Annotated in this window: 49 protein-coding genes and 1 pseudogene (1 of these 50 running past the window's edge); 31 read left to right on the forward strand and 19 right to left on the reverse strand. The window is 70.2% G+C overall.

Annotated features, from left to right (window positions below; all coding sequences use genetic code 11):
- Positions 1 to 467: 467 nt before the first annotated feature.
- Positions 468 to 1706 (forward strand): HNH endonuclease signature motif containing protein, encoded by a 1239-nt coding sequence (locus tag DDV73_RS03285; RefSeq protein ID WP_109505824.1) that lies wholly within the window; start codon positions 468 to 470, stop codon positions 1704 to 1706.
- Between the two features lie 107 nt (positions 1707 to 1813).
- Here the strand turns inward: DDV73_RS03285 and DDV73_RS03290 are convergent, their stop codons facing one another.
- Positions 1814 to 3529, reverse strand: coding sequence for a phosphoenolpyruvate--protein phosphotransferase (locus DDV73_RS03290; RefSeq protein ID WP_240617093.1), 1716 nt, complete (start codon positions 3527 to 3529; stop codon positions 1814 to 1816).
- 89 nt (positions 3530 to 3618) lie between these two features.
- Between DDV73_RS03290 and DDV73_RS03295 the strand changes: the two genes are divergently transcribed.
- From DDV73_RS03295 to DDV73_RS03325, 5 genes and pseudogenes are all read left to right on the forward strand, one after another.
- A complete protein-coding gene (locus DDV73_RS03295) occupies positions 3619 to 4551 on the forward strand; it encodes a 1-phosphofructokinase family hexose kinase (RefSeq protein WP_109505825.1) in 933 nt (310 codons plus the stop codon).
- Positions 4552 to 4588: 37 nt separating this feature from the next.
- Positions 4589 to 4846 (forward strand): HPr family phosphocarrier protein, encoded by a 258-nt coding sequence (locus DDV73_RS03300; protein ID WP_109505826.1) that lies wholly within the window; start codon positions 4589 to 4591, stop codon positions 4844 to 4846.
- 150 nt (positions 4847 to 4996) lie between these two features.
- A pseudogene (locus DDV73_RS29570) lies at positions 4997 to 6908 on the forward strand (PTS mannitol transporter subunit IICBA).
- On the forward strand, positions 6908 to 7948 hold the full coding sequence (locus tag DDV73_RS03320) for a zinc-dependent dehydrogenase (protein ID WP_109505829.1): 1041 nt from the start codon (positions 6908 to 6910) through the stop codon (positions 7946 to 7948). The pseudogene DDV73_RS29570 and the gene DDV73_RS03320 overlap by 1 nt, the downstream one beginning before the upstream one ends.
- A gap of 182 nt (positions 7949 to 8130) precedes the next feature.
- Positions 8131 to 8898: a DeoR/GlpR family DNA-binding transcription regulator gene (locus tag DDV73_RS03325; protein WP_109505830.1), complete on the forward strand. Its 768-nt coding sequence runs from the start codon at positions 8131 to 8133 to the stop codon at positions 8896 to 8898.
- Positions 8899 to 9069: 171 nt separating this feature from the next.
- On the opposite strand, the gene DDV73_RS03330 is transcribed toward DDV73_RS03325, so the two are convergent.
- The 3 genes from DDV73_RS03330 to lexA all read right to left on the reverse strand — a co-directional run bounded on the left by DDV73_RS03330 (position 9070) and on the right by lexA (position 12845).
- Positions 9070 to 10335 (reverse strand): alkaline phosphatase family protein, encoded by a 1266-nt coding sequence (locus DDV73_RS03330; RefSeq protein WP_109505831.1) that lies wholly within the window; start codon positions 10333 to 10335, stop codon positions 9070 to 9072.
- Positions 10332 to 12017 carry an alkaline phosphatase D family protein gene (locus DDV73_RS03335; RefSeq protein WP_109505832.1) on the reverse strand — a complete coding sequence of 562 codons (1686 nt, stop codon included), beginning with the start codon at positions 12015 to 12017 and terminating at the stop codon, positions 10332 to 10334. Before DDV73_RS03335 ends, DDV73_RS03330 begins: the two co-directional genes overlap by 4 nt.
- Positions 12018 to 12104: 87 nt before the next feature.
- The gene (gene lexA / locus DDV73_RS03340; protein WP_109505833.1) at positions 12105 to 12845 is read right to left on the reverse strand and encodes a transcriptional repressor LexA; all 741 of its coding nucleotides are present in this window, start codon (positions 12843 to 12845) and stop codon (positions 12105 to 12107) included.
- Positions 12846 to 13161: 316 nt separating this feature from the next.
- Between lexA and DDV73_RS03345 the strand changes: the two genes are divergently transcribed.
- On the forward strand, positions 13162 to 13512 hold the full coding sequence (locus DDV73_RS03345) for a LysM peptidoglycan-binding domain-containing protein (protein ID WP_109505834.1): 351 nt from the start codon (positions 13162 to 13164) through the stop codon (positions 13510 to 13512).
- 124 nt (positions 13513 to 13636) lie between these two features.
- Here the strand turns inward: DDV73_RS03345 and DDV73_RS03350 are convergent, their stop codons facing one another.
- Positions 13637 to 14011, reverse strand: coding sequence for a hypothetical protein (locus DDV73_RS03350; RefSeq protein WP_109505835.1), 375 nt, complete (start codon positions 14009 to 14011; stop codon positions 13637 to 13639).
- 539 nt (positions 14012 to 14550) lie between these two features.
- On the opposite strand from DDV73_RS03350, the gene nrdR reads away from it, so the two are divergent.
- Positions 14551 to 15144, forward strand: a complete 594-nt coding sequence (gene nrdR / locus DDV73_RS03355) for a transcriptional regulator NrdR (protein WP_109505836.1) — start codon at positions 14551 to 14553, stop codon at positions 15142 to 15144.
- A gap of 128 nt (positions 15145 to 15272) precedes the next feature.
- On the forward strand, positions 15273 to 18122 hold the full coding sequence (locus DDV73_RS03360) for a vitamin B12-dependent ribonucleotide reductase (protein WP_109505837.1): 2850 nt from the start codon (positions 15273 to 15275) through the stop codon (positions 18120 to 18122).
- A 60-nt stretch (positions 18123 to 18182) separates the two neighbouring features.
- On the opposite strand, the gene DDV73_RS03365 is transcribed toward DDV73_RS03360, so the two are convergent.
- The 5 genes from DDV73_RS03365 to DDV73_RS03385 all read right to left on the reverse strand — a co-directional run bounded on the left by DDV73_RS03365 (position 18183) and on the right by DDV73_RS03385 (position 22346).
- Complete coding sequence (locus DDV73_RS03365; protein WP_206050687.1) at positions 18183 to 19085, reverse strand: HNH endonuclease; 903 nt, start codon at positions 19083 to 19085, stop codon at positions 18183 to 18185.
- A 142-nt stretch (positions 19086 to 19227) separates the two neighbouring features.
- Positions 19228 to 19620: a DUF5709 domain-containing protein gene (locus DDV73_RS03370; RefSeq protein WP_109505839.1), complete on the reverse strand. Its 393-nt coding sequence runs from the start codon at positions 19618 to 19620 to the stop codon at positions 19228 to 19230.
- Between the two features lie 46 nt (positions 19621 to 19666).
- On the reverse strand, positions 19667 to 20170 hold the full coding sequence (locus DDV73_RS03375) for a hypothetical protein (protein WP_109505840.1): 504 nt from the start codon (positions 20168 to 20170) through the stop codon (positions 19667 to 19669).
- A gap of 96 nt (positions 20171 to 20266) precedes the next feature.
- Positions 20267 to 22048: a DUF429 domain-containing protein gene (locus tag DDV73_RS03380; RefSeq protein WP_109505970.1), complete on the reverse strand. Its 1782-nt coding sequence runs from the start codon at positions 22046 to 22048 to the stop codon at positions 20267 to 20269.
- Positions 22049 to 22106: 58 nt separating this feature from the next.
- A complete protein-coding gene (locus DDV73_RS03385; RefSeq protein ID WP_154402590.1) occupies positions 22107 to 22346 on the reverse strand; it encodes a hypothetical protein in 240 nt (79 codons plus the stop codon).
- A 125-nt stretch (positions 22347 to 22471) separates the two neighbouring features.
- Between DDV73_RS03385 and DDV73_RS03390 the strand changes: the two genes are divergently transcribed.
- Positions 22472 to 22654: a DUF1918 domain-containing protein gene (locus tag DDV73_RS03390; RefSeq protein WP_109505842.1), complete on the forward strand. Its 183-nt coding sequence runs from the start codon at positions 22472 to 22474 to the stop codon at positions 22652 to 22654.
- A 4-nt stretch (positions 22655 to 22658) separates the two neighbouring features.
- On the opposite strand, the gene DDV73_RS03395 is transcribed toward DDV73_RS03390, so the two are convergent.
- Positions 22659 to 24209 carry a CocE/NonD family hydrolase gene (locus tag DDV73_RS03395; protein ID WP_109505843.1) on the reverse strand — a complete coding sequence of 517 codons (1551 nt, stop codon included), beginning with the start codon at positions 24207 to 24209 and terminating at the stop codon, positions 22659 to 22661.
- A 158-nt stretch (positions 24210 to 24367) separates the two neighbouring features.
- Here DDV73_RS03395 and DDV73_RS03400 point away from each other — a divergent pair, with 158 nt between their 5' ends.
- The 9 genes from DDV73_RS03400 to dacB all read left to right on the forward strand — a co-directional run bounded on the left by DDV73_RS03400 (position 24368) and on the right by dacB (position 34686).
- The gene (locus tag DDV73_RS03400) at positions 24368 to 24931 is read left to right on the forward strand and encodes a restriction system modified-DNA reader domain-containing protein (RefSeq protein ID WP_109505844.1); all 564 of its coding nucleotides are present in this window, start codon (positions 24368 to 24370) and stop codon (positions 24929 to 24931) included.
- Between the two features lie 102 nt (positions 24932 to 25033).
- Positions 25034 to 27112: an elongation factor G gene (locus DDV73_RS03405; RefSeq protein WP_109505845.1), complete on the forward strand. Its 2079-nt coding sequence runs from the start codon at positions 25034 to 25036 to the stop codon at positions 27110 to 27112.
- A gap of 74 nt (positions 27113 to 27186) precedes the next feature.
- On the forward strand, positions 27187 to 27783 hold the full coding sequence (locus DDV73_RS03410) for a 3'-5' exonuclease (protein ID WP_240617095.1): 597 nt from the start codon (positions 27187 to 27189) through the stop codon (positions 27781 to 27783).
- A 94-nt stretch (positions 27784 to 27877) separates the two neighbouring features.
- The gene (locus DDV73_RS03415) at positions 27878 to 28408 is read left to right on the forward strand and encodes a DUF6244 family protein (RefSeq protein WP_109505846.1); all 531 of its coding nucleotides are present in this window, start codon (positions 27878 to 27880) and stop codon (positions 28406 to 28408) included.
- Positions 28409 to 28449: 41 nt separating this feature from the next.
- Positions 28450 to 29196, forward strand: coding sequence for a hypothetical protein (locus DDV73_RS03420; RefSeq protein ID WP_154402591.1), 747 nt, complete (start codon positions 28450 to 28452; stop codon positions 29194 to 29196).
- A 2-nt stretch (positions 29197 to 29198) separates the two neighbouring features.
- Positions 29199 to 29522, forward strand: coding sequence for a hypothetical protein (locus tag DDV73_RS03425; protein WP_109505848.1), 324 nt, complete (start codon positions 29199 to 29201; stop codon positions 29520 to 29522).
- A gap of 64 nt (positions 29523 to 29586) precedes the next feature.
- The gene (locus tag DDV73_RS03430) at positions 29587 to 32310 is read left to right on the forward strand and encodes an FtsK/SpoIIIE domain-containing protein (RefSeq protein ID WP_109505849.1); all 2724 of its coding nucleotides are present in this window, start codon (positions 29587 to 29589) and stop codon (positions 32308 to 32310) included.
- Positions 32307 to 33008 (forward strand): hypothetical protein, encoded by a 702-nt coding sequence (locus DDV73_RS03435; protein ID WP_109505850.1) that lies wholly within the window; start codon positions 32307 to 32309, stop codon positions 33006 to 33008. Before DDV73_RS03430 ends, DDV73_RS03435 begins: the two co-directional genes overlap by 4 nt.
- A gap of 103 nt (positions 33009 to 33111) precedes the next feature.
- Positions 33112 to 34686: a D-alanyl-D-alanine carboxypeptidase/D-alanyl-D-alanine endopeptidase gene (gene dacB / locus DDV73_RS03440; RefSeq protein ID WP_109505851.1), complete on the forward strand. Its 1575-nt coding sequence runs from the start codon at positions 33112 to 33114 to the stop codon at positions 34684 to 34686.
- Here dacB and DDV73_RS03445 read toward each other — a convergent pair.
- From DDV73_RS03445 to DDV73_RS03465, 5 genes are read right to left on the reverse strand one after another with little or no spacing between them, the layout of a single operon-like run.
- Positions 34673 to 35770: a glycosyltransferase gene (locus DDV73_RS03445; RefSeq protein WP_109505972.1), complete on the reverse strand. Its 1098-nt coding sequence runs from the start codon at positions 35768 to 35770 to the stop codon at positions 34673 to 34675. The genes dacB and DDV73_RS03445 overlap by 14 nt on opposite strands.
- 6 nt (positions 35771 to 35776) lie before the next feature.
- The gene (locus DDV73_RS03450; protein ID WP_240617096.1) at positions 35777 to 36535 is read right to left on the reverse strand and encodes an ABC transporter ATP-binding protein; all 759 of its coding nucleotides are present in this window, start codon (positions 36533 to 36535) and stop codon (positions 35777 to 35779) included.
- Complete coding sequence (locus DDV73_RS29015) at positions 36528 to 37436, reverse strand: ABC transporter permease (RefSeq protein WP_109505853.1); 909 nt, start codon at positions 37434 to 37436, stop codon at positions 36528 to 36530. The genes DDV73_RS03450 and DDV73_RS29015 overlap by 8 nt, the downstream gene beginning before the upstream one ends.
- Positions 37433 to 38701 carry a nucleotide sugar dehydrogenase gene (locus tag DDV73_RS03460; protein ID WP_109505854.1) on the reverse strand — a complete coding sequence of 423 codons (1269 nt, stop codon included), beginning with the start codon at positions 38699 to 38701 and terminating at the stop codon, positions 37433 to 37435. The genes DDV73_RS29015 and DDV73_RS03460 overlap by 4 nt, the downstream gene beginning before the upstream one ends.
- The gene (locus DDV73_RS03465) at positions 38698 to 40431 is read right to left on the reverse strand and encodes a glycosyltransferase family 4 protein (RefSeq protein WP_109505855.1); all 1734 of its coding nucleotides are present in this window, start codon (positions 40429 to 40431) and stop codon (positions 38698 to 38700) included. The genes DDV73_RS03460 and DDV73_RS03465 overlap by 4 nt, the downstream gene beginning before the upstream one ends.
- Before the next feature lie 84 nt (positions 40432 to 40515).
- On the opposite strand from DDV73_RS03465, the gene wecB reads away from it, so the two are divergent.
- The 6 genes from wecB to DDV73_RS03495 all read left to right on the forward strand — a co-directional run bounded on the left by wecB (position 40516) and on the right by DDV73_RS03495 (position 50710).
- A complete protein-coding gene (gene wecB / locus DDV73_RS03470) occupies positions 40516 to 41607 on the forward strand; it encodes a non-hydrolyzing UDP-N-acetylglucosamine 2-epimerase (protein WP_109505856.1) in 1092 nt (363 codons plus the stop codon).
- Positions 41608 to 41687: 80 nt separating this feature from the next.
- Entirely contained in the window at positions 41688 to 43436 is a 1749-nt protein-coding gene (locus DDV73_RS03475; protein WP_206050688.1) for a glycosyltransferase family protein, read from the forward strand.
- Positions 43433 to 45544, forward strand: a complete 2112-nt coding sequence (locus DDV73_RS03480) for an acyltransferase family protein (protein ID WP_109505858.1) — start codon at positions 43433 to 43435, stop codon at positions 45542 to 45544. The genes DDV73_RS03475 and DDV73_RS03480 overlap by 4 nt, the downstream gene beginning before the upstream one ends.
- The gene (locus tag DDV73_RS03485) at positions 45545 to 47236 is read left to right on the forward strand and encodes a glycosyltransferase (protein WP_154402592.1); all 1692 of its coding nucleotides are present in this window, start codon (positions 45545 to 45547) and stop codon (positions 47234 to 47236) included.
- Between the two features lie 3 nt (positions 47237 to 47239).
- Positions 47240 to 49414 (forward strand): glycosyltransferase family 4 protein, encoded by a 2175-nt coding sequence (locus DDV73_RS03490; RefSeq protein WP_206050689.1) that lies wholly within the window; start codon positions 47240 to 47242, stop codon positions 49412 to 49414.
- Between the two features lie 48 nt (positions 49415 to 49462).
- Positions 49463 to 50710, forward strand: coding sequence for a hypothetical protein (locus DDV73_RS03495; RefSeq protein WP_109505860.1), 1248 nt, complete (start codon positions 49463 to 49465; stop codon positions 50708 to 50710).
- Between the two features lie 9 nt (positions 50711 to 50719).
- Here DDV73_RS03495 and DDV73_RS03500 read toward each other — a convergent pair whose 3' ends face one another.
- Entirely contained in the window at positions 50720 to 51184 is a 465-nt protein-coding gene (locus DDV73_RS03500) for a hypothetical protein (RefSeq protein WP_109505861.1), read from the reverse strand.
- A gap of 57 nt (positions 51185 to 51241) precedes the next feature.
- On the opposite strand from DDV73_RS03500, the gene DDV73_RS03505 reads away from it, so the two are divergent.
- Positions 51242 to 51634, forward strand: coding sequence for a hypothetical protein (locus DDV73_RS03505; protein ID WP_109505862.1), 393 nt, complete (start codon positions 51242 to 51244; stop codon positions 51632 to 51634).
- 5 nt (positions 51635 to 51639) lie between these two features.
- Here DDV73_RS03505 and DDV73_RS03510 read toward each other — a convergent pair whose 3' ends face one another.
- Positions 51640 to 52509, reverse strand: a complete 870-nt coding sequence (locus DDV73_RS03510) for an SGNH/GDSL hydrolase family protein (RefSeq protein ID WP_206050690.1) — start codon at positions 52507 to 52509, stop codon at positions 51640 to 51642.
- A 123-nt stretch (positions 52510 to 52632) separates the two neighbouring features.
- Here DDV73_RS03510 and DDV73_RS03515 point away from each other — a divergent pair, with 123 nt between their 5' ends.
- Positions 52633 to 53859, forward strand: coding sequence for a site-specific DNA-methyltransferase (locus tag DDV73_RS03515; RefSeq protein WP_240617097.1), 1227 nt, complete (start codon positions 52633 to 52635; stop codon positions 53857 to 53859).
- A gap of 9 nt (positions 53860 to 53868) precedes the next feature.
- On the opposite strand, the gene DDV73_RS03520 is transcribed toward DDV73_RS03515, so the two are convergent.
- Positions 53869 to 55272, reverse strand: coding sequence for a WS/DGAT/MGAT family O-acyltransferase (locus tag DDV73_RS03520; RefSeq protein WP_109505864.1), 1404 nt, complete (start codon positions 55270 to 55272; stop codon positions 53869 to 53871).
- 216 nt (positions 55273 to 55488) lie between these two features.
- On the opposite strand from DDV73_RS03520, the gene DDV73_RS03525 reads away from it, so the two are divergent.
- The 4 genes from DDV73_RS03525 to DDV73_RS03540 all read left to right on the forward strand — a co-directional run.
- Complete coding sequence (locus DDV73_RS03525) at positions 55489 to 55833, forward strand: hypothetical protein (RefSeq protein WP_109505865.1); 345 nt, start codon at positions 55489 to 55491, stop codon at positions 55831 to 55833.
- A gap of 93 nt (positions 55834 to 55926) precedes the next feature.
- Complete coding sequence (locus DDV73_RS03530) at positions 55927 to 56151, forward strand: hypothetical protein (protein ID WP_109505866.1); 225 nt, start codon at positions 55927 to 55929, stop codon at positions 56149 to 56151.
- Complete coding sequence (locus DDV73_RS03535; protein ID WP_109505867.1) at positions 56148 to 56561, forward strand: PIN domain-containing protein; 414 nt, start codon at positions 56148 to 56150, stop codon at positions 56559 to 56561. The genes DDV73_RS03530 and DDV73_RS03535 overlap by 4 nt, the downstream gene beginning before the upstream one ends.
- Positions 56562 to 56601: 40 nt before the next feature.
- Positions 56602 to 57671, forward strand: the 5' portion of a protein-coding gene (locus DDV73_RS03540) for a DNA polymerase IV (protein ID WP_109505868.1). It continues 52 nt past the right edge of the window; the window shows 1070 of its 1122 coding nt (coding positions 1-1070); the start codon lies at positions 56602 to 56604; its stop codon lies beyond the right edge, outside the window.

The raw sequence follows: 57671 nt of genomic DNA on the forward strand, positions 1-57671 counted from the left end.
CGCCACGCTCATGGGCAGCGATCAAAACAGTCCCACCAGCCACACCAGTCACGCCACGCCGACCATCACCCGATCACCTACGCTACGTGGCATTGGGCCTCGGCCAGGCCGCGGCCGCGGAGCGCCCACACATCCCAGCACCGGCCCCGCCGTCCTCACCCACCGTCACCAAGCTCCCCAAGCGGAAGTCACAGATGTCTCTGGTGAAGACCGACATGGACGCGCCTCAGGAATAGTGCACCGTTGCTGGCGACCTCCGGGTTGTTTGTGGTTTCTGGCCCTTTACAGAATTACGTGGTTACCGTCGGCGTTTGGTCGTGGTACTTGGTGCGGTCGCCTTTCGGCTTACGGTTTGCTCGGGTCAACGGTCTGTGGTTGCGGTCACAAACCTTTGCCCTTTCGTTCGAGCATATGTACGATTGAGGCAGTCCAATTGATCGGTGCGCTTCGGGGGAGGTGCCGGAAGAATGCTTACCAATGCGCCACATCCGGTGCTCGCCTGCGCCGCTGCAATTGATGCCGCGCTGAAAGATCTCGATGGCGTCGAACCGGTGTTCATGTGCACCGCCGAGAAGGCCGCCTCATTGGTTGAGCTCGCGAGGCTGGAGATCCAGCTGGCAGCGTGGCGGATGCGGGTCATGGCCACTGCGGACGACGTCGCCGAGGACTCCGGTGCCCGGGACGTGGCCGCCTGGCTGGCCCACCACACCCAGTCCAGCCCGAAGGCTTGCCGGGCCGAGCTCCACCTCGCCACCGCGCTCGACACCCGCTGGACCAGGCTGGCGTCGGTGCTTTGCGCCGGCGGGGTGAACCTGGCCCAGGCGCGGGTGATCGCCCGCGCCCTCGACGAACTCCCCGACGACCTCGACCCGGCGCTGCTGGTGCAGGCCGAGGAGCACCTGGTCGAGGCGGCCAAGCACCACGCGCCGGACCAGCTACGAGTGCTCGGGCGACGGATCCTCGATGTGATCGCCCCCGAGGTCGGCGAAGCCGAAGAAGCCAAACAGCTGCAGCGTGAGGAAGAACGCGCTTGGGAGACCACCCGCCTCGCCTTGACCAGACGCGGCGACGGCACCACCCGCTTGAGTGGCGTCCTGCCCGATGCGGCAGCGGTGCGGTTGGCGACCTACCTGGACGCCTTCACCTCACCTCGTAGGCCGCTGGTTGAGGAGGTCGCGCAGCGACCGTCTCGAAACCAAGGCCAAGCCCGCGGCCACGCGTTCATCGCGCTGCTGGAACATCTCGACCCGGCCAAGCTCCCCGACCACGGTGGCGATGCGACTACCGTGATGGTGACCATCGACTACGCCGCACTCACCAAGGACCTCGCGGCAGCGGGACTGGTCGGCACCGACGACAAGATCACCGCCGGCGAGGCACGCCGCCTCGCCTGCACCGCCCAGATCGTGCCGGTCGTGCTGGGCGGCAAGTCCGAGATCTTGGACTTAGGCCGTACCCGCCGACTCTTCTCAAGAGCCCAGCACAAGGCCATGCGGCTACGAGACCGGCGGTGCCGCGGCGAGCATTGCACGATTCCGGCAACCTGGTGTGAGGCCCATCATCTAAAACCGTGGTTAAAGGGCGGAAAGACCGATCTCGCCGACGGCGTACTGCTATGCAGTCACCATCACCACCGAGCGCACGACCCACGCTATTCAACGGAAAGAATGCCAAACGGCGATATCCGATTCCACCGGAGAAACTAATGGGCCGCAACCACAGAGCGTTGACCACGGCGGCGCGCAAGACAAAGGCCGACATTGAGTAGTACCGCAACCAAGAGCTGACGGTGACCACGTAACTCGGTAGTCACCTATCGTGAGGAAGCCAGTGCCTGCTGGGCAGCACTGCGCGCCCCTGCCGGGTCGGCTGCGGAGAGCGCGGCGTCGGCGGCGCGGCGGCAGTCGTCGCTGGTCACAGTGGCGAGCTGGGCGCCGACGGCACGGACGGCGGCACCGGCCATGCTCAGGCTGGTGACGCCGAGGCCGACCAGCACCGTCGCCAGCAGCGGGTCGGCGGCTGCCTCGCCGCAGACCCCGACCGGCTTGTCGGCGGCCCGGCCCGCCTCCGCGGTGATCCGGATCAGCTCCAGTACGGCGGGCTGCCAGGCGTCGGTCAGGTGGGCGAGGTCGGTGGCCATCCGGTCGGCCGCCATCGTGTACTGGGTCAGGTCGTTGGTGCCGATCGAGACGAAGTCGACGACCTCCAGGATCCGCGCGGCATGCAGCGCCGCGGCCGGGATCTCGATCATCACGCCGGGCTTCAGCCCACGCTTGCGGACCTCGGCGGCGAAGGTCGCGGCCTCGTCGACGGTGGCCACCATCGGCGCCATCACCCACGGCTCGGTGCCGGTGCCGCGCGCCGCCAGCGCGATCGCGTCGAGCTGACGGAGCAGCAGGTCCGGGTTGTGCAGTGACAGCCGCAGCCCGCGTACGCCGAGCGCGGGGTTCTCCTCGTCGGCCTGGGTCGCGTAGGCGATCGGCTTGTCCGACCCGGCGTCGAGGGTGCGCACCACGACTGGCCGCTCCGCGCCGAACGCGCCCAGCACCGCGGCGTACACCACGGCCTGCTCCTCGACCGACGGCTCGACAGTGGTGTTGAGGAAGCAGAGCTCGGTACGGAACAGCCCGGAGCCGTCGACCGGCCCGGCCGCCGCCGCTTCGGCCGACTCGCGGTCGCCGACGTTGGCCAGCACCTTGATGCCGACGCCGTCGGCGGTCGCCGCCGGGCCGTTCCAGGCGTCGATCCGGGCCCGTACTTCGCGGTCGGCCGCGACCCGTGCGGCCGCATCGTCGGCGTCGGGGGAGACCTCGACGGTGCCGGCGGCGCCGTCGACGAGTACGTCGGTCCCGGCAGCGACGTCGAGCAGGTCGCGAACGCCGACCACGCACGGCAGGCCGAGCTGCCGGGCGATGATCGCGGTATGGCTGGTCGGGCCGCCCCTCTCGGTGACCAGGGCCAGGATCAGGCTGGGGTCCAGGCCGGCGGTGTCGGCCGGCGCCAGGTCCTCGGCGAGCAGCACTGACGGCACCTCAGGTGTGGGGATGCCGGGTTCGGGTACGCCGACGATCGTGGCAACCAGACGCTTCTCGACGTCGAGCAGGTCGGTGACCCGCTCGGCCATCAGCCCGCCGATCTGGGTGAACGCGCCGACGAACTGCTCGACGGCCGCTCGCACCGCCGGCAGCAGCGACGCGCCGCCCCGCACGTTGGTGGCGACCGCGCCGCGCAGGCCCTTGTCCCGGGCCAGGCCGGCGGTCGCGTGCAGCACCTCGGCCGCCGCGCCGGCCGCCGCGGCGGCCTTCTTCTCCAGACCGTCCGACACCGCGGCCGCTGCCTGGTTGAACGACGACAGTGCCTCCTCGGCGTCGTCCGGTCCGGTGTACGCCGCAATCGCGGCCGGGTCGACCGCCGTCGCGGCGAGGACCGCCGGCGCGAAGACGACGCCGGGTACGACCGGCGTCCCGTGCAGGGTCTTGCTGGCTCGCTCTGTGGCTGGCTTTGTGGCTGGGTTGGTGATCGGGGTCACACCTCACGGTAACCATCTAGACGCTTGACATGCAACATATTCGGGCGTAAAACAACATAAACACAGATCGACTGCGAGGAAGGACGGCGATGATCCTGACCCTGACCGCGAACCCGAGCATCGACCGAGCGGTCCTGCTGAGCACGCCGCTGAAACGGCATGCGGTGCTTCGGTCCGAGGTCGAGCTCGAGCAGGCTGGCGGCAAGGGCGTGAACATCTCCCGTGCCGCGGTCGCGGCCGGCGTGCCGACCCTCGCCGTACTGCCCGCCGCCGCCGACTCCGACTTCGTCCACGAGCTGCAGGCGGCGGGCATCGCCTGTCACCCCGAGGAGCCGGCCGGCCCGGTTCGAGTCAACCTCACGATCACCGAGCCGGACGGCGCCACGACCAAGATCAACTCGCCCGGCGCGACCGTCGACGCGAGTGCGATGAAGCGCCTGTCCGACGCGGTCATCCAGCATGCGGCGGGGGCCGACTGGGTGGTGCTGGCCGGCTCGCTGCCTCCGGGCGCCGACGACGACTGGTACGCCGACCTCATGGTCGAGCTGCGCGGCAGCCGGGTCCGGGTCGCCGTGGATACCTCCGACGGGCCGCTGGTGGCGCTCGGTCGCCGACTGCCCGAGGCGACCCCTGCCCTGCTCAAGCCGAACGCCGAGGAGCTGGCCCAGCTCACCGGCGCTCTCGTCCACGACGCCGACGAGGCCGCCGCGGCGGCGGGGATGCTGGTCGACCGGGGCGCGGGCGCGGTGCTCGCGACGCTCGGGTCCGGCGGCGCCGTACTCGTCGATGCCGAGTCCGCCTGGCTGGCCACTCCGCCGGAGACCCAGGTCGTGAGCACGGTCGGCGCCGGCGACTCCAGCCTGTTCGGCTACCTGCTCGGCGACCTCCGAGGAGCGCCGCCCGACGAGCGGCTCCGCCTGGCCGTCGCCTACGGCACGGCCGCGGTCGGACTCCCCGGCACCACCATCCCGGCGCCGAACCAGATCCGTCCCGAGCGGGTCGACGTACGCCGGCTCGGCTGACCACGAAGCGCACCGACCCAACCACGAGGAGACCGCCATGCACACCGTCACCGCCACCGTCGGATCCGCTGTCGGGCTGCACGCCCGGCCGGCCGCGATCATCGCCGAGGCCGTCGGCGAGCTCGGCTCCGAGGTCCGGATCGGCCTGCCCGGCAAGGACCCCGTCGACGCCAGCTCCTCGCTGCTGATCATGACGCTCGGGGCAGGCAAGGGCGCCGAGGTAGAGGTGTCCGGCGAGGACCAGGCGGCGGTCGAGAAGATCGCCGGCCTGGTCACTCAGGACCTCGACGCCTGACCGACGTGCAGATCTGTGAATCTCTGCATCTTTACCCGATTTATCTGCAGATCGCTCTTGACGACAGATGAAACCAATCATATAAAGGTATCCACAGGGTGTGAGCCAAGCCACACCGAGAGCCACGAAGCAGAAACGGAGTGACCGTCGATGACGATGCCGGACGCATTGGCGAACAAGAACGTCGAGGGCTCGGGAGTACGAGCCCGAGTTCAGCGCTTCGGGGGATATCTCGCGGGCATGATCATGCCCAACATCGGAGCCTTCATTGCCTGGGGCCTGATCACCGCCCTCTTCATCCCCGACGGGTGGCTGCCCAACGAGGACCTGGCCGAGCTCGTCGGCCCGATGATCATCTACCTGCTGCCGCTGCTGATCGGCTACACCGGTGGCCGGATGGTCCACGGCCAGCGCGGTGCCGTCGTCGGTGCCGTCGCCACCATGGGCGTGGTGGTCGGCAGCGACGTGCCGATGTTCCTCGGCGCGATGATCATCGGCCCACTCGCGGCGTACGTCATCAAGCTCGTGGACGACGCCATCCAGGGCAAGGTCGCCACCGGCTTCGAGATGCTGGTCGACAACTTCTCGGCCGGCATCGTCGGCGGTGCGATGGCGATCCTCGGCCGGCTCGCGATCGGACCGGTCGTGGACCGGCTTGTGGAGTGGGTGGAGAACGGCGTCGACTTCCTGGTCGACGAGAACTTGCTGCCGCTGGCGTCGATCTTCGTCGAGCCGGCCAAGGTGCTGTTCCTCAACAACGCCGTCAACCACGGCGTACTCACCCCGCTCGGCACCATTGAGTCCCAGGAGGCCGGCCGGTCCATCCTGTTCATGGTCGAGTCGAACCCCGGTCCCGGCCTCGGCATCCTGCTGGCCTACATGTTCTTCGGGCCGCGTTCACTGCGGCCGACGGCGCCGGGCGCGATCATCATCCAGTTCCTCGGCGGCATCCACGAGATCTACTTCCCGTACATCCTGATGAAGCCGAAGCTGATCCTCGCGCCGATCGCCGGCGGCGCGTCCGCACTCATGGTCGGGACGCTGCTGGACGCGGGCCTGGTGAGCGCGCCGGCGCCGGGAAGCATCTTCGCCTACTTCGCGGTGACCCCGAAGGGCGGCTACTTCGACATGCTGGCGGTGGTGGTGGTCGGAGCCGGGGTGAGCTTCGCCGTCGCTTCGGCACTGATGGGCTTCGGCCGCGGGGAGCGGGACGAGGAGCCAGCTCTTCCCGAAGCGGCCGCTGCCTGATCCGTCTGACGACAGCCTGATGACCCGACGCTCGAGCCAAGAGGAAGGAACCCACTGATGCCATCGGTGAACGGAGCCGACGTACGCAAGGTGGTGATCGCGTGCGACGCCGGGATGGGCAGCAGCGTGATGGTCGCCAGCACGCTGTCCAAGAAGCTGAAGAAGTACGACGTCGCAGTCGTGCACATGCCCGTGAACGAGATCCCGGCCGACACCCCGGTGGTGCTCTGCCACGCCGGGCTCGCCGACAGGGCGAGGAGCATCGCTCCGGGGGCGGTGATCGTGCCCTTCCAGATGTTCATGGGCGATCCTGCGTTCGCGAAGGTGGAGAACGCCATCAAGGGCGGTGGGGTCCTTGAGTCCTGACACCCAGCAGGTGTTGGGCGCGGACGCCGTACGCCTCGGCCTGGCCGCGACCGACCGGCTCGACGCGTTGCGCCAGTGCGGGGCGGTGCTCGTCGAGGTCGGCGCGGCCACCGAGGCGTACGCCGAGGCGATCCTCGAGCGCGAGGAGTCGGTCTCGACGTACATGGGCGAAGGGGTGGCCATCCCGCACGGCACCGACGCCAGCCGGGAACACATCAAACGCGCGGCGCTCGCCGTACTCCAGTTCCCCGACGGGGTCGACTGGGGCGGCCACCAGGTCCAGCTCTGCATCGCGATCGCGTCGCGGAGCGACGAGCACATCAGCCTGCTTCAGTCGCTGGCGATGGTGCTCACCGACAAGCAGAGGGCAGCCAGGCTGCGCGAGACGAACGACATCGACGAGGTGCTCACACTGCTGGCACCCCAAGCTGAGGAGGACGACGACTGATGAAGGCGCTGCGTTTCTACGCACCGGAGGACGTACGCCTGGAGGAGGTCCCAGAGCCCAGTTGCGGGCCCGACGAGATCAAGCTTCGGGTCCGCAACTGTTCCACCTGCGGCACCGATGTGAAGATCTTCCACAACGGCCACCAGAACCTCAGCCCGCCGCGGACCATGGGCCACGAGATCGCCGGTGAGGTGGTCGAGGTCGGCGCGAACGTCGACGGCTGGACCGCCGGCGACCGGGCGCAGGTGATCGCGGCGGTGCCGTGCGGCGACTGCTACGAGTGCCGCAAGGGCTGGATGGCGGTCTGCCAGAACCAGACCTCGGTCGGCTACCAGTACGACGGCGGCTTCGCCGAGTACGTCGTCGTACCCCGCGAGGTGCTGAAGGTCGACGGCCTGAACCGGATCCCCGACAACATCGGGTACGACGAGGCGTCGGTCGCCGAGCCGTTCGCCTGCGCGATCAACGCGCAGGAGCTGATCAGCGTCGGCGAGGGCGACACCGTGGTGGTGTTCGGCGCCGGCCCGATCGGCTGCATTCACATCAGGCTCGCGCGGGCCAGCGGCGCCGAGCGGATCTTCCTGATCGACGTCAACGCCGAGCGGCTCGCGATGTCGGCCGACGCGGTCAAGCCCGACGAGGTGATCGACGGCAGCCAGGTCGACGTGGTCGAGCGGGTCATGGAGCTCACCGACGGCCGCGGTGCCGACGTGGTGATCACCGCGACCGCCGCCAATGTCGCCCAGGAGCAGGCGATCCGGATGTCCGCACGGCGCGGGCGGATCTCGTTCTTCGGCGGGCTGCCGAAGACCAACCCGTTCATCTCCTGCGACTCCAACCTTGTCCACTACCGCGAGCTGATGATCATGGGCGCCAACGGGTCGGCCCCGTCCCACAACAAGCGCGCGCTGGAGCTGATCTCCACCGGACAGGTGCCGGTCAAGGACCTGATCACCGCACGGCTGCCGCTGGAGCGGGTTCTCGACGCGTTCGGGATCGTGCAACGCGGCGAGGCGATCAAGGTCACCGTCGAGCCGTGATGGTCGACGCCGAGGGCTCACGCGCTGCGCGCCGCTCATCACGCACGCTGGCGGCGTTGCCGTCGCTCGACGGGCCGCCGGCCCGCCTTCGCTCCGGCGCCTTGCCAGCGCACGCGCTGAGCGACGCTCGCATGCGCGAGCCCTCGGCGTCGACCATCTAGGCCACCCCTAACATGGCCCTCATGTACGCCGTCGAGAGGCAGCAGGCCATCGCCGAACTGGTCGCCCAGCGAGGCAGGCTGTCGGTCAACGAGCTCGCCGAGGAGTACGGCGTGACCACCGAGACCGTCCGCCGGGACCTCGACGTACTCGAGCAGGCGGGCCTGCTCAAGCGGGTGCACGGCGGCGCCGTCCGGGCGCAGAGCGTGACCGCGCTCGAGCTCGCCCTGACCGAGCGGACGCGAGAGCACACCGGCGAGAAGGACCTGATCGCCAAGGCGGCGGTCGGGTTCCTGCCGCAGGCCAACGGCGCGATCATCCTCGACGCCGGCACCAGCACCGGCCGGCTGGCGGCGCTGCTGCCCGGCGACCGCCCGCTGACGGTGCTCACCAACTCGGTGCCGATCGCGGCGCGGGTGGCCGGCTCGCAGACCATCGCGCTCAACCTGCTGCCCGGGCGGGTCCGACCGACCACCCAGGCGGCGGTCGGCGAGGAGATGGTCGCCGCATTGTCGGTGCTGCGTGCCGACGTCGCGTTCATGGGCACCAACGGCCTCTCGCTCGGCCACGGCCTCAGCACGCCGGACCCGAGCGAGGCGGCGGGGAAGAAGGCGATGATCGCCTCGGCCCACCGCGTCGTCGTACTCGCCGACTCCTCGAAGTTCGGGGTGGAGACGACGGTCCGGTTCGCCGCGCTGACCGACATCGACGTGGTGATCACCGACGCCGCGGCCCCCGAGGACCAGGTGGCGGCGCTCCGCGAGCTCGGCGTCGAGGTCGTTGTCGCCTGAACCACGCGCCCTAGTGGGTATCTCCGGAAGTTCGTCGGGGTCTGAGCGGCCAGGGCACGCACATCGCTGCGTTGTCGTCGGTCGACGGGCCACCGGCCCGCCTCCTTCCGACGCCTTGCGCTGCACGCACCCTGACCACTCATACCCACGAAGAACTTCCGGAGATACCCACTAGAGCCGGGACCTGCCCTCCCAGCCGGTCCGCGGCGCAGCGATGCCGAAGAACGCGCCGACCGTCGGGGCCACGTCGATCGTGCTGGCCCAGGCGGTCCGTACACCGTGGTCGACTCGCGGGTGCCCGCCAGAGAGGAAGAACGGGATCGGCCGGGTCGCGGGGTGGCCGTGGTTGCCAGGGATCGGGTTGTCCAGCAGGCCCGGGTCGCTGAACCGCCAGCCGGCCTTGCAGAAGACGACGACGTCGCCGCCGCGCGCGCCCAGCCGCAGCCATGAGGTGGCGGCGCGATCGTGTGCGGCGAGTACGCCGTCGTGGCTCATCGCCAGCCGGCGCATGGTGGCGATCGCCGCGGTCTTCTCGGAGGCGGAGCCAGTCCAGTAGACCAGGTCCGCACCGCCGTTGTCGGCGATCACATAGCGGCCAGCCAGCATCGGGTCCGCGTCGTAGAGCGGGGCCAGGCTGACCACCTTGTCGGGCGTGGACCAGTCCATCGAGTGGTCGGCGAGGACCACGATCAGCGAGTGCTGCCAGCGGCCGGTGGCCTTCAGCAGGTCCACGAACTTCTTGATCTCGTTGTCGACCCGGCCGAGCGCCGAGGTGCGGGCGGCGCGCAGTGTGGTCCCGGTGAGGTCCATGTGCCCCATCCGGTCGACCGAGCCGAGGTTGACGAACATGAAGTGCGGGTCGAACTGCTTCACCATCGCGGTCGCAGCGTCCATGGTGAACGCGTCCGGGGCGTGCCCGGAGATCGGCACGACCGGAAACGGCTCCCAGCGGTGGGTGGCGCGGGCGCTGAAGACGCCGTACAGGTACTCCTTCGACAGCACCGTGCCGGTCGTCCGCCCGCTCCGGTTGACCTGCTCGATCAGCGTGGCGACCCTGACGTCGGAGGGCCGATCCATCTTCCGCACCGCGCGCAGACTGCGGTCGTAGATCTCGTTGGCGGGTACGCCGCTGCGGTCCGGCTTGACGCCGGTCATCATCATCACGTGATTCGGGAGCGTCTCGAATACCGGCAGCGACCTCGCCCGCGGGTACCACAGCCCGCGGTCGCGCAGCGCCTTGACGGTGGGCATCCGGCCGCCACCGATCTCGTCGGGCCGACAGCCGTCGATCACCAGCACGTAGGCTCGCCGCTTTGCCGCCGCCGCGGGTGCCGCGCCGGGCATCGACGAGAACATCAGCGCCGCGCCGCCGGCGCCGGCCACCTTCAGGACGGTACGGCGGTCCAGCCGGCGGCGTACCGCCTCGGTCTCGCTCATCCCGCGCTCACCGGCCTCGAGACCGGGTGCACCTTCTGGGTGCCGGTGGCCGTGGCCCAGGACGCGGTCCAGGTCGCGCCCGCCGTCCGGCTGGTGCGGTCACCGACCACGTAGTAGTCCATCTGCGCGCGGCGCGCGGTGAGGTCGAGGATCGAGAAGCCGTGGTCGTCGAAGTTGAGGTACTTCACGTGCCGGTTGGCCGCGGTGAGGATGCCCTCGACCGCGAGGCTGGCGGTACGCCGCGGCGCACCGAGGATGTCCTTGAGGTTGTTCGACGTCACCGAGGTGGTCACGAACTCCACACCGACGGTCTGGGTGAGCGGGTAGAGCGCCTTGTCCGCCGGCAGCTCGGCCGCCCACGCGGAGTGGATGTCGCCGGTGACGAAGACGGTGTTCTCAACACCGTGGTCGCGCAGGTGCCTGAAGATCTGCCGGCGGTCGTGGGTGTAGCCGTCCCACTGGTCGACGTTGTACGGCGCCCCGTCGGCGGGCAGCAGCCCGGTGACGTCGTTGACCGGGTCGATCAGGTCGGCCGGCAGCCCGCCGAGGGTGATCGGGGTGATCATCACCGGGTTGCCGACCACCTTCCACAGCGCGCGGTGCTGGCTCAGCGACGTCTTCAGCCAGGCCAGCTGAACGTCACCGGCGATGGACCGGTCGGGATCGGACACCGAGCCGTCGACCAGCGGGTACGCCGCCTGCTTGCTGCGGTAGGTCCGCAGATCGAGCATGCTCAGCTCGGCGAGCTTGCCGAACCGCAGCCGGCGGAACAGCCGGGTGCCGTCGCCGGGCGCCGCCGTACCGTTCATCCGCACCGGCATCCACTCGTCGTACGCGCGGTGCGCCCGCGCCCGCCGGGCGCTCCAGACGCCCTCGGCCGGCTGGTGGTTCTCGGCGCCGCCACTCCACGCGTCGTTGGCGGACTCGTGGTCGTCCCAGGTCACGATGAACGGGTAGCGCGCGTGCAGGCTCTGCAGGTCGGCGTCCCGCTTGTACTGCGCGTGCCGGCGCCGGTAGTCGGCCAGCGAGATCATCTCGTGGGCCGGCACGTGGCGCCGTACGTCGACGTTGCCCTGGCCGTAGCCGTACTCGCCGGGGCCGTACTCGTAGAGGTAGTCGCCGAGGTGCAGGATCGCGTGCAGGTCGTCGCGCTTGGCGAGGTGCCGGTAGGCGCTGAACCAGCCGGCCTGCAGGTTGGCGCAGGACACCACGCCGAACCTGACGTTGGCCGGGCTGGCGTCGGTCGCCGGTGCGGTGCGGGTCCGGCCGACCCGGCTGGAGACGCCGCGGTAGCGGAACCGGTAGTAGTACCAGCGCGCGGGCGCCAGCCCGGTCGCGTCGACCTTGATCGTGTGGTCGCGGCGCGGCCCGGTCTGCCAGCTCCCTTGGCTCACGACGTGCCGGAACGCCTGGTCAGTGGCGACCTGCCAGGTGCCGTGCGCGCCCGGCCCCTGGCCCGAGCCCGGCGTCGCGGCCGCGGTCGGGGTCAGCCGGGTCCACAGGACCACGGCGTGCGGGAGCGGGTCGCCCGAGGCGACGCCGTGCTTGAAGTAGCGGTTGGCCGCGGCCTCGGTCGGCGACTGGGCCGCACCGGTCAGCGCGAGCGCCCCCGCAGCGGCGCCGCCGGCGAGTACGGCGCGGCGCGGGAAGGTTCCATCGGTGAGGGCAGGGGAGTCGGTCACACCCGGTCAACGGCCGGCGACTCAGATCGTGACGACTCCCCAGCCGTTGTGCATGGGGAGTTCACACGTCGTTACCGCTGGTTGGGCCTACATCCTCCGAAGCACCGCGGTGACCTTGCCGAGGATGGTCGCGTTGGTGCCGTCGATCGGGTCGTAGGACTCGTTGTGGGGCAGCAGCCAGACCTTGCCGTCCTTGCGCTGGAAGGTCTTGACGGTCGCCTCGCCCTCGATCATCGCGGCCACGATCTCGCCGTTCACCGCGGTCGGCTGCTGGCGGACCACGACGTAGTCGCCGCTGCAGATCGCGGCGTCGATCATCGAGTCGCCGGAGACCTCCAGCAGGAACAGGGTGCCCTCGCCCACCAGCGTCTTCGGCAGCGGGAAGATGTCCTCCACGCGCTCCTCGGCCAGGATCGGGCCGCCGGCGGCGATCCGGCCGACCACCGGGACGTACGCCGCCTCCGGCCGTGCGTCGCCGACACCGGTCTCGTCGAACGACGGCTCGTCGGCCGCTGAGATCGAGCGCCGGGCCGCCATCACCTCGGGCAGGAACACCTCGATCGCGCGCGGGCGGTTGGGGTCGCGCTTGAGGAAGCCCTTCTCCTCCAGCGTCTTCAGCTGGTGGGCGACCGACGATGAGCTGGTCAGCCCGACCAGCTCGCCGATCTCGCGCATGCTCGGCGGGAACCCGCGGTGCTCGATGGAGTCACGGATGACGTTGAGGACGCGCTGCTGGCGCGGGGTCAGCCCGGTCGCGTCCGGTGGCCCGTCCGGCAGCTCGCTCACCTTGGCACGCTCGTCGTCGCCGCTGGACCTGGTCGATGCCATCGAATGCTCCGTCTCGCCGATGTGAAGGGCCTGTGCTTGTGGCTGAAGTTTGTGACAGTCACACGCTAGCCCTGTACACCGGTGTTCTTCAAACACCTGTTCGAACACGCGTGTCGCGGGCCCATCTTCCCCGGCACGCGCGCGACACCTCGAACATTTGTTCGCTCGGGACTTGATTCGGTTCGAACAGATGATCTAACGTCGTACATGTGTTCGATCGAACGTCTGCTCGATCGGCTCGACCGGCAGAACTGTCGGTGGTGGCCGGTAGACATTCGATCAGCGCAAGAGGCGCCACCTTCCCCGAGGAGTCCCGATGAGCACGATCACCGCCAGCCCGAGTGTGTACGCCGCCAAGTCTCGCCCCGCTCCGCGCGGCGGCCAGGTGCGGCTGACGCGACGTGGCCGGTTGGTCGTGTTCGCCTTCGCGCTTGCGGTCGTGCTCGCGTTGGCGGTGCTCTGGGGGCAGCCGACCATCGCGACCGAGCGGCCGCAGGAGACGCGGACCGTAACTGTGGCTCCGGGCGAGACCCTCTGGGGCATCGCCGCGGAGGTGGCCGAGCCGGGCGAGACCCGGTCGATGGTGGAGCAGATCCGCCGCCTCAACGATCTCGACTCGGCGATGGTGCTCGCCGGTCAGCGACTCAGGGTGCCGGTCACCGACTGAGGCTGTATCCAAAGTTCTGGCACAAGACTCCCGCAGGCCGCCTCGACCCCGGCCGGCGGGCTGTTGGGGAAGCGAAGGGCGGGCCGCCTCAGGCGGCCCGCCCTTCCGTATGTGCTTGGCTGCGTCAGCTGGCGCGGCGGCGACCGCCCTGTGGCGGGACCGCGGGGAGGTTGGCGGTGGTGTCGCCGCTGAAGTCGGTGGTGTAGTCCGGCGCGGGTCGCTCGATCAGTCCCAGCGCCCGCAGGAGCCGGGCGATCAGCATCAGGCCGGTGAACAGGCAGGCCACGGCGCCCAGCGAAGCGGTGCCGAGGTAGATCCAGGAGGCGTCGTCGCCGCCGCGCGCGGTGCTGCCGAACTCGATCGCGGCCCAGACCAGGTATCCCCAGGCGGCCACGCAGAGCACGACCGCAGTGGCGAGTACGAAGGTGGCCGGGCGCAGCTTCGGCTTCTGCTTGGCGGCGCGCCGAGCCCCCGCTCGCTTGCCAGCCCCGTGTGCCACCGGGCCATTGTGACCGACAGCGTCAACCTGGGTGAACAGTGGCTGTCAGAGCGGGCCTGTCGGCGGCGGCGTCGAGCCGATGTCGAGCCGATGTCGAGCCGATGTCGAGCCGATGCCGACGTGCCCGCGACATGCCGGCGACACGCCCGGTGCCGGACCGCTTTGTCGGCCCTGACCTGGGCATTTGCGGGCCGCTCCCGGCAAGTTGGAGATTCCTTGTTTCCACTAGTTGCGTACCGTCGCGCCTCGGCGTACGGTTACCACTACATCTAGTAGTTACACCGTTGTAGTTATCCACATCTAGTTCCACAGATGTCGGCTAGTTGCACACAGGAAGCCGCTGGTTGTCCCCAGGTGATCCACAACCAACCCGTTTCAAGCAGCCCCGCGAGGGGTGTGGCGGAGCCTTGCTTCCGGCCGCTCCTTACCCGGCTCTGACGGGCACAAATTGTCGGTGCCTGGTGTTGAACTAGAGACGTGACAGACACCGCTGGCCGGGCGCGACGAGCCCGGCGGACGACGAAGGAGGAGTGGCCCGGATGCACTGTCCCTACTGCCGCAACTCCGACACCCGCGTCCTCGACAGCCGGGTCGCCGAGGACGGCGGCCAGATCCGCCGGCGGCGTACCTGCCAGGCGTGCGGCAAGCGGTTCAGCACCGTCGAGCAGATGCAGCTGACGGTGCTCAAGCGGTCCGGCGCGACCGAGCCGTTCACCCGCGAGAAGGCGATCGCCGGGGTGCGGAAGGCGTGCAAGGGCCGGCCGGTGACCGAGGATGAGCTCGCCTGCCTCGGCCAGAAGGTCGAGGATGCGCTGCGCAGCGTGGGCTGGGCGGAGGTGCCCACTCACGAGGTGGGGCTGGCGATCCTCGGACCGCTGCGAGAACTCGACGAGGTGGCCTACCTCCGCTTCGCGAGCGTCTACCGGGCTTTCGAGTCCGCCGATGACTTCGAGGCCGAGATCGCCGTTCTCCGAGCCGAGCGAGGAGAAGGAAGTCCGGTGGTTGAGGCGCCCGACGCGTCAGCGGCGGGCCTCGAAACCCTCCGCGCGGAGCGTGATGCGGTCCCCCTCTCCCTGGTCGATGGAGCAAGCCAGGGATCCGCGCGTGACCCGGAGCGGGTCGCGAGCGGATAACACAGACCGCCCGGCACGCCGTGGGGAAGCGGCGTGCCGGGTGCTCCACCCCACAGCAGAGGCAACACCAGTAGTACGCAGGGTCGACGAAGAGCAGTTCACAGCGGGACCACTACGGAGGAGAGTCCATGACCGAAACGGTGAGCGGAAGCACGGGCGCTCGCGCGACGGGCACCAAGGGTGGCCTGAAGATCAAGCGGATCTTCAGCACCAAGGGCGTGCACCCGTACGACGAGATCACCTGGGAGCGTCGCGACGTCGTACAGACCAACTGGAAGACCGGCGAGACGGTCTTCGAGCAGCGGGGCGCCGAGTTCCCCGACTTCTGGAGCGTCAACGCCTCCACGATCGTCACGACCAAGTACTTCCGCGGCGCCGTCGGCACCGACGTCCGTGAGTGGAGCCTCAAGCAGCTCATCGACCGAGTGGTGAAGACCTACCGCGCCTCCGGTGAAGAGAACGGCTACTTCGCGACCGCGGTCGACGCCGAGACGTTCGAGCACGAGCTCACCTGGCTGCTGGTCCACCAGTACTTCTCGTTCAACTCTCCGGTCTGGTTCAACGTCGGCACCCAGTCGCCGCAGCAGGTCTCCGCGTGCTTCATCCTCAGCGTCGACGACTCGATGGACTCGATCCTCAACTGGTACAAGGAAGAGGGCTTCATCTTCAAGGGCGGCTCCGGCGCCGGCCTCAACCTGTCGCGGATCCGCTCGTCCAAGGAGCTGCTGTCCAGCGGCGGTACGGCGAGCGGCCCAGTCTCCTTCATGCGCGGCGCGGATGCCTCTGCCGGCACCATCAAGTCCGGCGGCGCGACCCGCCGGGCGGCGAAGATGGTCGTGCTCGACGTCGACCACCCCGACATCGAGGAGTTCGTGCAGACCAAGGCGCGCGAGGAGGACAAGATCCGCGCGCTGCGCGACGCCGGCTTCGACATGGACCTCGGCGGCCACGACATCACCTCGGTCCAGTACCAGAACGCCAACAACTCGGTCCGGGTGACCGACGAGTTCATGCGCGCGGTCGAGGACGGCACCGAGTTCGGCCTCCGCGGCCGCAAGACCGGTGAGGTGATCGAGACCGTCGACGCCCGCGAGCTGTTCAAGAAGATCAGCAAGGCCGCGTGGGAGTGCGCCGACCCGGGCCTCCAGTACGACGACACCATCAACGACTGGCACACCAACCCGGAGACGGGCCGGATCACCGCGTCCAACCCGTGCTCGGAGTACATGTCGCTGGACAACTCCTCGTGCAACCTGGCCTCGCTGAACCTGCTGAAGTTCCTCAAGGACGACGACACCTTCGACGCCCAGCGGTTCGCCCAGGCGGTCGAGCTGATCATCACCGCGATGGACATCTCGATCTGCTTCGCCGACTTCCCGACCGAGGCGATCGGCCAGACCACCCGCGACTACCGCCAGCTCGGCATCGGCTACGCCAACCTCGGTGCGCTGCTGATGGCGATGGGCCTGGGCTACGACTCCGACGGTGGCCGCTCGATGGCCGCCGCGATCACCTCGCTGATGACCGGTACGTCGTACAAGCGGTCGGCGGAGCTGGCCGGCATCGTCGGCCCGTACACCGGCTACGCCCGCAACGTCGAGGCCCACAAGCGGGTGATGCGCAAGCACCAGGCCGCCAACGACGCGACCCGCACGATGCACGTGGCCGACGCGAGGGTGCACAAGCTGGCCACGGCCGCGTGGGACGCGGTGATCAAGACCGGTGAGCGCAACGGCTTCCGCAACGCCCAGGCCTCGGTGCTCGCGCCGACCGGGACCATCGGCTTCATGATGGACTGCGACACCACCGGCATCGAGCCCGACTTCTCGCTGGTCAAGTTCAAGAAGCTGGTCGGCGGCGGCTCGATGCAGATCGTCAACCAGACCATCCCGCGGGCGCTGAAGAAGCTGGGCTACCAGCCGGAGCAGACCGAGGCGATCGTCGCCTACATTGCCGAGCACGGCCACGTGATCGACGCGCCCGGGCTGAAGACCGAGCACTACGAGGTGTTCGACACCGCGATGGGCGCCCGGGCGCTGAAGCCGATGGGTCACGTGCGGATGATGGCCGCGGCGCAGCCGTTCCTGTCCGGCGCGATCTCGAAGACCGTGAACCTGCCGGAGTCGGCCACGGTCGAGGAGATCGAGGACATCTACATCCAGTCCTGGAAGCTCGGCCTCAAGGCGACCGCGGTCTACCGCGACAACTGCAAGGTCGGCCAGCCGATGTCGTCCGGCAAGGGCGAGAACAAGGGCACCGACAGCAACGTCTCGACCGAGGTCGCGGAGCCGGTGATCGAGAAGGTCATCGAGTACCGGCCGACCCGCAAGCGGCTGCCCAAGACCCGCAGCTCGCAGACCACCTCGTTCACGGTCGGCGGTGCCGAGGGCTACATGATCTCCGGCGCCCACGACGACGGGTCGCTCGGCGAGATCTTCCTCAAGCTCGGCAAGCAGGGCTCGACGCTCGCCGGTGTGATGGACGCGTTCTCGATCGCGGTGTCGGTCGGCCTGCAGTACGGCGTACCGCTGGAGACCTACGTCTCGAAGTTCACCAACCTGCGGTTCGACCCGGCCGGCATGACCGACGACCCGGACGTGCGGATGGCGCAGTCGATCATGGACTACATCTTCCGCCGGCTGGCGCTGGACTACCTCTCCTTCGAGGACCGCTCCGCCCTCGGCATCTACTCCGCCGAGGAGCGGCAGCGCCACCTCGAGACCGGCTCCTACGAGCCGATCGAGGTCAGCGAGCCGGAGTCCCTGAAGTCCAGCGAGCCCGTCGAGGTGGTCATCGAGACCACGGAGGTCGTTGCCAAGCCGGCCCCGGCCGAGGCGCACACCTCGGCCGAGCTGCTGGAGAAGATCACCGGCACCGCCGTCGACAGCCCGCTCTGTTTCACCTGCGGCACCAAGATGCGCCCCGCCGGCTCCTGCTACGTCTGCGAAGGCTGCGGCAGCACCTCCGGCTGCAGCTGACCCAACATTCCTGTAGGAAGCGAGCCCCCGACGCCTCAGGCGTTGGGGGCTCGTTCACCTCTAACCCGCTGTCAGGAATTCGGAGTATCTGCGTTCTAGCCGGTGGAGGTCGGGGCGTGACGCCCGGGAGCGAGGGATCACCAGGAGTCGGCGGTCGTGCATCTCCTGCAAACCGTGCCGGAGCATGGGACCGTCAACGGTGTCGAGGATGTCTTGCCTGATGTGCAGGGTGAGATCGGGCCGAACACCGAGAATGCCGGCGTCGTAGGCCGCGTGGTGGATCTTGCACATCGCCATGCCGTTCGGTACCACTGGCTCGCCGCCAGGCTTGCCGTCTTCGATGATGTGCGCGGCGTCGACGAGCCGCTCCTGCTGGAGCTCGCAGATCGCACACGACCCGTCGTACGCCAGCATCACCTGACTCCGGAAGACGCGCTGATGGAGGCGGGCCTTGGTCACCCGCTCCACGTAGCGCCGTGTGTCCTCTGCCATCGCCGCGCCCGGCTCCACGAATCGCTGCATCTCGTCCAATGCCAACGCGAACCGGTGCTGGCGGGCCTCCTCGCCGAGGATAAAGACGGGATAGATCGGTTGGTAGAGGCCCTCGCGGACGCCAACGAACCACATCAACGGCAGGCGCAGTCGCATGGCAACTCGAAGCGCACGGTTCTCAGCGTGGTCGGGATCCTGGCCTCGGTACATGTAGCGCTGCAAACCGTCCGGACCGATGGCGTCTTGGTACGGCGGCACCTTGTTCGGTGGCGTGTACGTCGTGCGAATCGCGAGCGCCGCGTCCATCCCGGCAGGCTTGCGGATCCCGCGCTGGCGGTCCATGAGCGCGATCCGGCGGCCGTTGTACTCGAACCCGCTGAGCTGGTCGTAGGTGACCTCGTCGGCATCTCGGGCGTCGAGCCAGCCCATCGCGGCGAGGCGGATGCGTCGACTCTCGTCCGGATCGTCCACATCACTGGTTCTACCAGCTTCGCCCGACCAGAGGGGCCGTACTGACCTGCACATCGACGTGACACGCCGCGGACTGCGGCGCGACGCGCCGGACGTGCAGGTCCGGGCGGCCCTTTCGTGGGCGGCTGAGCCCTCAAGCCTGTCAGACCGTGTCCGCCTCGTACGGGTCGTCGATCGTGTGCATCGCGGCCTCCTCGGCGCTTGCGCCGCCGCCGTCGATGCCGACATCGTCGCCAGTCATCGAGTCGCTGTCGCCGTCCTCACCGAGGCGTCCGGTCCGCTCGTGGCCGACCTCGCCGCCGACCGGGCCGTCGAGGATGTCGGCGTCCCGCTCCTCCTCGACCTCGGCCCAGACCTCGGGCTCCTCCTGGAGGAGCCGCTCGTCGATCGTCTCGCCTTCCTCCTCCTCGGCTGCCGTCACGCCCTTCGCGGTCGAGCCGCGCAGCTTCTCCGGCGGCGAGAATCCCTCGTCGAGCACGTCGTCGACGCCGCGGTCATCGAGGGTGTCGGCTGGTTGCAGCTGGTCTTCGCTCATGTGTGCGCGGTACCCGCCCCGGGTTCCGCCATGCGAGTCCGTGCGGTCAGCGCTGGCGGCGCCGGGTGGCGAGGTCGATGACGTTGTCGGGGAGCGGGGCGGACGTGCGGCTCGACGACGAGACGGCAGCCGGGGGCAGGTCGACGGGGTAGGCGGCCGGGTCGGCCTGGAGGGTACGGCGGGTGACGCGGTTGTTGGTCACCTTGATCGCGAACAGGTCCTTGGCCTCGGCGTCGTAGTAGGCGACGGTGCCGTCGAGCCGGTGGTCGAAGGTGAAGCCGAGCAGCGGGCTGCCCGCCGACGCTCGGGCGCCGGGCTTGAGGAAGTAGCCGATCAGGTGCCGCAGCCAGTCGGTGATCTCGTCGAGCCCGTCGGTGTCGTCGGCGATGAGGCAGCAGCCGTCGACGCACGGGACCCAGCACCCGAGCGGGCTGGGCTGCCCGGGCGTGCTCCGGAGCCCGGCGGCGACCGCCGCGACGTACTCGATCTCGGTCTCGTTGAGCGGCGGGTCGACGCAGATGTGCCCGATCGCCTCGGTGGCGTTGTCCATGAGGTCCCCTGAGTCCCTGATGCCGAAACTGGGATAAAGCCTCACAGGGTGCGTTTGCGTGCGCTAGGCCCTATTTGCGGCCTGTGGATATCTCGACTACTCGACGGACGAGAGCTTGGCGAGCCGCGCGGTGAGCAGGGGGAGCCGGTGGCCGTTGCCGTGCAGGGCGAGGTACTGCTCGCCGAAGACCGCCAGCAGCGCGTCGTCGAGTCGGCGTACGGCGCGGGTCGGCTGCCGGTAGCCCATTCGGGCATGGATCGCGGCGGTGTCGACGGAGCCGAGGAGGTCGGCGAGCTCGTCGAGCGAGGTGATGCCGAGCTCCAGCAGCAGCCCCGAGATCCATGCGTAGTGGTCGGTGCGGGACCAGCCGGCGTCGGCGTACCGGCCCGCCAGGAACGTCGCCAGGTCCGGTGCGCTGATCCGTGGGTCGGCCGCGTCCGTGGGTAGCTGCTGCTCGGTCATCGACGCCTGGATCCGCTCGCGGATCGCGGAGAACTCCCGGTCGGCGAGCTCGAGCAGCCCGGCCGCGAGCGTGAACCGCCGGTCGAGGTCGCGCGCGTGCTCCTCGGGGATCGAGCCCTTGTAGCGGATGTCGTGCTCGAACTCGGCCCAGGCGTGCTGCAGCACCGTGCGCACCTGCACCGACGCGGCATACCCGTCGAGCGCTGTGTACGCCGCGGGTGCCTGGCGGTCTTGGTCGAAGGAGACGAGCAGGTGCCGGCTGGCGTACCCGAACCGGCCCTCGTCGGCGGTCTCCTGGCCGAGGTCGCGGTCGTGAAGTACGACGAGCTGGTCGCCCAGCAGGTCCGCGACCGCGGCCACGTCGCTCTGCAGGTAGAGGATCACCCGGACGCCGACCGCGTCGGTGATCTCGGTCAGCGGGTCGGCGTACAGCGGCCGGCCGTCGGCCCGGCGCCGGCCCGCCTTCCCGGCGAACGAGGCGACGCTCTTGGCCCGTCCGGTGACACTCAGGTAGTTGATGCCGGCGTCGTCGAGCAGCCCGGTCACCATCGCGATGAAGCCGTCGGTGACCTCGACCAGGTCCGGCTGCTTCGCGGCGTACTCCCGGACCGCGCTGGCGACCGGGTCGCTCTGTCGCGCGGCCTCGGTCGGCTCCGGTGCCCGCTCGCGGGCCGCGGGGGCGTGATCGGCGGGCAGCGTCGGGGTGACGATGTAGCCCTCCGCAAGGTCGCCGTACGTCGTGGTCAGCTCCGGCCGGCGGGCGGCGTACATCGCGACGTAGGCACAGACCACCGCATCGACCTGGTCCTCGGCCCGGCGCAGGTCAGCCTTCCGAGCGGCGTCCTCGACCTGTTCGGCGAGCTCGCGCCAGGCCTCGCTCTCGCCGAGGTGGATCGCCGGGCTGGCATCGGTCAGGCCCTCGAGCAGTCGCATCAGCCGCAGCAGCTCCGCCTTGAGCTGGGGGAGCGGCCGGCCGGGCTTCTGCTTGTACTTCAAGGTCCGGCCGAGCCGGAACAGCGAGACCGTCGCCGGGTGCGGGTAGACCTCGATCGCCCGGCGCTTGACGGTCGATGCCGGGTCGATGTCGAGGTCGAGCGCCGCCGCCAGCACGGCGCCGCGCGGGGTGCCGCTGAACTCCGGCTTGGCAGTGTTCGACGGATGGGCGCCGGCGTCGTACTTGGCGAAGTCGCGGTTCAGGGCGCGCTCTGCCGGCCGGTTGCCGGACGGGTTGGTGACGATCAGCGGGGCGTCGATCGCGACCAGGCACCGGCCGGCCGTGTACGGCGCGAGCGCAGTCGTGATCGACTCGTCGGTCGTGGCTGCCGACAGGTGGACCAGCTGGCCCTTGCCGGTCAGCACGGCAAGGCCGGTGGGTCGCTTGCTGCCCCAGGCTAGGTCGATGCCGACGAAGTGCACGCCCACAGCCTGCCTTGTGCCGAGCCTGCGCGGCAGAGGCTCGCTGGCGCCATCGCGCTCAGCGTGCGCCCAGGACCTCGAGGACCTGATCGATCTTGCCGTCCATGGTCTCCAACCGTCCGTCGACGGCGTCGAATCGTGCGTCGAGGGCATCGAATCGGATGTCGTGCTTGTCGACGCGCTTGGTCAGGGCGAGGACCTTGGCGTCGAGGCTCAGCAGTAGGTCGTAGATGGCCTTCACATCGTCGTCCAACTGCCGCACCTTACGGGTGAGTTCTCGTGGCGTCATCGTGTCCATGCCGCGACGCTAGGTCCGGCCATCGTAGGGCACCAGCACCACTTCCGTACCTGTGGAAAAGAACGGCGCTGCGATCTTGTGGACGGTAAGTGGGCCGGAGGATCGTGGGGTGCGGAGGTGGTGAGATGCAGGCCAAGGTAGGCGACAAGCTCGTTGTCGAGAGCGCCAAGGTCGACGCGCCCCGGCGCGAGGGCGAGGTGCTGGAGGTGCGCGGCGCGGACGGGCGGCCGCCGTACGTCGTGAAGTGGTCCGACGGCCACGAAGGGCTGACGTTCCCGGGCCCGGACGCGCACATCGTCTCGTCGTAGGGCGCTAGTTCCCCACGACCGGCAGGTGCACGACCGTGTCATCGATCGTGATCACGCCGGGCAGCCGGCTGCCGGACGCGACGAACGTGTCGTGGACCGGCGTGACCAGCAGGTAGAGCGACTGGCCGGCGGGTACGTCGATCGCGACCGCCGGCAGCGCTACCCGCCGGGCGGCGCCGACGACCGGCGTCGGTTCGCTGACCGGCAGCACGTTGGCCTGGACCAGCTGCGCGTCCAGCGGGCTGGTGCCGACGGCCAGGCCGTAGAAGGCGCGGCTGTCGAGCCCGACCGCGGTCACGTTGCCGGTGAGGTAGGGCCTGCCGGCGATCCGGATCGGCCCCTTCGCGACCAGCGTGTTCAGCGGTACGCCGGCCGTGGTCGGGGAGACCACCTGGCCCACGCGGTACGCCGCGTCCGCGGCCGCCGACCGGACCGTCGTACACGCGTTGGCCGGCGTCGACAGGTGGACCTTGCCGTAACCGTGCAGTCCGGTCGACCGGCCGCGGAGCTTCTCGTCGAAGAAGCGCAGCGCGAGGGCGGTGAAGTCGCCGCCGCCGAGCCGCTTCGTGCACGGGTCGCCGGCGGGATGGGTGCGGGGCGGGAAGATCGGCGGCAGCACGTGCCCGCCGTTGAAGCCGACGAAGATGCTCTGTCGGCGCGCCTTGGCAGTGAGCGCGCCGGACCAGTTCTTCAGGCCCTGCTCCAACGGGAACAGGGTGTCGGTGGAGCCCTGGTGGAACAGCACCGGGATGTCTAGCAGGCGGCCCTGGCTTGCGTGCCAGCGCGGTCCGTTCTTCTCCATGAAGGCGGTCACGTCGAGGGTGCCGGGGATGGAGCCGTCGGGCCAGCGGTTGGTGGCCAAGCCCTCGGCGACCGAGGCCAGCACCTTCGGCTGCAGTGCGTCACTGGTCAGGGAGACCGCGGTCAGCGCGGCGACCCACTCCGAGCGGGCGACGCCATCCGGAGCCAGGGTGTCGTTGAGGTCCCACCAGGTGATCTCGGGGGCGAGCGCGTCGAAGACCGGCTTGCCGCGCGACATCAGGTGGCGGAACGCGCCGAGGAACTGGTGGCCGCCGCCGTAGCTGCCACCGATCGCGCCGAGCCGTGGGTCGCCGGGACCGTCCTGCCGGACCCAGGTCAGCTTGCTGATCAGGCGGACCAGCTTGAGGAGGTCGTGGCCTTCGATGTGCGGGTTCTGCAGGTGCGCCTTACCGCCGCTCTCACCCCAGGCGCGCTGGTCGAAGGAGAGCACGCCGTACCCGCGGTCGAGGTAGCGGCGGAACGCGGCCGCGTCGCGAGTGCGCTGGCCGCCCCAGCCGTGGCCTTCGAGGATCATCGGGACCTGGTGCGTGGCGGTTGCGCTCGCCGGCCGGAACAGCGAGTAGCAGATCTGGACCGGCGCGGTCGTGCCCGGCTCGGGGCGGCTGGTGACGCAGCCGTGCCGAACCGTGTGGCCTGCGGCCGCAGGTGCTGGCTGGGCGGTTGTCGGAGCGGGTACGGCGAGCAGCGTGGCGGCGAGTGCGGCAGCGGCGGTCAGTGCGAGGCGGTGGTTCATGGCAGTCCCTCGGTGTGTGGTGGTGCCGGGACAACGCGGCACGGCGCGACCGCGTCACGCTGTACTTGCCATTTAATCTGTCTGTCTGTCACACTGTGCGTGTAGCGATCCACAGACAGATCGCTTGACGAAAGGACAGAACAACGAAAGGCATCACTATGTGTCCCACGATCCGAGTCGACGACGAGGTCTACGCGCTGTTGCAGGCGCGGGCCGAGGCATTTGTCGACACTCCGAACACCGTGCTCCGCCGGATCCTCGAACTCGAGCCCGCGCCGCGCACGACCGCCAACCGCCCACGACGCGGTGAGGGCGAAGGGGCGAGCCGGCGGCTCGCTCGAATGATCCACGACGGCCTCCTCGAGCAGGATGAGCAGCTGGTCTGGGATCGTCGCAACAGCGGCACCCAGCACACCGCGCGCATCGGCGAGGACGGCCGCCTCCACCTCGACGACGGGTACGTCGCCGACAGCCCGTCCGCGGCTGCGAAGTACCTGGCCGGCTACGAGGTCAACGGCTGGCGCGTCTGGAAGCGCGCGAGCGACGGCAGCTCCCTGCGTGAGCTCTGGGGCGAGCGCGACGGCGAGTCCCGCCGCGGTCCCCGGCGGAACGGCCCGCGCCGGCACGGCCGTCGCGGCGAGGGCCCGCGCGGTGAGTTCCGCAGCGAAGGCCGCGGGCGCCCGCGTCGTACGCCGTCCGAAGACGCCGAATCCGACGACTGAGTCGCTCCCTAAGCATCAAGGAGGCCGCGGTCCGGAAGGGCCGCGGCCTTCGCTATCTAGGTTTCCCTTGTGCCGCCCGCCAGAACGATGTTGGTTGATTACATGGCGGAGAAGGGACGGAAAGCCACCGCTCATGACCTGGACGTGTCCGACAGCAGCCGGATACGCAACATCGTCCTGGTCGGCCCCAGCCAGTCGGGCAAGACGTCGCTGGTCGAGGCGCTGCTGGCGGCGTCCGGAGCGATCGGCCGGGCGGGCTCGGTCGTCGACGGCACGACCGTGTGTGACTCCGACAAGGACGAGGCGGCCCACGGCCGGTCGATCTCGCTCGCGGTCGCCCCTGTGGCGTACCGCGGGATCAAGGTCAACCTGATCGACACCCCGGGGTACGCCGACTTCGTGGGCGAGGTGCGCGCCGGGCTTCGGGCCGCGGACTCCGCGCTGTTCGTGATGGGGGCCAACGAGACCGTCGATGACGCGACCAGCCAGCTGTGGCGCGAATGCGGCGAGGTCGGCATGCCGCGGGCGGTGGCGGTTACCAAGCTCGACCACGCCCGGGCCGACTTCGGCGGCGTGCTGGCGGCGGCGCGAGCGGCGTTCGGCGACAGGGTGCTGGCGGTGTCGGTACCGCTCGCGGGCGGCGCCGAGCTCGAGTCGCTGCTCACCGTGGCAAGCGACGACGAGCGGCGGGCCGAGTTGGTCGAGGGCATCATCGAGGAGTCCGAGGACGAGACGCTGATGGACCGGTACGTCGCCGGCGAGAAGATCGACGAGGACCTGCTGGTCGTCGACCTCGAGAAGGCGGTGGCCCGGGCGACGTTCTTCCCAGTGCTGCCGGTGTGCGCCGCAACCGGCGTGGGCTGCGGGGAGCTGCTCGACCTGTTCGAGCGCGGGTTCCCGGCTCCCTCGGAGCACCCGCCACCGGAGGTGTTCACCCCGGCCGGCGCGGCCTCCGGCCACGCGACGTGCGAAGCCGGTGGCGACCTGGTCGCCGAGGTCGTCAAGACCACCAGCGACCCGTACGTCGGTCGAGTGAGCGTGGTGCGGGTGTTCTCCGGAACGCTGGTCCCCGACTCGACGGTCCATGTATCCGGGCACTTCGCGTCGTTCTTCGGCGACGACGCCGGCCATGCCGACCACGACGAGGACGAGCGGATCGGCACCCTCGGCTATCCGTTCGGCGCACATCAGGTCCCCGCCGGGCGAGTGCTCGCCGGCGATATCGGCGCGGTCGGCCGGCTGTCGCGCGCCGAGACCGGCGACACCCTCTCGACGGCCGATGCGCCGCGAGTGATGAAGCCCTGGAACGTGCCCGAGCCGCTGCTGCCGGTGGCGATCGAGGCGGCGACCAAGTCCGACGAGGACCGGCTACCGCAGGCGCTGGCCCGGCTCGCCGCCGAGGACCCCAGCCTCCGCGTTGACAACAACGCCGAGACCAAGCAGCTGGTGCTGTGGGTGATGGGCGAGGCGCACGCCGACGTGGCGCTCGGTCGGCTGAGCGGCCGGTTCGGCGTGACGGTCGAGCAGCGCGAGCTCGTCGTACCCCTGCGCGAGACGTTCGGGCAGCGCTGCACCGGCCACGGGCGGCACGTCAAGCAGTCCGGCGGGCATGGTCAGTACGCCATCTGCGACATCATCGTGGAACCGCTGCCGGAGGGCGGCGGGTTCGAGTTCGTCGACCAGGTCGTGGGCGGCGCCGTACCCCGGCAGTTCATCCCGAGCGTCGAGAAGGGCGTGCGCACGCAGATGGAGCGCGGCGTGCGCAACGGATACCCCGTGGTCGATCTCCGGGTGACGCTGGTCGGCGGCAAGGCGCACAGCGTCGACTCCTCGGACATGGCGTTCCAGAACGCCGGCGCGCTCGCGCTGCGTGAGGCGGCGGCCGACGGTGCGGTCACGATGTTGGAGCCGTACGACGAGGTGGCCGTGCTGGTCGGCGACGACCTGGTCGGCACCGTCATGAGCGACCTGTCGGCGCGCCACGGCCGCCTGCTCGGCACCGACAAGCTCGGGGCCGACCGGACCGTCGTACGTGCGCTGGTGCCGCAGACCGAGCTAGGCCGGTACGCCATCGACCTGCGCTCGGCGACCCATGGGTCCGGCACCTTCACCCGGACCTTCGCCCACTACGAGCCCATGAGCGAGGAGCTCGCGCGTCAGGTCACGGCGCGGCGCTTCTAAATAGGTTGACGTGGTTTGCCGGCATGAGTGATCCTGGCCGACTTTGTTCATGACAAGTCGAAGGGATATCGAAATTGGCAAGACCTGACGTACTGATCTCGGTGGACATCGAGGCCGACGGCCCGATCCCAGGCGACTACTCGATGCTCAGCTTCGGGCTGGCGGTCGCCGGCGTGTACGACGGGAGCGAGTTCCGGGCGACCGACCCGGATGAGGAGACGTTCTACGCCGAGCTACGGCCGATCGGCGACCGGTTCGACCCGAAGGCGCTGGCTGTGAGCGGCCTGGACCGCGACGTACTCCTCCGCGACGGCCGGGACCCGGCCGAGGCGATGACCGAGGCTGCGGCCTGGGTCAGGGGCGTGGGTAGCGAGCTGGACGCGATGCCGGTCTTCGTCGCCTACCCGCTGAGCTTCGACTGGATGTGGATGTACTGGTACTTCATCCGGTACGCCGCGACCGGCTCGCCGTTCGGCCACTCCCGCTGCCTGGACATGAAGACGATGTACTCCGTGAAGTCCGGCGCCGTGCTGTCGCGGTCGACCAAGCGGTACATGCCCAAGCACCTGCTGTCCAAGCGCCCGCATACCCACAACGCCCTCGACGACGCCGTCGAGCAGGCCGAGCTCTGCCAGCAGCTGATGACGTGGCGGGGCCGAAGGGAGAGCTGAGGTCCGTGCCTGTGGATGGCTGCTGCGCGCTGTCGGCGTACTCCGTTAGTGTCGGATCTGTCCAGGATTGACGAGGATTTCGGGGTGAGCTGCCGTGGCCGAGGTTGCGAAGGTCGTAGACGCGTTGAAGGAAGGCGCGTCGGGTTTGGATGCGGCCACTGGCGCGGTCCAGCGCGCGCGTCATCATGCTCGGCAGGTTGAGCAGCGGCTCGGCAAGACCGGCCTGACGCGGATGGCGCGGGGGATCGGCGACGTCGTCCAAAGCCTGGGCAAGATCGGCCAGGCGCTCGTCGCCGAACAGAAGACGCTCGGCGAGGCCGCGGCGCGGGTGGCGACGGTGCCGAAGGACCCGACGGGTGACGATGTCGTGTCCGACCTCGAGCCGGCCGGGAAGCAGATCGGTGACATCCCCGGGCGCCTGCAAGGCGTCTCCAATCAGGTCGACGGGCTGCAGTCCGCGGTCGCGACGGTCCTGAAGGGCTCCCAGCCCGGTCCGTTGCTGGCGCTGCTGGAAGACATCAAGAAGCCGCTGCCAGGCGTGATCGGCGCGGTCAGCGCCGCCGTCCAGCGCAACGACGAGGTCATCGGCGAGGCCCGGGGGGCCGGCGACGGGGGAAAAGCGTAGGCGGGTCCAGCCCGCCTGGCTCGGCTGCCTCGAACGGCGTGGTGAACAAGCCGGACGTGCCCTGGCAGGAGACCGCCGCGCTGCTGCCTGCCGATGACAGCGGTCGTCGGCTCACTCCGACTGACGCCAACTTCGTTGGCCTGACCGCGCAGCAAGCGAGGTGGTGGAAGATGCGAGAGGCGCCTCTCGGCATGACGCCGGAGGACTACGACCAGTTCAAGGCCGGCCTGTATGCCGCACTCGAGGAGGACGGAGTCTCACCTGACCAGGTCGACATCCGTCTCCAGGGATCGGCCGCTTACTTCTTCTCAGGCAGACACAAGCACCTGTGGACCGAAGAGGACGTCGCGAACCTGCCGGACGAGGTCGCCACCAAGGAGAGGATCGACAAGAGCAGGGCGCTGAAGGGACTGATGGATTGGTTCGGTGGTAGTTCCGATCGACCGCTACGCAGGCCGTTCGACTCCCACCACAAGCTGGGGCTTGACCGTGATCCCAGCGACTACGACGTTCAGATCTCCTCCGACGTGATGGTTCAGAAGTGCCAGAAGAAGTGGATATTCGGAGACATCTCGGGACCCTTTGAGAGCCAGCAGTTTGGATTCGTGAACAAGCGGGCCTTTCGCAAGGCGTTCCCGGCCCTGAAGAGGTGGGCTAGACGCGAGGGCAGGCGCCTCGGACGTCCGGTAGCGCCAGCACTGTTCAGATCTTCGGGGCCGCCCGACAACTCGCCCCAGATCTCGTCACACTTCAAGTCGACTGATTGGGTAATCGAGAGGAACAACTGAGAATGGCATCGTCCACGGCCTTTACGGTGAGTATCCAAGAGCCACTGACCCAAAGCAGTCTCGATCGGCTTCGGGAGGCTCTGGGGCTCGAGCCGGAAGGACGCCTTACCGATGACTGGGACGCTGAGTTCGGATACAAGGACCTCAAGGGTGATGGCGCCGACGCGACCGAGGTGACCTTGTGTCGTGCAGACGGTCGGCCCTGGTTCCTCGACGTCACCTATCCGGACGGGAACCCGCCGTCGGACGCTGAACTGGCGCAATGGCGCACCGAGCTCATCGAGGGGATCAGGGCGGCGGGGCTGACACCAGTTCCTTCCGAGTGATCGGCTCTGTGCCATATTCGGTGCGGCTGGATCCTGGTAGCGAGGGGTGGACGTGGCGGAACGCATGAGTGTGGCCGCTCTGGAGGCGCGGCTGCGGGGACTCGCGGCCGCGGTCGACAGGCTCGGCGCCGACGCCCGCGATCTCGCCGAGGAACAGCACCAAGAGGCCCTCGACGCGCAGCGCCAGGTCGAGGGCGGTCGGATGGCCAAGGCGCCTAACGCGGACGTCGCAGCCGCTGCAGCGGCCAGCCGGATCGCGCCGGACGCCGTACGCCTGGCGGCCCAGCTGGCGCCGGGACTCGCGGGTGAGCCACCGGCCGCGCCCGGCTGGAGGTCCCGCGAGTACGTCGGCGCCGGTGTGGGACCGTACGTCCGGCTCGGCGACCTGGAGCAAGGGACGGGATCGGTACCGGTCATTGCACCCCTGCTGGGCACCAACGGCTGGCAGGTGCTCGCCGACACGCCGTCGTCGGGCCACCGCCTGGTCCAGTCACTGGCCCTGCGGCTGGTCGCGACCGCGCCGCCGTTCCGGCTGCGCGTCGACTCCTTCGACCCGCGCCTGACAGGTGCGATGGGGCTGCTCCGGCAGATCACGTCGAAGTACCCGCAGATCGTGCCGAGGTCGGTCAACACCGTCGACCAGTTCCGCGACGTGCTCTCGAGCCTGGTCGAGCTCTCCTCGGAGCGGGCGGGGCGGATGACGCAGCTCGGCTATCGGCGGTTCGAGCAGCTGCTCGACAGCGGCGCGGCGGTCAAGGACCCGTACCGGATCGTGGCGCTGTTCGACTATCCCTCCGGCATCGACGAGGCCAGCCAGCGCGACCTGCTCCGGCTCGCGGCGACCGCAGCGGATCGCGGCATCGTCTTCCTGGTCCACGCCGACCAGAAGATCGCGCCGGCATCGGGAGTGCGGCCCGAGCAACTCGTGGATCACCTGGCGCGGGTCGAGGTCACGGGCGAGCGCGCCACCTTCAGTCACTTCCCCGGCATCTCGGTCCGGCTCGACCCTCCGTTCGACGCCACGACGACGTCCGACATCGTCAGCATCGTCACCGACCTCGCCGACGGCGCCGTACTCCCCACCATCGACTTCGCCAGCACGCTGCCGGACGACTCGGAGTGGTGGCAGCCCGCGCGCGACGAGCTGAGCACGATCATCGGGTACGACGACCGGACACCGGCCAGGCTCCGGCTGCGCACCGGCAACCCCGCCCTCCCGCACATCCTGATCGGCGGTGCCGCCGGCCAGGGCAAGTCCAACCTGCTGCTGGTGATGATCCACGGGCTGGCGGTGCGTTACTCCCCGCGCGACCTGGAGATGTACCTCCTGGACTTCAAGCACGGCGTCGAGTTCGCCGGGCTGGGTCCCGCCCACGGCCGCGCCCACTGGCTGCCGCACGTGAAGGTGCTCGGCGTCCACAGTGACCGGGCATTCGGCCTCGCCGTTCTCCGGCACCTCAACACCGAGCTCGGCCGGCGCAGCACCTTCTTCAAGGAGCGCGGCAACGTCACGGACCTGGCTCAGCTCGCCAACGATCCGGATCGCCCGCCGCGGATCCTGGTCGTCCTCGACGAGTTCCAGGTGCTCATGGAGGAGGACGACGACATCGCCGACGAGGCCGTGCGGCTGATCGAGAAGCTGATGCGGCAGGGCCGTGCGTACGGCGTGCACCTGGTCCTGGCGACGCAGACGATCGAGGGCATGAGTGGCATCGCCTACCGCCGGGACTCGATCTTCGGTCAGGTGCCGTACCGGATCGCGCTCAAGAGCACCCAGTCCGACTCGCAGTCGGTGCTCCGTTCCGGCAACACAGCGGCCGCCGACCTGCAGTTCCGCGGTGAGGCGATCCTCAACGCGAACTTCGGGTCGCCGGAGGACAACCAGCGGGTGCTGGTGAGCTTCGCGCCGCCGGACACCCTGGCCGAGCTCCGGAACAAGCTGCATGCCCGGGCGCGGGCGGCCGGGCCGGTCGTCCCGCCGAGGGTGTTCCACGTCGGCGAGTCGGCGGACCTCGGCGACACCCTCACGAGCCAGCCACCAGCGGCTGGAGCCGTGGTGGAGGCCTGGGCCGGACTGCCGATCGCGGTCGACGAGACGCCGCGTGCGGTGCAGGTCAGAGAGGACCCGGGTTCTGGCGTGATCGTGCTCGGCGACGGTGCGATGGACGCGATCGGGGTGCTGTCCGGCATGGCGATCTCGGCTGCCGCCCAGCAGTCGCGGCGGCCGCGGTTCGTCGTACTCGACGGCACCGCCGCCGACCGCTCGACCGGCGAGGGCAAGGCCGCACTCGTGCAGAGCCTGATCGGCATCGGCTGCGACGTGGAGCTGGTCGACCAGCCCGAGAAGATCCTGGCCAAGATCCATGAGCTCCGGCAGGTCGTCGACGGCGGCGCCGGCATCGAGCTGACCTACGTGCTGGGCATCGGCATGCATCTGGTGCCGCGGATGAAGGCCGACATCGAGTTCGCGCCCCGCGCGTCCGAGTCGCTGGCCGAGGTGATGAGCGACGGGCCGTCGGTCGGCATCGTGACCTTCGCCTGGTGGAACCGGCTGCACGTCGTCGACGACCACCTGGGCTGGGAGCGGTCGAACGTCTCGGCTTACGCCTTCCTCCGGCATCCCGTCGACGGCGTCCGCACCGTCTGCGGTCCGCTCGTGAGCTGGGCCTCGGAGTCGAACCGCGCGTTGCTCTGGGACGGGATCTCGCCGGAGCCGGTGGTCGTGGTGCCGTTCGCGCCGCTGGTGCAGGGAGATGTCGACCGAGTGGTGGCGGCGGTGGGCCGGTGACTGCCTGGCAGGAGTACGCCGCGGCGCTGGGCGAGGTCGCGAAGGCGCGCGCGGGTGCGCGTCAGGAGCAGGACCAGATGGCCGGCCGGCTGATCAAGGACCGCGAGGCGGCGGCGGCTCAGGTGAAGGCGACCGAGGAGCGACGCCAACACATCGACCGGCAGGCGGCGGGACTCACGGAGCATGCGGGGCGGACGCTGGCCGATGCGGGCGTGCGTGCCGAGGGGCGGCGTACCGAGGTCGAGGTGACCACGCCGACGAGCCTCGAGGACGCCAAGAAGCAGATGGACGGCCTGGCGGCGCAGCTCACGCAGACCGCCGACCAGCTGCAGCAGGCGCGGGCGCAGGCGTCGATGACGCGGACCCGGTGGCAGCAGGTGGCGGCGTACGTCGGACTCCCGCTGCTCGCGGGGGCATGGGGGTGGTGGGTGGGCCGGGAGCCGACCGAGGCGGCGGCGACGTTCGTGCTGGTCGCGTTTGCGATGTGGACGGTGCGGAAGGCGACGACGGGGAAGGCCCGGCCGTTCGCGGTGGGGGTGGCGGCGTTCGTGGCAACCGCGCTGTGCATCTTCGCGGTCGACGCGTTCGTGCCGACCGGGACCATGGTCTACTTCGCGGTCCTGTTCGTGCTGATCGCCTGGCGCTTCCTGACGCTGCAGGTTCGCGGCGGCCGGACGAGCCCGGATCTCAAGAAGTAGCGGCAGACAACCAACCGACTCATCGCGGGGCGAGTCATAGCAAGGTAAAGCGGGCCTGTCAGTCTCGCTACGCCATCTCTTCCACCCACGAGGAGCCCTTGCAGTGAATCACCCACGCCGTACCTCCCTTGCCATTGCCGCCGCAGCGCTCGCGACCGCGGGCCTCGTCGTACCCGGCTTCAGTCCGGCCCCAGACCGAGCCTCCGCAGCCGAGGACGGGCTGACCAAGCAGCTGGACGCCCTGCTCGCCGACCCGCGGTACGACGGGTCCCAGGTGGGCCTGGTGGTGCGGGACGCAAACACCGGCGACGTTCTCTACGACCGCAACAGCAAGAACCGGCTGCTGCCGGCGTCCAACATGAAGCTGCTGACCTCGGCGGCCGCGATGGAGCAGCTGGGTGCGGACTTCCGCTTCCACACCGACGCGCTGGCCACGGCGCCGGTCCAGGACGGCGTGATCGGCGGCGACCTCTACCTCAAGGGCTTCGGCGACCCGACGACGCTGGCGGCCGACTACGGCAAGTTGGCCACCGACCTGAAGACGGCGGGAGTACGGCGGGTCACCGGCGACCTGGTCGCCGACGACAGCTACTTCGACTCGGTGCGGCTGGGCGACAGCTGGGCGTGGGACGACGAGCAGGAGCTGTACGCCGCGCAGGTCTCCGCACTGACCGCCGCGCCGAACACCGACTACGACAGCGGCACCGTGATGGTGCAGACCAAGCCCGGCGCCGCCGTGGGGGAGGCGGCCACGCTCACCGTCGTACCCAAGACCAGCGTGGTGCGTCTGGTCGGCACCGTCGCCACCGGCGCGCCCGGCTCGGCGAGCACGCTGCGCATCGAGCGGGAGCACGGCACCAACCGGATCCTGGTCAGCGGCTCGGTTCCGGCCGGCGGCGCGACCAGCACGTCCTGGGAGACCGTCTGGGAGCCGACCAGGTACGCCGCCGACCTGTTCAAGCGCGCCCTGAAGGAGGCCGGCATCCGGCTCGGCGGCCGGGTCACCACCGGCGTCACCCCGGCCGACGCCCAGCGGCTGGCGCGCGACGAGTCGATGCCGCTCGGCGAGCTGATGACGCCGTTCCTGAAGCTGTCCAACAACCTGCACGCCGAGACGCTGACCAAGACCCTCGGCAAGGAGAAGGCGGGCGCCGGGACCTGGCCGGCCGGGCTCGGCGTGATCGCGGCGCACGCGAAGAGCGCAGGCGCGGACACCGCGACCATCCGGCTGTCCGACGGCTCCGGGCTGACCCGCAAGAACAACCTCACCGCCGACGCCGTCTCCGACGTGCTGGTGGCCGCCGCCAAGGAGCCGTGGTTCGAGCAGTGGTACAACGCGCTTCCGATCGCGGGCAACCCGAACCGGTTCGTCGGCGGCACCCTGCGCGCCCGGATGCTCAACACCCCGGCGGCCAACAACGTGCACGCCAAGACCGGCTCGCTTACCGGCGTCACCGCGCTGTCGGGCTACGTCACCGACGCCGACGGCCGGGAGCTGGTGTTCTCGATGATCTCGAACAACTACCTCACCACCCCGCGCCCGGTCGAGGACGCCGTGGCGGTCACGCTGGCGTCGTACACCCAGGACGGGACACCGGAGGCGGTCACGCCGAAGCGCAGCCGCAGCGGCGACGAGGGCGGCGCCGACGTCGAGTGCTCGTGGGTCAAGGCCTGCTGACGGGACGGGCGTAGGAGGTGAGCGCCTCGACGAAGCCCGGGGCGTGCACCGACCAGTCGAGATGGCGGCGGGCATACGCGTGGCCGGCGGCACCCATGGCGTGCCGCTGGTCGGTGTGCTGCCACAGGGTGCGCACGGCCGAGGCGGCGGCGTACGACGAGCCGAAGCCGACGACCAGCCCGCCGCCGGACTCCGCCACAAGATGCCGCGCCAGCGGCAGGGGAGTCGTGATCACGGGGACGCCTTGGGCGAGGTACTCGATCACCTTGGTCGGCCGGGAGTGCCGGTAGTTCGGCTCGTCGTGCAGCAGTGACAGCCCGGCGAGCGAGCCCGTGACCCGCTCCATGGCGGAGGCGAGCGGCAGGAAGCCGTGCCAGGTCACCACGCCCTCGTGGTCGGCAGCGCGCAGCAGTTCGGTGGACGACTCGTCGGCGTGCCCGATCAGCTCGACTCGCAGGCCGCTGCCGGCCAGCCGCCGGCCGAGGTCGATCATCTCGACCACGCCGCGGGCTCGGGTGAGGTGGCCGACGTACACCACGCGTGGGTGGTCCGGCGGCGGCACGGTCGCGGGCACCAGCGCGGTGTTGGGTACGACGGGGTGCGCGTGCCGGAACCGGAACCGGTAGGCGTCCTCGGCCAGCAGCAGCCCGGCCCGCCCCTCGGCGGCCCGCTCGACCGACCGGACCGCCGCGTTCGCCGGCCGTGCCAGCAGCGACGGCAGCCACGGCTTCATCGACACGGCGGCCGCGGTGTCCTCGTGGACGTCCCACACCACCGGCGTACCCGCGGCCGCGCCGGCGACCAGCAGCAGCTCCGGGTCGTGCAGGAGTACGACGTCGTGGTCGGCCGCCTGGGCCGCGATCAGCCCGCGGGCCGCCCGGAGCGCGGCGGTCCGCCGCCGTCCGGACGCGCGCGGTAGGTCCACGGTCGTCAGACCGCCGCCGCGCACGGGCGTCACGCCGTACGCCGTGCACGGCGCCGCGTAGGTGACCGTCCACCCGGCCGCCAGCAGCGCGGCGATCTGGCGGTGCCGGATCCGGGCGTCGTCCGGGTGGTGGACGACGGTGACGACGAGCGCCCGCATCGACACCTACGCCTGCGACTCGAGGTAGGAGTCGACGACCTCGTCGACCGGCCCGTCCTGCAGCAGCCGGCCGTGGTCCATCCACAGCGCGCGGTCGCAGGAGCGGCGGATGGTCGACATCGAGTGGCTGACCAGCAGCACGGTGCCGGCGTGCTCGCGGATCTCGTCGATCCGCTGCTGGCTGCGCTTCTTGAACGCCGCGTCGCCGGTGGCCAGCGCCTCGTCGATCATCAGGATGTCGGGCCGGGCGGCCGTCGAGATCGCGAACCGCAGCCGCGCCGACATGCCCGACGAGTAGGCCTTCATCGGCAGGTCGGCGAACTCGCCGATGCCCGCGAACTCGATGATCTCGTCGCGCTGCTCGTCGACCTGCGCCGGCGTCAGCCCAAGGGCGAGCGCGCCGAGCGTCACGTTGCGCTCGCCGCTGAGGTTCTTCATCAGCGCGCCGCTGACGCCGAGGAGCGAGGCGGTGCCGGAGGTGTAGACGGCGCCGCCGGCCGTGGGTACGGCGCCCGCGATCGCGCGCAGCAGCGTGGACTTGCCGGAGCCGTTGTGGCCGATCAGCCCGATCGACTCGCCGTGCTCGGCGGTGAAGCTGACCCCGCGGACGGCGTGCACGGAGTCGACCGCGCCGACGTGCTGGGCCAGCCGGGAGCGCCGGGTCGGCGGCCCGGAGTCGGCGGTACGGCGACGACCGCCGTACGTGCGGTACTTGACGTGGACGTCATCCACGATCAGCGAGAGTCCGGCGTCAGCGTCAGACACGGCCGTACTTCTCCTCTCCGTGCCAGAAGTAGAGGAACCCGCCGACCAGCGTGACCACCGCGAAGCCGGCGCCCCACGCCCAGATGTCGAGTCCGACCGACTGTCCCTCGAGCAGCGACGCGCGGCCGAGCTCCAGGTAGATCGCCATCGGGTTGTGGGTGAGGATGTCGCCGAGCAGGCCGCCACCCGCATAGTGGTCGATCGAGAAGAAGACACCGGAGACGTACATCAGCGCCCGGATGACGAACGGGATCAGGTTGCCGACGTCGCGGATCTCCGCGACCGCCCGCGCCACGATGAACGCGACGCCGAGGCTGAACAGCAGCTGCAGCCCGACCGCGACCAGCAACAGCAGCCACTGGACGCGGACCGGCTCGCCGGTGACCAGCACCAACGCGGCCAGCACCACCAGCTCCGGCAGCAGCGCGACGAACTCCGCGACCACCACCGCGATCGGCAGCAGCGCCCGCGGGAACTGCAGCGAGGAGATCAGCGAGCTGTTGCCGGTGATCGCCTTCGCGCCGGCCGAGATCGAGGACGCGGTGAACCGGAACAGGAACACCCCGATCACCAGGAAGCCGGCGAAGTTCTCGACGCCGCGGTCGGTCTTCAGCAGTACGCCGAACACGAACAGGTAGACCCCTGCCCACAGCAGCGGCGTCAGTACCGCCCACAGCTGGCCGAGGAAGCTGTCCTGGTTGCGCGCGTAGGCGCGCGAGCTGCCGAGCTTCAGCGCGAAGTGGCGGCGCTGCCACAGGTCCTTGAGGTACGCCGAGAGCCGGGGCCGCCCGCCGATCCTGGTCAGGCCGTGCTGAGCGGCAAGCGCGGCCGCTCCTTGGTTTCGAGACGGTTGCTGCGCAACCTCCTCAACCAGCGGAGCACTCGGCGAAGGGGCGCTCATAAGCGACTGGCCTCCGCGCCGGTGGTCACGCCGCGAGTGTCCAGGAACAGCGAGGCGTCGGCGGCGAGCGCGTCGGCGTCGTACTCCTTGTGGTTCTGGACCAGGATCACCAGGTCCGCGTCGGCGATGCCGGCGGCCAGGTCGTCGACCCGCGTCACCGGGACGCCGGCGTGCCACTCCGGGACCCGCGGGTCGTGGTAGCTGACGGTGGCGCCGAGCAGCGAGAGCTGGCGGGCCAGGGGCACCGCAGGCGACTCACGCTGGTCGGCGATGTCGGGCTTGTACGTCACGCCGAGCAACAGTACGTCGGCCCGTGAAGTCGCCTTGCCGGCCTGATTGAGGAGGTTCTGCGCCCGGTGCGCGACGTACGCCGGCATCGTGGCGTTGATCTCCTCGGCCAGCTCCACGAACCGGAACGGGTAGCCGAGCTTGGCGCGCACGTTGTGGGACAGGTAGTTCGGGTCGATCGGGATGCAGTGGCCGCCGACGCCGGGACCCGGGTAGAACGCCTGGAAGCCGAACGGCTTGGTGCTGGCGCACCGGATGACGTCCCACAGGTCGATGTCGAGCTCGTGGCAGAACCGCGCCATCTCGTTGACCAGCGCGATGTTGATGTGCCGGTAGGTGTTCTCCAGCAGCTTCGCGGTCTCGGCCTCGGCCGGTCCGGCCGCCTCGACGACGGTGTTGACGAACTTGCCGTAGAACGCGCTCGCCCGCGCGGTGCAGGCCGGGGTCAGGCCGCCGACGACCTTCGGGGTGTTCTTGAGGCCGTACTCCGCGTTGCCGGGGTCGATCCGCTCCGGGCTGAACGCGAGGTGGAAGTCCTTGCCGGCGGTGAGGCCGGAGACCGACTCCAGGATCGGCCTGACAACCTCGTCGGTGGTGCCGGGGTACGTCGTGGACTCCAGGATCGCGAGCTGGTCGTCGTGCAGGTGCCGGGCCACTGCCGACATCGCCTTGCGGACCGCGCCCAGGTCCGGACCACCGCCCGCGCCGAGTGGCGTCGGCACGCACACGACTGCGACCGCGGCCCGAGCCAGCACGCTCTCGTCGGTGGTCGCGACGAAGCCGGCGTCGACCATCGCCTGGATGTCGGCGTCGCTGAGGTCGTCCACGTGGGAGTGGCCGGCGTTCAGGCCGTCGACGGCCCGGGTGCTGACGTCGAGGCCGACCACGCGCAGCCCCGCGAGGGTGGCCTCGTGGGCGAGCGGCAGGCCGACGTACCCGAGGCCGAGGACGACGAGGTCGATGTCTTGGTTCGTCATGCGGGTTCTCCCACTTCAGGTTGTGTTGCGAGTGCTGCGTAGAGGTCGGAATAGGTGCTGGCCGCGCGGGACCAGGTGCGGTTGGCGGCCACCCAGTCGCGGGCGGCGGCGCCGAGGCTGTGGCGTACGTCGGGTTGGTCGGCGAGGTCGGTGAGGGCCTCGGCGAGCGCGGCGTCGTCGTCCGGCGGCACCAGGCGGCCTGTCTCGTCGGTGACGATCTCCCGCAGCGGCGGCAGGTCGGACGCGATCACCGGCCGGCCGAGCGCCATCGCCTCCAGCGGCTTCAGCGGCTGGACCAGGCGGGTCACCGGCAGGTCGTGCCGCGGCAGGCAGAACACGTCGATCTCGCCGTACCGCCCGGCCACCTCGCTCGGCGCCACCCGGCCGGTGAAGGTGACCTGCATCCCCGCAGCTTGCTGCTCGAGGGACGCCCGCGCCGGGCCGTCGCCGACGATCAACAGCCGGACGTCGTGGGTCTTCGCGACCGCGCGGATCAGCACGTCGACGCCCTCGTAGTCGTTGAGGGTGCCGACGAAACCGGCGGTGAGCGGCCCGTTTCCGCGCAGTTGCGGGCTCATGGCCCCTGCGAGCAGCGAGTCGGGTACGCCGTTCGGGACGACCGTGATCTTGGCCGGGTCGATCCCGCGGGCCACGATGGCGTCGGCCATCGTCCGGCTGAGCGTGACCACCGCGTCGGCCTGCTGCATGCACCAGGTCTCGGCCTGCTGGGCGAGCAGGTAGGTCTCGCTCGTGAGTCCGTCGGCGCTGCGCCGGGTCTCCTCGAGAAAGCCGCGCACCTCGTAGACGACCGGGATGCCCGTGCGCTCCCGCACCGCCAGCGCGACCTGACCGTTGAGGTGGTTGGTGTGGGCGTGCAGGACGTCCGGGCTTAGCCGTTCGACGAGGCGGGTCGTCCGCTCGATGTCCTTGGCCAGAGCCTTGTCGGCGCGAGCCGGCACGGTGGCGAGGAGGCGGTGGTACTCGACTCCGTCGATCGTCTCGGTGGCCCTGGCTCGCAGGTGGCCCTTGGTGACGGGGAAGCCGAGTCGGGTTGCTACGTGGACGTCGAGGCCTTGTTCCTTCTGGGCCTTGGCTATGCCGTGAGTTCTGAGGGTGTAGCCGGCGACGGTCTCTGGGAGGGCGTTGGTTGTTAGGTGGAGGACGGTGGGTCGCGGGTGTGCCGGTGTCGGGGGCTCCGCGCCCTCGCCGGGCGCTGGGGCGGCGCGTCGGCCGGGCGGCGTTGCCTTTGGTTGCGCGCTCCTCCGGCCGCCGCGGCCAAGCCCCTTGACGCTGCCCGGCGAGGGCGCGGAGCCCCCGGCGCCGGCACGTCCGGCTTCTGTTGCTGGCGTGAGGAGGGCGAGGTCTGCTTTTAGGTGGCGGTGGAGGGGGGTGCCGGGGGTGGCGTGCATGAGGGCTTCGGTGAGCTCGCCGTGGCGGGAGGCGGCCAGGGCGGCTAGGCGGTGGGTGGGGGTGGGGAGGTTGTGGGCGCCGAGGAGGAGGGCGGCTTCGATGACGGGGTTGGTGGGGGGTGCTTGCTCTAGGTGGGTGAGGGCTTCGTCGCGGCGGCCGGACGCGGCGAGTGCGAGGGCCGTGATCGGCCAGTTGGCGGGGAGGCGGGTGGCGGCGCGGCGTACTGCAGATGGGAGGGCGCGGAGGGCGATCAGGGTCACGTGCTGACGGCCGCGGCCGAGGTGGCGGCGGGCGACGGAGGTGGCGATGAGGACGTGCATCGACAGCTCCTTCCTGGCTCCGTTTCAATGTTTCTCCAGTAATCTACTAGAGTTACGTTGAAACGACGAAAGGGTGCTCTCGAGATGCCGACCAGTACGGCGACAGCTGCAGGCGTGCTTCACGTGACCGGTGCGCGGCCGAACTTCCCCAAGGCGGCGCCGGTGATCGCGGCGCTGGCCGACCGTGGGGTGCCGCAGACCCTGGTGCACACCGGGCAGCACTACGACGAGCGGATGTCGGACGTGTTCTTCCGCCAGCTCGGCCTGCCCGAGCCGGACGTGAACCTCGGCGTCGGTTCCGGGACACACGCCCAGCAGACCGGGTCGATCATGACCGCGCTGGAGTCGCTGTTCCTGGAGGCGCCACCCGCGCTGGTCGTCGTGTACGGCGACGTCAACTCCACGCTCGCCGCCGCGCTGGTGGCCGCCAAGCTGCACATCTCGGTCGCGCACGTCGAGGCCGGGCTGCGCTCGTTCGACCCGACGATGCCGGAGGAGGTCAACCGGCTGGTGACCGACCGGCTCTCCGACGTACTGCTGTGCACCAGCGCGGATGCGGTCGCCCACCTCGGCAACGAGGGCGTCCACGCCGACAAGATCCACCTGGTCGGCAACCCGATGATCGACACCCTGCTGGCCAACCTGGACCGCTTCGACGTCGCCGCCGCGCGCGAGCAGCACGACCTCGAGGGTGCCTACGCCGTGGCCACCCTGCACCGTCCCGCCAACGTTGACTCCGCCGCCGACGCACAGGCGCTGGTCAAGACACTGCACTCGGTCGCCGACCAGCTCGAGGTCGTCCTCCCGCTGCACCCGCGCGGCCGCGCCGGCCTCGAGGCCGCGGGCCTGCTCGAGCACGGCGGGATCTCGGTCGTCGAGCCGCTCGGGTACGTCGAGTTCCTCGGCCTGGTTCGCGGCGCGACCGCCGTGGTCACCGACTCGGGTGGCGTCCAGGAGGAGACCACGGTGCTCGGCGTACCGTGCCTGACCCTGCGCCCCAACACCGAGCGCCCGGTCACCATCACCCACGGCACCAACCGGCTGGTCACCCGCGAGGACCTGGCGTACGCCGTCGGCGAGGTACTGGCCGCCCCCGATGTCGAGCACAAGGTGCCGCCGCTGTGGGATGGGCAGGCCGGCCCCCGGATCGCGGACGTCCTGGTCGGGGTGCTCTGACGGTGGCTCAGCTCTCCCCACGTGTTCGGGCCGCTCTGCGCGCCCGGGCCCGGCGACTGCGATCGCGATTGCGAGCGCCTGTGCCGCAACGCGTCTTGATCCCGTCGTATACGCCTCCGGAGCTGCCGCCGCGGCGGGCGCTGACGGCGGCGGTGATCCTGGATCCGTTCTCGGCGCTGGCGTTCCGGTCCGAGTGGGACCAGGTGGCGATCACGCCCGAGAACTGGCGGCAGGTGCTGCCGGAGCGCTCGCCGGACCTGCTGTTCGTGGAGTCGGCGTGGCAGGGCAACGACGGTGCGTGGCGGCTGCACATGACCCGCGACGACCAGCCGAGCGACGAGCTGCGCGCGCTGGTCACGTGGTGCCGGCAGCAGGGCATTCCGACGATCTTCTGGAACAAGGAGGACCCGCCCAACTACGACCGGTTCCTGGAGACCGCGCGGCTGTTCGACCAGGTGTTCACCGTCGACGCCGACAAGATCCCGGACTACCTGCGTGACCTCGGCCACGACAGGATCGACCTGCTGCCGTTCGCCGCGCAGCCGGCCATCCACAACCCGGTACGCCGTGGTCGCGGTCGCGTCTATGACGTCGCCTTCGCGGGCACCTGGTTCGCGGAGAAGCACCCGGACCGGCGCCGGCAGATGGAGTACCTGCTCGCCCCGGCGACCGAGTTCGGGCTGCACATCTGGTCGCGGATGCAGAAGGACGACAAGCGCTACCGGTTCCCGCGCCGCTTCCGCCGCCACATCGTCGGCTCGCTGCCCTACGAGCGGATGCTTGCGGCGTACACGTCGTACAAGGTGTTCCTCAACGTCAACTCGGTCACCGAGTCCAAGACGATGTGCAGCCGGCGGCTGTTCGAGCTGTCCGCCGCGCAGACCGCGATCGTGACCGCGCCGGCGGCCAGCGTCGAGCCGTTCTTCGGGTCCGACGTCGAGGTCGCCCATGACGAGGACGAGGCGCGCACCGCGCTCGGCGTACTCCTCAAGCACGACGAGTACCGCGACCGGCTCGCGCTGCGCGCCCACCGCCGGGTGTACGACGAGCACCTCTACGGCCACCGCGTCGACACGGTGCTGCGGTCGGTGGACCTTGGTTTCGAGACGGTTGCTAGCGCAACCTCCTCAACCAGCGGTCCGGGCGTCAGCGTGATCGTGCCGACGATCCGGCCGGGGCAGCTCGACCACGTGCTGGCCACGATCGGCAAGCAGGCCTACCGCGACGTACAGCTGGTGCTGGTGCTGCACGGGTTCGCGCCGCCGGCCGACCTCGACGCGCGAGCGGCTGAGGCCGGCGTCGCCGACCTCGTCGTCCGGCGTGCGGACGCCGACCTCACGCTCGGCGCCTGCCTCAACCTCGGCGTCCAGGCGGCCGACGGGCAGCTGGTGGCGAAGGTCGACGACGACAACTTCTACGGCCGCCACTACCTGACCGACCTGGTCCGGGCGCTGGACTACTCCGGCGCCGACGTGGCCGGCAAGTGGGCGCACCTGGTCCACCTGGAGAGCAGCGGCGCCAACCTGCTGCGGTTCGCCGAGCACGAGCACCGGTTCACCGACCTCGTGCAGGGCGGCACCCTCCTGCTCGGCCGCGACCTGGCGGCCGAGCTCCGGTTCTCCGACCTGCCCAGGCGGGTCGACACGACCTTCCTGGAGAAGGTCCGCAGGCGCGGCGGGACGGTCTACAGCGCCGACCGCTTCAACTTCGTGTCCGTACGCCGGGCCGACCCCGCGCTGCACACCTGGCCGATCACCGAGAAGGAGCTGCTGCGCCGCTCGTCGCGGCTGCTCTTCTACGGCGACCCGATCCCGCATGCGGAGGCATGATGACGTTGCTGGCCGACCCCGCCGTCGACAAGACCGACACCGATGCGCCCAAGAAGACGGACAAGAAGGAGGCGCGCGGCAACTCCCGGATCCGTAAGGACATCGAGGGGCTGCGCGCGGTCGCGACATTCCTGGTGCTGCCGTACCACGCGGGGCTGATGCTGTTCCCGGGCGGCTTCGTCGGGGTCGACGTGTTCTTCGTGATCTCCGGGTTCGTGATCACCGGGCAGCTGCTCAAGGAGGTCGAGCGGTCCGGCCGGGTCTCGCTGATGCGCTTCTACGCGCGGCGCGCCAAGCGGCTGCTGCCGGCGTCGTCGGTGGTGCTCGCCGCGACCGCGCTGATGACCTGGCTGTGGGTGCCGAAGATCCGCTGGGAGACGACCGGCGGCGACATCGTGGCCTCCGCGCTCTACTTCGTGAACTGGCGGCTGGCCGACCGCAGCGTCGACTACCTCGCCGAGGACGTGACGCCGAGCGCGGTGCAGCACTACTGGTCGCTGGCGGTCGAGGAGCAGTACTACTTCATCTGGCCGATCCTGCTGCTGCTCGCGGTGCTGGCGGCGGCCAAGCTCGGCGTGAGCCGCAAGAGTGCGCTGCTCGGCGGCCTGGCGCTGGTCGCGGTGCCGTCGTTCCTCTACGCGATCTACGCCGCGAAGGCCACGCCGGAGCCGGCGTACTTCGCCACCACCACCCGGATGTGGGAGTTCACGATCGGGGCCTTCGTCGCGATCCTCGCCGTACACCTGGACAAGATGCCGCGCGGTCTCGCGATCGCGCTGGCCTGGGGCGGGCTGGCGATGATCGTGGTCTCCGGCCGGATTTATCACGCCGAGATGACCTGGCCCGGCGCGTACGCCGCGCTGCCGACGATCGGCACCGGCCTGGTGATCGCGGCCGGTGTGGCCGCCGGCAGAGCGGGTCCGGTGTCGATCCTGGGCAACCGGTTCATGCTGTTCATCGGCTACCTGACCTACTCGCTGTACCTGTGGCACTGGCCGCCGCTGATCGTGGCCCGTGAGCAATTCGGCGGCATTTCGGTGCTGACCGGGCTCGGGATCGTCGTGTTCACGATTGTGCCGGCGTGGCTGACCTTCAAGCTGGTCGAGAACCCGATCCGCAACCACTCGCTGCTCTCGCGCAGCCCCAAGGTCGCGCTCAGCCTGGGCGTGAACTTCACCCTCGCGGGCGTGGTCGCGGGCTTGGCCCTCGTCGTCGCCCTGTCGCAGGCGGTCTCGCCGAGCTTGGCGCCCGGCTCGGTCCCGGGCGCGGCCGCGCTGTCGGACAGCCCGACCCGCGACGCCGCCGGCCAGCCGGTCGACAGCGTCAAGGGCGGGATCACGCCCGACGCGCTGCAGGCGCCCAAGGATGTGCCCGGCCTGTACGCCGAGGGCTGCCAGGTCGAGGTCGAGAGCTCCGAGCCGGTGACCTGCACCTACGGGCCGGCCGATGCCGAGGAGCAGATCGCCATCGTCGGCGACTCCAAGGCGGCGCAGTGGGTGCCGGCGCTGGAGGTGCTGGCGAAGAAGAACGGCTGGGGGGTGACGACGTACACCAAGTCGGCGTGCCAGTTCGCCAAGATCACCACCTCGCTGGACGGCGAGCCGTACGACACCTGCCGCGACTGGGCCGACAACGTGATCGCGGAGCTGAAGGAGAACAAGCCGGACCTGGTGATCACCGCCGGCCAACGCGACAGCGGGTTCGACGAGTCCGGCGAGCTCAGCGAGGACGCGATGCAGGCGGCCATGGTCGACACCTGGACCGAGCTGCGCGACGCCGGCATGAAGGTCGCCGTACTCGCCGACACGCCGCAGACCGGGATGGACGTCTACGCCTGCGTCTCCGAGCACCCCGACGAGCTGACCGAGTGCACCTACGAGCGGGAATGGGGCGTCGCGCGCAGCGGTGCGGAAGTGCAGGCCGCGGCGGCCAAGGAGGCGAAGGTGCCGTTCCTGGACCTCACCGACTGGATCTGCCCGACCGCGGAGTGCGCGCCGGTGATCGGCAACGTGCTGGTCTACCGGCAGGGCTCGCACATCACCAAGACCTACATTGAGACCCTCGCACCGCGCCTCGAAGAGGCGCTCACCGAGGCCCGGGTGATCTGAGTGGGTACAACCTCCTGGCGGCGCGAGCTTGCGTCATACGGACGGCGCGCTATCGGTCGCGGCTCGTATGACGCAGCCGGGTCGCAGCCGGGCTGGGCCGTCCCGCCGGTCCGGACCCCGGCTCGGCCCGAGGTGCGCGCGGTGCTGCTGGCCAGCGACCGGCTGACCACCGGTCTCTCGGCCGAGTGGACCCAGGTCGGCGTCCCGGGTGGGCAGGCACCCGTGGACGCCGACCTGGTGCTGGTCGAGGTCGTCGACGGCAGCGCGCGAGACGGTTGCGACGCAATCTCGTCAACCAGCGGCGACCCGATTCCGGTCGTCGTGTGGGCCACGAGTGGCGGTCCCGCTGCCGAGGTCGAGGCGCTGGCGAAGGAGGCGGCCGTGGTGTTCGTGGCCGATCCCGGCCACCTCGAGGCCTGGCAGAAGATCGCGCCCGGCGCTCAGCTGCTGGCTCCCGCGGCCTCCGGCCGGGTCCGGCCCACCGACGACCGGGCCGGCGCGACCGTGGTGGTCGACGGCCCGATCGCGCCGACGGTGGCCGGTCAGGTGGCGACGGTGCTGGCCCGCGCCGTCCGCCCGCTGGAGGAGGAGCTGTTCGTACGCCGCGTGGACAGCAGCGCCTCGCTGCCCAAGCTGCTCTCCTGGCGCGCGGTCGGCGACGGCACGTACGCCGAGGCCGCGGCTGGGGTCGCCGAGGCGGCGGTCGTGGTCGACGGGCCGCGGCGGGCCCTGAAAGCGACCTGGACCGTCCTCGACGCCGCCGCCGCGCGGACGCCGGTCGTCTCGCTGGCCGGCCTCCCGCAGCCGGAAGGCCTCAGCGTCCCGACACCCGGTGACGACACCGGCCTGCGCAGCGAGATCGTGGCCCGGCTGCGCCAGCCCGAGCTGCGCGACCGCGAGGGGCTCCGGCTGCTGCGTGCGGTACGCCGCCAGCACACCTACGCCCACCGCGCCGACGAGATCCTGACCGCCATCGGCCGGCCGCCGACGCCGGTCGGCCGCAGCGTGTCGGCCGTCGTACCGACCAACCGGCTGCACGAGATCGACAACGTGCTGGCCAACGTCGGCCGCCAGGCGCACCGCGACCTGGAGCTGGTGTTGGTGCTGCACGGCGTGGGCGTCGACCACGGCGAGCTGCGCGACCGCGCGGCTGCCGCCGGCGTACCCGACCTGACGGTGATCGAGGCCGACGAGACCGAGACGCTGGGCGCCTGCATGAACCTCGGCGTGGACGCCGCGGGCGGCGACTACGTCGCGAAGATGGACGACGACAACCACTACGGCACCCACTACCTCACCGACCTGCTGGACGCCTTCGATACCAGCGGCGCCGGCATCGTCGGCAAGTGGGCCCACTACGTCTGGCTGCGCTCGACCGGCGCCGTCGTCCTCAGATACCCGGACGCCGAGCACGCCTACCAGCGCCGGATCCAGGGCGGCTCGATGCTGTTCACCCGCGACGTGGTGCGGTCGCTGCGCTTCAGCGACATCCCGCGCGCGGTCGACAGCGACATCCTCGACCGCGCGATCGCCGAGGGCATCAAGATCTGGTCGGCCGACCGGTTCAACTACGTCTCCATCCGCGGCACCGACGCCGCCGCCCACACCTGGACGGTCGCCGACGCGACCTTCCTCACCGCCTCGGGACGCCTGGAGTTCTACGGCGACCCCCGGACCCATGTGGAGGTCTGAGCCATGTCTTTGAAGACCAAGGTGAAACGGCGGGTACGCCGCGGCGGGGCCGCCGTGTCCGTGCTGCTGCCCACCGACCAGGGGCCGGAGTCGTTCCAGCGGCTGGTCGGGCGGGCCCGGGTCGCCGAGGCCCGCCGGCTGCTGCGCGGCCTGAAGGACTACGAGGGCGCGGAGCGGACCGTCGCGCCGCTGCTCGAGGAGACCGCCGTCTCCGGCGTGGTCACCAGCCGCGCGTGGGCGCTGCTCGCCGAGACCCGGCAGAAGCGGGGCGACAAGCACGGCGCGCTGACCGCGGCCCGGACAGCGGTCGCCGCGAGGCCGGTGGCGTTCGAGGCCAGGGTGGTGCACCACCGGCTGGCCGAGGGCGAGGAGCAGGCCGAGGCGCTGGCCGCGCTGATCGGCGAGCGGCCGCGCAACCGGCGCGAGCTCGACGAGGCGTTCGTCGCGCTGCGCAGCGGCGACCGGCCGAGCGTGGAGCGGTACCGCGCGAGCCTGGAGGCCTGGGGCCTGCACGGGTACGACGAGCGGCTGGCCGAGGCGTGGAACGAGATCGATCTGGTCGCCACCTCGGTCGGTGAGCTGTCCGACGCGGTGGAGGACGCCGCGGCGTACCTGCGCTGGCCGGTGCCGGTCGTCGCCCGGGCGCTGGACCGGCGCCGCGAGTGGGACCGGCTGGCGATCTTCGCCGAGAGCCACCCGCTGCCCGACGACGCCCCGCTGGTGCACGCGAAGGCGGCCGGGCTGGAGCTGCGCAAGGCCGCGACCCGCGCGCTGACCGCGGGCTACACCGGCGCCGCCGCGACGCTCGCCTCACACGCCCTGACCCACCGGCCGGACGACTCCTTCGCCCAGGAGACCTGGGCCAACGCGTCCGACCAGCTGGCCGTGGTCCGTGATGGCTGGGCGACGGCCGAGCGGTCGGGGCAGCGCCGCTACGAGCCGCGCGAGGACGCCGTACTGTCGGTGCTCGCGCAGTCGCTGCCGCACCGCTCGGGCGGCTACGCGACCCGCTCCCACGGCGTCGCGACCGGTCTGGCCGGCCTCGGCTGGGACGTCACCGGCGTGACCCGGCCCGGCTTCCCCTACGACCGTTGGTCGGCCGCCGACACCCGAGTGGTGGAGCCGGCCGACAGTGTCGACGGGATCACCTACCACCGGCTGCTGACCTCGGCCCGCGCCTACCCGCAGTACCCGCTGCGCGGCTACGTCGACGGCTTCGCCAAGGGGCTGGCCAAGCACGCCCGCGAGCACCGCGCGGCGCTGATCCACGCGTCGTCGTTCCACGTCAACGGGCTGGCCGCGCAGGCCGCCGCCGCGCAGCTCGGAGTGCCGTTCGTCTACGAGATGCGCGGGCTCGAGGAGCTGATGAAGGTCTCGCGTGACCCGGGCTTCGAGCACTCCGACCGGTACAAGTTCCTGGAGCACCTCGAGACCACGATCTGCCAGGCCGCCGACCGGGTCTTCGTGATCACCGCCGCGCTCGGCCGGCTGATGGAGTCGCGCGGGGTGCCCGCCGAGAAGATCGTGGTGCTGCCGAACGGCGTACACGCCTCGCAGTTCGAACCTCGGCCGCGCGACACCTCGCTGGAGGCGGCGCTCGGCGTGGCCGGCAAGACAGTGATCGGGTACGCCGGGTCGCTGGTCGACTACGAGGGCCTGGACCTGCTGCTCGACGCGGTGGCGACGCTCAAGGAGCGCCGTTCCGACTTCCACCTCGTGGTCGTCGGCGACGGCCACTTCGAGTCGACCCTGCACCGGCAGGCCGAGTGGCTCGACCTGGGCGACGTGGTCACCTTCACCGGCCGGGTGCCGCACGCCGAGGTGGCCAGCTACCTGTCGCTGTTCGACATCGCGCCGTTCCCGCGGCAGCCGCTGCCGGTATGCGAGGCGATCTCGCCGATCAAGCCGTTCGAGTCGATGGCGATGGGCAAGGCCGTGGTGACCTCATCGGTCGCCGCGCTGACCGAGATCGTGGCCGACGGCGAGACCGGGCTGGTGTTCGACAAGGACTGCTCGACCGACCTGGCCCGCGTGCTGGAGCGCTACCTCGACGACCCCGCGCTGCGGGTCAAGCACGGCGAGGCCGCGCGGGCGTGGGTGCGCGCCGAGCGGGACTGGTCCTCGATCGTGAAGATCGTCGACGCGACATACCGGGGGCTGCTCGACGGACCCCAGTAGTTGGCTGAACCAGGGACGGCGCCCGCGCGGGCCGCAAAGATCGGGCCCATGCGACGCATCATCTTGGGCATTGTGTCCGCGCTCGTCCTCTCGGTCCTGCCGGCTTCGTCGGCGGCAGCCGACAGCACCGTGGTCGTCCACGGCGTGGCCTTCCCCGGCGACGCGGTCGGAATCGCCGCAGTGGACTGTTCGTCCAGCTTCACACCGCTCAATTTCTTCCCGCAGCTGGGGATCGACCGCGGCCCCGACACGCCGCCGAAGGGGACCCGCAGCATGCGGTTCTCGCTCCCCGACGGGCCGTCCGCCTCGGGCATCTACGCCGATGCCTCGAGCATGTCGGCGACCACCGTGGTGGGTGTGAGCCTGTACGGCACCGCGGCGATGACCGGCGCGGCGTACGCCGTCTACCAGGCGCCCGCCGACAACGGCACCAACCTGTACTGGCAGGGCCGCGCCGAGCTCTCCCAGCCGCCGGGTGGGTGGCGGAGCGTCGACGTCGGCGGCGCGACGTACAGCTGGGGGAAGTACAACACCACGACCGGCCAGCTGGTGCAGGGCGGCGGCAGTGCCACGGTGGCGGCCTTCACGGCGGCCAACGGCAACGGTGACGGGTACTTCATCATCGGGTTCGGCTGCAACACGCAGACGTTCAACCTCGACGCGTTCCGGGTCGGCAGCCCGGGCTCGGTCACGACGTACGACCTCGAGGCCCAGAAGACCAAGCTCGCGATCTCAGCGGCATCGACAACCACGGCCGGTACGGCGGTCACCGTGAACGGCCGCTTGCAGGCCATCCCGACCAACGACATGGCGGGGCAGCGGGTCCGGCTGGAGGCGAAGGCCCACGGCAGCAGCACCTACAAGTTCGTCGGCGAAGACCTCTCGGACGACAGCGGCCGGGTCAGCCTCAAGGTGAAGCCGACCAAGCAGACCTCCTACCGCTGGCGGTTCGTCGAGATCGACAGCTCGCTGGGCAGCCTGTCCGCGCCCGATGTGGTGCGAGTCAAGACAGCGGTGAGCGCGACCGTCGCGGACCGGACGCTGCGGCTCGGCCAGCGGCTGGTGGTCGCCGGCAAGACCACGCCGGCCAAGCCGGGCTTCCGCGCGACGCTGTGGCGTGCCGCTCCAGGCGGGCCGGTGAAGGTGGGGTCCGCGCTGATCTCGGCGAGTGGGTCGTACCGGATCGCGGCGACGGTGCGGAAGACCGGCAAGTGGACCGTCTGGGTGACCGTCCCGGCTGCCACCGGCAACCTCGCGGGCACCTCACCGAAGCGGACGCTCACCGTCTCGCGCTGAGGTGGTGTCTTAGGCGTCGTAGTCGCGGTCGGTCGGGTGTGGCTGGCGGGTGATCCGGCGCCGTACGAACGAGGCGCCGGGTAGTGCGCCGACCTGCTCGATGGTGGTGTTGACCAGGCCGAGCGCCGGTGAGGTGGCGTCGACCATGACCTGCACATGGTCGAGCTGGTTGGCCATCTTGGCGGCGAGGTCGACCAGGTCGTCGGTCTTGCCGAGGGCGTCGCGGATCTCGTCGACGATGCCGCTCTCCAGTGCCTCGGTGGCCGCCTGGAGCAGCGGCCGGGTGGCCTGCAGGGTCAGGATCGTCTCGTCGATCAGGGTCTCCAGCTTGCCGGCGATCCGGCCGGAGAGGTCCAGGCCGTAGCTGACCCGGGCGTAGCCGTCGGTGGCGACCACGGTCACCGCCGCTGCTGCCAGCTCCACCAGGCTTGCCCCTGGGCTGATCGGGTCCGGGCGGGTCTTGTCCTCGTCCATGGTGTGCCTCTCGTTCGGCTCTCTTCCATTACAACAGTGATTTGGTTGGATGGGCCTATGAAGGTTGGGCCAGTCGTCAGGACCGCTGCACAGGCCGCCAAGATCGCCGTCAAGTACGGCCCGCAGGCCAAGATCGCCTGGGACAACGGCGGCAAGCAGGCCGCCGCCCGGGCCACCAAGCGGGCCAAGACCCTCAACGCCCGGCGCCGTGCCTTCGCCCACGCGGCCGGTGTGGTCGAGGGGACGGTGCTGAAGATCGCGCCGTCCGGCTCCACGGTGTACGTCGTGTTCACCGGCGAGCGCCCGATCGCGGCGTACCCGCCACAGGACCTGCCGTTCTCGGCGCTGCTGGAGCACGCCGACCTGTCCCGCCGGATGCCGGCGGTGCCCGCCGAGCCGTCGACGACTTCATTGAAGAAGCTGCCCCGGCCCGTACGCCGCAAGAAGTAGGCCGGCTACCCCGCGCGATCCAGGGTGGTCAGCACCGCGTCGGCCAGTCCGGCCTCGCCGCGCGCGTTCGGGTGGAACGGCGAGGCCGGCGAGGTCGGGACCAGGCCCTCGATCCACTTCGTCCAGGGTGCCGCGCACAGGTCCTTGCCGATTCTCGGCGTGTAGGTGTCGACGTATGTCGCACCGGCGGCGGCCGCGCGGTCGCTCAGCATGGCGTTGAGCCGCTTGACGGTGTCGCGCAGGTAGCCGATGTCGGGGTCGGTGATGGGGACCGCGGGCCAGCAGCCGCGACCGCTGTTCGGGACGATCGACGGGTAGCCGACCACCAGGATCTCAGCGGCCGGTGCCTTGTCTGCGACGGCCGACAGGACCCGGTCGATCTTCGGCGCGGTGGCCGCGATCCGGTCGGCGAACACGTCCTTTCCGGCGCTCGCGAACTTGTCGCGGCACGGCGAGCCGATCGGGAACAGGCTCACGCAACCGGTGAACGCGTCACTGATCGCGATGTCGTTGGCGCCGAGCCCGATCGTGACCAGGCGGGTGGCGGCGGTGGCCGCGTCGAGCTGCGGCGGTGCCACGCCGAGGCTGCCGTCGGTGGTCTGGGGTGCGAAGACGTGGTCGGTCTTGGCGCTGCTGCAGCCGACGTCGCGGAGGGTCAGCGGGGCCAGCTTTGGTGCGAGGACGTGCGGGTAGTTGCCGGTGGAGCGCAGGCAGCCGAACGGCTGCCCGGTGGGGAGGCCGGTGAATGCGCCGGCGACGTACGAGTCGCCGATCGCGACGTAGTTCGCGGTGTCGGTGTCGGCTGCGGCCGCCGGAGCGAGTGGCGAGAGTACGGCGCAGCCGAGGACCGCTGTGGCGAGGAGAATGAGTCGCATCGGCCGCCTCCTGAGAGACCTGAGCATTCCTGAGTGTTACCCAGGAATATGAGTCAAATTCACACAGTCGGCTAGGCGCGTGTGTGGACGGGTGCCGGACGCGCTGCGCCGTACGGTGGTGCCGTGAGGCTGGAGCTGGACGAGGGGGCGTCGATCGACCCCGAGCGCGCGGTCAACACGCTGGTCGAGGGCGACAACCTCGACGTGCTCCCGCTGCTGCCGACTGTGCTCGACCGCGGCGTGGACGTCATCTACATCGACCCGCCGTACAACACCGGCAACGACTTCGCCTACGTCGACGACTTCCGGGCGGCCGGCGGCAGGCGCCGTACTCGCCACGACGGCTGGCGGGAGATGATGCGGCCGCGGCTGGTGGCGGCGCGCGAGCTGATGTCAGAGCGCGGCGCGATCTTCTGCTCGATCGACGACAACGAGGTCGCGACGCTGCGGCTGCTGCTGGACGAGGTGTTCGGCGAGGCCAACTTCGTCGCCCAGATTGTGGTCAACCTGAACCCGAAGGGCCGCCAGCTCGGGAGTTTCTTCGCGACCAGCCACGAGTACTTGCTGGTCTACGCGCGCGAGCTGCGGGCGTGTGCACTGGACGCGACCAGCTCGGACATCGTGCACGAGAGCGACTTCCCGCTGGTCGACCCCGACGGCCGTCGCTACCGGCACCTGCCGCTGCGCAACACCAACAAGAAGTTCAACCCGCTCACCGCGCCGACCCTGCATTTCGCGATCTGGGGCAACCCGGAGACCGGCGAGGTCAGGACTCTTGCGTTTGAAGGTGCGGAGGAGGTCAAGCCGGTGTTCGGCGACGGCACGCCGGCGGTGTGGCGGTGGTCGGCGCCGCTGATCGACGCGCGGCCGGATGACCTTGTGTGCCGGGTGGTGCGCGGCCGGACCGGCGAGCGGGTCGACGTGTTCCAGAAGGACTGGCTGCACGCCGGGCGCCGCAAGAAGCTGAAGACGATCTGGCTGGCCGAGGAGGTCGGCTCCACCGACACCGCCGTCGCCGAGCTGAAGCAGCTGGTGGGCAAGGTCTTCGAGTCGCCCAAGCCGACCGGGCTGGTGCGCCGGATCCTCGGCACGATGCCGGCCGACAGCGTGGTCCTCGACTTCTTCGCCGGCTCGGGTACAACGGGGCACGCGGTCGCCCTGGTGAACGCGGTCGATGACGGCGTACGCACCTGTGTCTCGGTGAACTCCGCCGAGCCAACCCGCACCGGCTCCGACGCTCAGCTCGCCGGCCTGGCGACGGTCTCGGCGATCACCGAGGCCCGCCTGGCCGCGGTCGCACGGACCGTCGGCGGCGGCCTGCGGGTGCTCCGACTGTCGACGGTCGAGTAGCCGTCGTACTCAGACTCCGGCGGCCTTCTCCAGCGCGTCGAGCTCGCCGTCGAGGTAGGTGAGCAGCCGCTGCAGGTGCGGGACGGTACGGCGGCAGCCGGTGAGGCCGAAGCAGAGGTCGTCGGCGTACGAGACGCAGGTGATGTTGAGCGCGACGCCGTGGGTGGGGATCGACAGCGGGTACATGCCGTCGAGGCGGGCGCCGTTGAAGTACTGCGTGTTCTTCGGCCCGGGCACGTTGGAGATGATCAGGTTGAACGGCGGGCGTAGCGAGCCGCGGGCGCCGAGGATCGGCAGCAGGATCGCCGGTGACATGCCGATCGCGCTCATCGCGACGATCTGGGTCGGCGTCATCGTGGCCAGCGCCTCCTTGCCGGAGCGCATCGAGTCGCTGATCGAGGTGAGCCGGGCGGCCGGGTCCTCGAGGTGGGTGCCGAGCTGGGCGATCACCATGCCGACCGCGTTGCCGCCGTCGGCCGACGGCAGGTGCGACTCCTTGGCCTTCAGGCCGATCGGCACCATTGCGACCAGCGGCTCGTCCGGCAGCTCGTTGAGCTCGAGCAGGTAGCGCCGGATGGCGCCGCCGGACATCGCGAGCACGACGTCGTTCAGGGTGGTGTCGCTGGCCCTGCCGATGGCCTTGAGTCGCTCGATCGGCCAGTCCTGGGCGGCGAATCGGCGGGCGCCGGTGATGTTCTGGTTGAGGATCGTGCGCGGCGGGTTGAAGGCGATCGGCGCGGCCTCGTTGCGGGCGGCGCGCCGTACCGTCTTGATGAAGGCGCCGGGCATGCCGGCGGCCTCGGCGCTGATACCGATCGCGGTCCGCAGGGCGTTGGTGGTGACCTCGACCAGGTTGCGGTCGGCGCTCTCGTCGGCTGGCTTGGCGCGCTTGGGCCGGGCCGCCCACGGCGGCAGCATGTCGCGCTCGTCGGGGTCGTCGGAGAGCACCCTCTGCAGCAGCCGCATCGCGGAGACGCCGTCGACCAGCGCGTGGTGCATCTTGGTGTAGATCGCCACCCGGCCGTCGCGCAGCCCCTCGATGACGTGTGCCTCCCAGAGCGGCCTCTCGTGGGCCAGGCGGGTGCCGTGCAGGCGGGAGCAGAGGTCGAGCAGCTCGCGGATCCGGCCCGGCTTGGGCAGCGCGCTGTGCCGCAGGTGGTGCTCGATGTCGAACTGCTCGTCGGGGACCCAGGTGTACTGGCCGGCGGTGGCGAGGGAGCGGTGCGGGCGCCGGAGGAACAGCGGCGCCAGGTCGGTGCTGTCGGAGCGCATCTGCTCGTACAGGTCGCGAGCGTAGGTCCGGCCGGCGTCCTCCGGTTTCCGGTAGAGCTGGAGCGATCCGACGTGCATCGGCATGGTGCGGCTCTCCGCGAGCAGGAAGCCGGTGGCGGTCGGGTCAATCGGGAGGGCCATGTGTGCTCCTTGAACGCGTCGACCGTGGGCGGGTCGGTACCGACCATACTCACGCACTCGGGTCGAACGGCCCACCAGTCGTCCACAGTTTTGCCACCCCCCGATCTCTCCACAGGTACGACGTCGCCCACCACCGTCCGTCGGCGTTCCTCCCTAACGTCTCTCGTATGCCGGGAACGGCCCGGCGCTTCCATCCAGAGATCACGGGGGACACCCATGAAGAGGTACCTGTCAGCAGTCGCAGCAGCCGTCGCGGCGTTCACGCTCGGCGGTCTGGGGACGGCGTTCGCGCTGCCGTCGTCGGCCGACGAGCCGTGGACGCCGCCGGCCGACACCATCGTCAAGGTCACCGGCGACAAGGCCAACGGCTTCACCATCCACTACTACGACGGCAGCCAGATCTCGCCGCCGACCGACTCCGAGGCGTTCGCCGAGTGTCTGGAGTACGACCGGTACGTCGACCGCGTGCGCTGCAACACCGAGGTCCGGACGTGGTACCGCGACCTCGGCCAAATGAAGCGCGCCATCAACTGGGCCCGCTACGACGAGCGCCACGCCTGATCCGCTCGCCACGATCGAGCCAGAGCCCATCGGGTGGGCTCTGGCGCGGTCAAACCTCCTGGCGCGCCACGCGCATCAGAGTATGATCTCAGTATGAGCAAGAAGGTGAGGAAGACCTTGACGCTCGATCCCGATGTGGTCGAGGAGTTCGGTGACGACCCGAGCGCCTTGTCGGCCACGGTGAATTCGATCCTCCGCGTCGAGTTGGAGCGGCGGCAGCGGCGCAGAGCGCTCGTCGCGTTCGTGGACGAGTTGGATGCCAAGTTCGGACCGCCTGACCCGGAGCTGGTGGAGCACTTCCGCCGGCTGTTGACATGATCGCGCTTGTTCTCGACTCCGAGGCATTCTCGTCGCTCGCGCGGTCGCGGTCTGGCAGTCGGTCCGCCGATGTCCATGCCGCGCTGCGCGCAGCCATCCACGCCGGCAGCGACGTCTTAGTACCGGCCGCTGTGCTCGCCGAGCAGTACCGCGGCGGTCGGCACGACCAGGTCGTTGACTCCTGTCTGAGTGAGCACTCCGGGATCGAAGTCGTTGACACCACGCGGCAGCTCGCCCGCCGGATCGGAAATCTCCTTGCCAGGGCCGGCCGTGGCTCGCGAGACCACGTGGATGCAACCGTTGTCGCGGTGGCGGTCGCTGCGGGCGGCGCGGTCATCATGACTGGCGACAGTGACGACATCGGTGTGCTCGCCGCGGGCCTGGTGGGCATCACCATCTACGCCATCTGACCGGAGCCTGCGAAGTACAGGCTCTGGCAGGATCGGGGGCATGGTGCAGGTGCGGCACGAGGTCGGTCCGAGGTGGGTGCTGCACGTCGACCTGGACCAGTTCATCGCCGCGGTCGAGGTGCTGCGGCGACCCGAGCTCGAGGGCTTGCCGGTGGTGGTGGGAGGGCGGGGGGATCCCACCGAGCGGGGTGTGGTGTCTACGGCGTCGTACGCCGCGCGTGAGTATGGCGTGGGCTCGGGGATGCCGCTGCGGGTGGCGCTGCGCAAGATCCCCGACGCGATCTTCCTGCCGGTCGACGGGCCGGCGTACGACGCGGCGTCCGCGGAGGTGATGGCAACGCTGCGCTCGCTCACCTGGGGCGGGGTGCCGGTGCTGCTGGAGGTGCTCGGCTGGGACGAGGCGTTCCTCGGCCCGGGCGCGGACCACGGCGAGCTCGGCGACGCGGCCGAGTTCGCGGAGGTGGTGCGGGCCGAGGTGCTGGAGGCGACCCGGCTGCACTGCTCGGTCGGCATCGGCGACAACAAGCTGCGCGCCAAGATCGCCACCGAGTTCGGCAAGCCGCGTGGCAGCTACCAGCTGACCAAAGACAACTGGACCGAGGTGATGGGCGAGCGGCCGACGAACGCGCTGTGGGGGATCGGCAACAAGACCGCCAAGAAGTTGACCGCGCTCGGCATCGACACGGTCACCCAGCTCGGCCGTGCCGACGTCGACATCCTGGCGGCCGAGCTCGGACCGACGATCGGCCCGTGGCTGGGCCGGCTCGGCCGCGGTGTCGCCAGCGCCACGGTCGACCCGACGCCGTGGGTGCCCCGCGCCCACGGCCGCGAGCAGACCTTCCAGGAGGACCTGACCGACTGGGCCGACGTGGAGCAGGCGGTGCGCGACCTGACCACGCGCGTCCGCGAGGACATCCTGCGCGAAGGCCGGCCGGCGGTCCGGGTCGGGATCAAGGTGCGGTTCAAGCCGTTCTTCACCGTCACCCGCAGCCTCACCCTGCCCGGCGAGTCCACCGACGAGCAGGAGCTCGCCGACGCGGCCGTGTCTCTGCTCGACCGCGTCGAGAAGGACCGCCCGGTGTGCCTGCTCGGCGTACGACTGGAAATGGC

The sequence above is a fragment of the Nocardioides speluncae genome, assembly GCF_003121585.1.
Classification (GTDB): Bacteria; Actinomycetota; Actinomycetes; order Propionibacteriales; family Nocardioidaceae; genus Nocardioides; species Nocardioides speluncae.

Bases quoted from the DNA above. Each gene is read 5' to 3' on its own strand.
- DDV73_RS03285 (WP_109505824.1), top strand. From the start codon at position 468: ATGCTTACCAATGCGCCACATCCGGTGCTCGCCTGCGCCGCTGCAATT.
- DDV73_RS03295 (WP_109505825.1), top strand. From the start codon at position 3,619: ATGATCCTGACCCTGACCGCGAACCCGAGCATCGACCGAGCGGTCCTG.
- DDV73_RS03300 (WP_109505826.1), top strand. From the start codon at position 4,589: ATGCACACCGTCACCGCCACCGTCGGATCCGCTGTCGGGCTGCACGCC.
- DDV73_RS03320 (WP_109505829.1), top strand. From the start codon at position 6,908: ATGAAGGCGCTGCGTTTCTACGCACCGGAGGACGTACGCCTGGAGGAG.
- DDV73_RS03325 (WP_109505830.1), top strand. From the start codon at position 8,131: ATGTACGCCGTCGAGAGGCAGCAGGCCATCGCCGAACTGGTCGCCCAG.
- DDV73_RS03330 (WP_109505831.1), bottom strand. From the start codon at position 10,335: ATGAGCGAGACCGAGGCGGTACGCCGCCGGCTGGACCGCCGTACCGTC.
- lexA (WP_109505833.1), bottom strand. From the start codon at position 12,845: ATGGCATCGACCAGGTCCAGCGGCGACGACGAGCGTGCCAAGGTGAGC.
- DDV73_RS03345 (WP_109505834.1), top strand. From the start codon at position 13,162: ATGAGCACGATCACCGCCAGCCCGAGTGTGTACGCCGCCAAGTCTCGC.
- nrdR (WP_109505836.1), top strand. From the start codon at position 14,551: ATGCACTGTCCCTACTGCCGCAACTCCGACACCCGCGTCCTCGACAGC.
- DDV73_RS03360 (WP_109505837.1), top strand. From the start codon at position 15,273: ATGACCGAAACGGTGAGCGGAAGCACGGGCGCTCGCGCGACGGGCACC.
- DDV73_RS03370 (WP_109505839.1), bottom strand. From the start codon at position 19,620: ATGAGCGAAGACCAGCTGCAACCAGCCGACACCCTCGATGACCGCGGC.
- DDV73_RS03375 (WP_109505840.1), bottom strand. From the start codon at position 20,170: ATGGACAACGCCACCGAGGCGATCGGGCACATCTGCGTCGACCCGCCG.
- DDV73_RS03385 (WP_154402590.1), bottom strand. From the start codon at position 22,346: ATGGACACGATGACGCCACGAGAACTCACCCGTAAGGTGCGGCAGTTG.
- DDV73_RS03390 (WP_109505842.1), top strand. From the start codon at position 22,472: ATGCAGGCCAAGGTAGGCGACAAGCTCGTTGTCGAGAGCGCCAAGGTC.
- DDV73_RS03395 (WP_109505843.1), bottom strand. From the start codon at position 24,209: ATGAACCACCGCCTCGCACTGACCGCCGCTGCCGCACTCGCCGCCACG.
- DDV73_RS03400 (WP_109505844.1), top strand. From the start codon at position 24,368: ATGTGTCCCACGATCCGAGTCGACGACGAGGTCTACGCGCTGTTGCAG.
- DDV73_RS03405 (WP_109505845.1), top strand. From the start codon at position 25,034: ATGGCGGAGAAGGGACGGAAAGCCACCGCTCATGACCTGGACGTGTCC.
- DDV73_RS03425 (WP_109505848.1), top strand. From the start codon at position 29,199: ATGGCATCGTCCACGGCCTTTACGGTGAGTATCCAAGAGCCACTGACC.
- DDV73_RS03430 (WP_109505849.1), top strand. From the start codon at position 29,587: ATGAGTGTGGCCGCTCTGGAGGCGCGGCTGCGGGGACTCGCGGCCGCG.
- DDV73_RS03445 (WP_109505972.1), bottom strand. From the start codon at position 35,770: ATGCGGGCGCTCGTCGTCACCGTCGTCCACCACCCGGACGACGCCCGG.
- DDV73_RS29015 (WP_109505853.1), bottom strand. From the start codon at position 37,436: ATGAGCGCCCCTTCGCCGAGTGCTCCGCTGGTTGAGGAGGTTGCGCAG.
- DDV73_RS03460 (WP_109505854.1), bottom strand. From the start codon at position 38,701: ATGACGAACCAAGACATCGACCTCGTCGTCCTCGGCCTCGGGTACGTC.
- DDV73_RS03465 (WP_109505855.1), bottom strand. From the start codon at position 40,431: ATGCACGTCCTCATCGCCACCTCCGTCGCCCGCCGCCACCTCGGCCGC.
- wecB (WP_109505856.1), top strand. From the start codon at position 40,516: ATGCCGACCAGTACGGCGACAGCTGCAGGCGTGCTTCACGTGACCGGT.
- DDV73_RS03480 (WP_109505858.1), top strand. From the start codon at position 43,433: ATGATGACGTTGCTGGCCGACCCCGCCGTCGACAAGACCGACACCGAT.
- DDV73_RS03490 (WP_206050689.1), top strand. From the start codon at position 47,240: ATGTCTTTGAAGACCAAGGTGAAACGGCGGGTACGCCGCGGCGGGGCC.
- DDV73_RS03495 (WP_109505860.1), top strand. From the start codon at position 49,463: ATGCGACGCATCATCTTGGGCATTGTGTCCGCGCTCGTCCTCTCGGTC.
- DDV73_RS03500 (WP_109505861.1), bottom strand. From the start codon at position 51,184: ATGGACGAGGACAAGACCCGCCCGGACCCGATCAGCCCAGGGGCAAGC.
- DDV73_RS03505 (WP_109505862.1), top strand. From the start codon at position 51,242: ATGAAGGTTGGGCCAGTCGTCAGGACCGCTGCACAGGCCGCCAAGATC.
- DDV73_RS03510 (WP_206050690.1), bottom strand. From the start codon at position 52,509: ATGCGACTCATTCTCCTCGCCACAGCGGTCCTCGGCTGCGCCGTACTC.
- DDV73_RS03520 (WP_109505864.1), bottom strand. From the start codon at position 55,272: ATGGCCCTCCCGATTGACCCGACCGCCACCGGCTTCCTGCTCGCGGAG.
- DDV73_RS03525 (WP_109505865.1), top strand. From the start codon at position 55,489: ATGAAGAGGTACCTGTCAGCAGTCGCAGCAGCCGTCGCGGCGTTCACG.
- DDV73_RS03530 (WP_109505866.1), top strand. From the start codon at position 55,927: ATGAGCAAGAAGGTGAGGAAGACCTTGACGCTCGATCCCGATGTGGTC.
- DDV73_RS03535 (WP_109505867.1), top strand. From the start codon at position 56,148: ATGATCGCGCTTGTTCTCGACTCCGAGGCATTCTCGTCGCTCGCGCGG.